The organism is Thiomicrorhabdus heinhorstiae, assembly GCF_013391765.2.
In the GTDB taxonomy this organism is placed as follows: domain Bacteria; phylum Pseudomonadota; class Gammaproteobacteria; order Thiomicrospirales; family Thiomicrospiraceae; genus Thiomicrorhabdus; species Thiomicrorhabdus heinhorstiae.
The window spans coordinates 1-57,671 of sequence record NZ_JACBGI020000012.1 but is presented as its reverse complement, the minus strand read 5'-3'; the positions used below and the strand labels follow the sequence as shown (position 1 = coordinate 57,671).

Sequence of the window (57,671 nt, the reverse complement as noted above, 5' to 3'; positions counted from 1 at the left end):
TGAATCGGACCGCCGGTTTTCATCGCTTTGCCGAGTTCCGGTTTTAGCTGTCCGAGAAACTCTTTCGCCAGCATGCGTGCTTCTTGCTGTTTCTCCGGCACAGTATTCGCATAGGCGCTGAGGGGAAGGGTCATAATCAGCCCGCTGAGTAGATAGTTTTTCATAGTGCGTCCCTTTTTATGATTTATGTATATATAAAATTAATTGATAAACAAGCCTAAGAATAACTTTTTCTTTAATCCAAGACAACACCATAAAAATTACGGTTTTTTTGCGTGTGAATTCGTGTATAAATAGGGAATTTAATTTTTTAGACTCTCGAAACTCGGTAAATCCTCATGTTGAAACGTTTAAACGTAGTAATCGTTCCGTTCTTGATCATCGCTCTCTCGATGGCGTCATTCTTCTATTTCAAGTCGACTAAACCGCAGCAAGCTCCGGTTGAAGTGAAGGAAAAGGTGTGGATGGTTGAAGCGATGGGGGCGAAATTTGAGGATCTGGCACCTTCGCAAACCTTATACGGTACAGTTGAATCCTATGCTCTGGTTACGGTGTCGGCGCCGATCAGTGCACTTGTCGATAAAGTTGCTGTCAAAGATGGGGACGAACCCAAGCGTGGAGCCCTGTTGCTTGAGCTGGATGATCAGGACTTACGTTTGCCGGTTGAGCAGGCTTCCGCCGATGTTGAAGATATTAAGGCTCAGATTGATCTTCAGCTTCTGGCGAATAAGGCAAACCAACAGCGACTGGAGCATGAGCAAAAAGTTCTGGAATTAAAGCGCGAAAAAGTGACGCGTACCCAGCAATTGTTGAAGAAAAATTTGGCTTCGCAATCGGCGGTAGACGATGTGAAAGAAGCGCTCGTCCGCCAAGAGTACAGTGTCGTAGGAGCGCAACTTTCCGTCCAGGAAAGTCGCCTGAAACTCGATCAGCTGAAAGCCAAACTGGCGAAGGCCAAAGCGGTTTTGGCGCAGGCGAAACTAAATCGTCAGCGCGGTAAAGTCGAGGCGCCTTATGATGCAAGAATTGCCAAGGTTTCGGTCAGCGAAGGTTCACGAGTCAATGCGGGAAGTGCATTGTTAAGTTACTACGCTTTGTCGAGTCTGGAGTTAAGGGCGCAGCTGCCGGCATCTGAGGTTGATTCGGTCGAGCAGGCTTTGCGTAAAGGCGAATCCTATGTGGCTTATGTGCAAACCGGGTCGGGTTCCAAAGCCGCTTTGCCGTTGTTGCGATTGTCCGGTGAGGCAAGTACCAGCGGAGTCGACGCTTTCTTTGATTTAAGCGCTGCCGGAAAAGATCTGCGTCCGGGCGATTTAATGGAAATTAATCTGCGCGGAGCGGCCCGCAGTAATCTTCTGGCACTACCCTATAGCGCTATTTACGGCAAGGATCGTATCTACCTGATCGAAAAAGATCGTTTGGCGGCCCGTACCGTCACGCTGGTTGGAGAGGTTCAGCGTGACGGTCGTCTTTGGGCGCTGATTGAGCCGAACTTCCCGGAAGGAAGCCGAGTGTGTATTACCCATCTGCCGAATGCGGTAACCGGGTTGAAAGTCTCTGAGGTGACGGAGTAATGGGTGAGATTAAAACCGCTTCGCCAAAACTGGACGAAGATCGCGATTTTGCGATCCAGGAAAAGAATTTTCGATCACATGGTTTAATCGGAATTTTTGCACGTCACAAAGTCGCCCCGAATCTGTTGATGATTATTATGATTCTTTCCGGAATCGTGGCGCTGTTTAAACTGAATGTGCAGTTTTTCCCGAATTTCGAACTGGATTACGCTTCGGTCAGAGTGGTCTGGCCGGGGGCCAATGCCGAAGATGTCGAGCGTTCGGTCACCGAACCGATCGAGCGAGTATTGCGCAATCTGGATAATCTGGACGAGATGACTTCAACCTCTGCGCTGGGGCTGTCGAGCATTTCTCTGAAGTTCAAGCAGGGCACCGATATGATCGAGGCGGTCGATCAGATCAATCAGAGGATTCGCGAGCTGAGGAATCTGCCACAGGACTCGCAGACGCCGATTATCGAACGTGTCGTACGCTACGAGCCGGTGGCTCGTCTACTGGTTATTAACGAAAAAGGTTCTCTGGACGAACTGCGTCCGCTGGTCAGGAAATATGAGCGGGAGCTGCTGGATAAGGGAATCGATAAGATCTCTTTTGTCGGTCTGCCGGAAGAAGAGATGGCGATCGAAATTCCGCAACGCAATCTGGAACATTATCAGTTGACACTGGATCAGGTTTCTAATCAGGTTGCTGCGATGAGTCGCGATTATCCGGCCGGATCGGTTGGGGATGACGATAGTGTTCGCGATTTAAGAGCGATCGAACAGAAGCGCAGTGAAACCGCATTCAAACAGGTGCCGTTGATTGCCAATAGTTCCCAGAACGTAACCTTGGGAGATATCGGTTCGGTCGAACGTCGCCCGATAAAGGATTCGCCGTATATTATGGTTGACGGTCATCCGGCGGTGGAGATGCAACTGCAGCGGGCGGAGAGCGGCGATACCCTGAAGTCGTCGAAAATTATGCAGGAATGGTTGGCTAAAACCGAGCCAACGCTGCCGAAAGGGGTTACCTTCAAGGTCTATGACGAGACTTGGTCGCTGGTTAATCAACGGATTATGCTGCTGGTCAATAACGGGATCGGCGGTCTGATTCTGGTAGTGTTGATTCTGTATCTGTTTATGAACGGCAGGGTCGCTTTCTGGATCGCCGTCGGGATTCCGGTCTCTTTTATGGCGACCTTGATGATTATGTATCTCGCTGGTGGTTCGATCAATATGGTCAGCCTGTTCGGTTTGATCATGGCGCTGGGGATTATCGTCGATGATGCCATCGTCGTCGGGGAGGATGCTTTGGCGCATCACGAACGCGGCGAACCGCATCTGCAGGCCGCCGAAGGTGGTGCGCACCGCATGTTCTGGCCGGTGACCGCCTCATCACTGACGACGGTCGCGGCCTTCTTGCCGTTGATGTTAATCGGTGGGGAGATGGGAAATATTCTGTTTGCCATTCCATTGGTGATTATTGCGGTGATTTTCGCTTCGTTGCTGGAAAGTTTCACCGTGCTTCCCGGTCATTTACGTCACGCTCTTTCTAAGGTAAAGCCCCCTGAAGAAGGTTCGATTCGTTACCGTCTGGATGCCACCATTGATCATTTAAGACATCATCAGTTCAGGCATATCATTCGCTGGGTTCTGACGCATAGAGGTATTACTTTGGCGTCGACTCTGGCGATGATGATTTTTGTGGTTGGTCTGTTGGCCGGCGGCCGTATGGGATTTGTGTTTTTCCCGTCGCCGGAATCGACGAAATTATTTGCTGATGCACGTTTTGTTGCCGGTACGCCATCGGACGTCTCCGCCAAGTATGTTGAGCACTTGTACGATGCTCTGCTGGAGACCGAGAAAGAGTTGGAACCGGGGATTCTTAAAGTAGCGGTAGTGCACTTTAATAAAACCAGCCGCCAAAGCGGACCGAATTTTTCCGGAATTAATATCGAGTTGGTCGAGCCGGATCAGCGTAAAACCCGCAATGCCGAGTTTATCCGAACGTGGCAGCAGAAAGCCGGAACCGTACCCGGTCTGGATGTGTTGACGATTGAAGCCCCGAGAATGGGGCCGCCTGGAAGCGATATCGATATTCGTTTAACCGGAGCGGATCCGAAGATGCTGAAGCAGGCATCACTAGATTTGCAGGAAGTTTTGACGCAGATTTCCGGGGTCAGTGGTATTCGTGATGACTTGCCTTTCGGGCGTGATCAACTGGTGTATCAATTGACCCCGCAGGGTGAAGCTTTAGGGTTTTCCTATGTCTCTCTTGGTGAACAGTTATCGGCTGCCTTTTCTGGCCGACTGGTGCAGATTTTCACTGACGGCGAGGATGAAATCGAAGTCCGTGTGCAGTATCCGTTGAATGAAAGGGTCTCTTTGGCGACCTTGAATAAAATGCAGGTGACCGCGTCGAACGGACAAAGAGTTGCCTTGAATTCGGTTGCAACCTGGAAGACGCAGAGAGGTTTTGATGTCATGCGTCATGTCGACGGTCAGCTGGCAGTGACCGTTGTCGGAGAAGTAGATAAAAATCTGAATAATGCCAACCAGATTTTGGCGTCTTTGCAAAAAACGGTCTTGGCGGATTTGCAGACAAAATATGGCATCAGTTACAGTCTGGAAGGGCAGAATGCCCGTCAGGCGGAAACTATGGCGGATATGAAGATTGGTTTGTTTATCGGCCTTTCACTGATTTACATCGTGTTGGCCTGGGTTTTCGGTTCTTACGGTTGGCCGTTGGTGGTGATGACGGCTATTCCATTCGGTCTGGTCGGTGCGATTATGGGGCACTGGTGGATGGGCTTGGATATGACGATTTTATCCTTGTTCGGTTTCTTCGGTCTGTCGGGAATCGTGGTTAATGACTCGATCATACTAGTCAGTTTTTACAAGCGATTGCGTGAAGCAGGGTTGAGTGTGAACGAAGCTCTGGAAGAGGCTGCGGTGCAGCGTGTGCGAGCGGTGCTTCTAACTTCCTTGACGACCATTGCCGGTTTAACGCCGTTGTTGTTTGAAACGTCTTTGCAGGCACAGTTCTTAATCCCGATGGCAACGGCGATTGCCTTCGGGTTAATGTTCTCGACTTTCCTTATTCTGTTGGTTATTCCGGCGATCCTGTCAATTTATGAAATGACCATGAATAATTTTTCGAAACCTGCAGAAAGTAAAGGCAACGCAAGTAAGGCTGTAAAAACCGTATAAAGTTTTTGCAGCCACTCGTGGCAAGGTGTCGTTTATTGATGTTGTGGATTCCATGGATGGTTGCACAGCATTAAACCTTCTTCTGTAGGAGGGCAAGTGATATCTAATCCTGCATTTTGCCATGCCTTAAAACCGCCGGCCAAGTTCACGACATTTTTGAATCCCATCTTACGCATGGTGTAGGTGGCCAGGGCGCCGCGTCCGCCGGCCTGACAAAATACCAGCCAACATTTATCCGGATCTTCCATATCAGGATCGTGTCCGGCAAAGTCCGTATCGCATTTCGGTTCGAGAAGTCCTCTTGAAATATGTTTTGACATTGGAATGGTTCCCGTCAGATATTCGTACGATTCTCTGACATCCAAAGGGGTATAACCGTTTTGCAATAATCCTCGCGCTTCCGCGTAGTCGACTTCATTAATAATCGCTTTCGCTTCCGTTACTAAATCTTTTAAATGAATGGGCATAAAAAATCTCCTTTTGTCGTTGATGAGATGGGTGCCACAATTGAAAGCGAGGTCTGAAAAGAGTGTTTCAAATCAATTTTATTCAAAAAAGTATTCACTTAGCATTGATTTGGAATAACATGATGAAAAAATTCATATTTTTGTCATTTTGAACTTTTAGTCTGGATGGCGAGATTTTAAATTGGATTTTGAGATAGTTTTCTTCTCAGGTTCAACAAGAAAACTTGATGAAAATGAAATTTTGAGAGAGAATACTTGTCCAAATTTATCTTGTAAAGTCGCTTTTATAGTAAATGACGGCATGAAAAATACCGTTAAGGCGGCTTTCTGCACACCGAATTTTTTTAAGAAAGTTGAGGAAGTTGTATGGCAACTCGTAGAGACCTAGCAAACGCTATCCGTGCCCTAAGTATGGATGCGGTTCAAAAAGCCAACTCTGGTCACCCAGGTGCACCAATGGGGATGGCGGACATCGCAGAAGTACTGTGGAATAGCCACATGAAATATAATCCGACCAACGCTAAGTGGGCGGATCGCGACCGTTTCGTACTGTCTAACGGTCACGGATCGATGCTGATCTACTCTCTATTGCACCTGACCGGTTTTAACCTAAGTATGGAAGACATCAAGCAGTTCCGTCAATTGCACGCGAAAACGGCGGGTCACCCTGAGTATGGTTATGCGGACGGTATCGAAACTACGACTGGTCCTCTAGGTCAAGGTATCACTAACGCTGTTGGTATGGCAATCGCTGAGCGTACTCTTGCCGCTCAATTCAACAAGCCTGGTCACGAAATCGTTGATCACCACACTTATGTCTTCATGGGTGACGGCTGTTTGATGGAAGGTCTTTCGCACGAAGCATGTGCGATGGCCGGTACTCTAGGCCTAGGTAAACTGATCGCATTCTGGGATGACAACGATATCTCTATCGACGGTAACATCGGTGACTGGATGGAGAAAGGTGTTCCTGGTCGTTTCGTATCTTACGATTGGCACGTTATTCCAAATGTTGACGGCCACGATGCGGATGCAATCAACGCGGCTATCGAAGAAGCGAAGAAAGTCACTGATAAGCCAACATTGATCTGTACTAAGACGGTTATCGGTTACGGTTCTCCAAACAAATGTGGTACTTACTCTTGTCACGGTGCACCTCTAGGTGACGATGAAATCGATCTAGTTCGTAAAGAATTGGGTTGGACAGCTGCTCCTTTCGAAATTCCGGAAGATATCTACGCTGGCTGGGACCACAAAGAGCAAGGTGCGACGGATGAAGCGGCATGGAATGCCAAATTCGAAGCTTACCGTGCGGAATACCCAGCTGAAGCTGCGGAGTTTGAACGCCGTATGGCTGGCGAACTTCCTGCAAACTTCGAAGTTGAAATGGATAAGTTCATTGCAGCCACTCAAGAAGAATCTCCAAAACTGGCTTCTCGTCAGGCTTCTCAGAAAGCGATCGAAAAATTGGGTGAAATCTTGCCTGAAATGTTCGGTGGTTCTGCCGACTTGACCGGTTCTAACCTGACCAACTGGTCGAAAATGGTTAAGGTCAACAAGGAAAATGCTAACGGTAACTACCTGTCATGGGGTGTCCGCGAATTCGGTATGGCGCACATGATGAACGGTATGGTTCTTCACGGTGGTTTCAAAGTGTTCGGCGGTACTTTCTTCATGTTCATGGAGTTCATGCGTAACGCTCTACGTATGTCGGCACTGATGAAAATCGGTACGATCTACGTTTACACTCACGACTCTATCGGTCTGGGTGAAGATGGTCCGACTCACCAGCCGGTTGAGCAGATGGCAACGATGCGCGTGATCCCTAACTTCCAAACCTGGCGTGCGTGTGACGCAGTTGAGTCTGCGGTTTCATGGAAAATTGCCATGATGCGTAGCAATGCTCCGACTGCTCTAGTATTCTCTCGTCAGGCGCTGACTCCTATGCCTCGTACTGCCGAGCAGGTTGCGAACATCGAGAAGGGTGGTTACGTACTGAAAGACTGTGCCGGTACTCCTGATATCATCTTTATTGCAACCGGTTCTGAAGTTGGCCTTGCGGTTGAAGCGGCAGAAGCGATGGATGCAAATGTACGTGTGGTTTCTATGCCATGTACTAATGCATACGACGAGCAAGATCAAGCCTATAAAGATTCTGTTCTTATCCCTGGTGTTAAGCGTGTAGCGATTGAAGCTGGTGTTGCAGATTCTTGGTATAAGTACATCGGTCTTGATGGCGGTACGGTTTGTATGTCTACTTTCGGTGAATCTGCGCCAGCTGACGAACTATTTAAAGAGTTCGGATTCACGGTTGAGAATGTTGTAGCGACTGCTAACAAGGTTCTTGGTAAGTAATTCATTGCCGCGCGTTCTCATGGATGAGGGAGCGCAGATTTCCTGTTTGTCGGCTGAGGGTGCAATGCCGGCAAACATAAGTTTTTTATTTTAAGAAACTGCATTAACCTCAGTGCAGTGTAATTTTTGGAGAAAACGATAATGACAATTAAAGTTGGTATCAATGGTTTCGGCCGTATCGGTCGTATGGCTTTCCGTGCAGCTGCTAAAGACTTCCAAGACATCGAAGTTGTAGCAATCAACGATCTACTAGATCCTGAATACCTAGCGTACATGCTTAAGTATGACTCAGTTCACGGTCGTTTCGACGGTACTGTTGAAGTTGAAGGCGGTAACCTAATCGTTAACGGTAAAACTATTCGTATCACTGCTGAGCGTAACCCAGCTGACCTTAAATGGGATGAAGTTGGTGCAGATCTAGTTATCGAATGTACTGGTTTCTTCCTAACTGAAGAAACTTGTCAAGCGCACATCGAAGCGGGTGCTAAGAAAGTTGTACAATCAGCGCCTTCTAAAGATGCAACTCCTATGTTCGTATACGGTGTAAACCACAACGAATACGCTGGTCAAGCAATCGTTTCTGCAGCTTCATGTACGACTAACGGTCTAGCTCCAATGGCGAAAGTTCTTAACGATAACTTTGGTATCAAACGTGGTCTTATGACGACTGTTCACGCTGCAACGGCAACTCAAAAAACAGTTGATGGTCCTTCAATGAAAGACTGGCGTGGTGGTCGCGGTATCCTAGAGAACATCATCCCTTCTTCTACTGGTGCTGCTAAAGCGGTAGGTAAAGTACTACCTGCTCTAAACGGTAAACTAACTGGTATGGCTTTCCGTGTTCCTACTTCTGACGTTTCTGTTGTTGACCTAACGGTTGAACTAGAAAAAGAAACTTCAATGGAAGAAATCTGTGCAGCAATGAAAGCAGCTTCAGAAGGCGAGCTAGCGGGTGTTCTTGGTTACACTGAAGAAGCGAACGTTTCTACTGACTTCCGTGGTGACTCTCGCCCATCTATCTTCGACGCAGGTGCTGGTATCGCTCTAGATTCTACTTTCGTTAAGTGTGTTGCTTGGTACGACAACGAGTATGGTTATACCTGTAACATGATGCGTGTTGTTCGTCACGTAGGTAGCAACTAAGAAATAGGTTTCTAGCTGATTAGCGAGTTACTTCGTTGTCAGACTTTGGTCACGTACTCGTTGTACGCTCCCGCAGTCTTCCTAGAATTAATCTCGCTACTCAGCGAAACTTTCCTTAGTGTAATTTGAGAGGTTAGTTTTCTAGCTTCTCAAATTAAATTTGCTTGTCGGTTTTCGTACAGAGAATTGAAAAGCAAATTTAATTTTTTAACTTAAATCCAAATGCCGCTGGTTCCAGTGGTTTTAACTTTGAATAAAGAGGACTCAACATGTCTGTAATTAAGATGTCTGACCTAGATTTGGCTGGTAAGCGCGTTCTTATCCGTGAAGACCTGAATGTACCAGTTAAAGACGGTAAAGTTACTTCTGACGCTCGTATCCGTGCTTCTTTGCCTACCATCAAAATGGCAGCGGATGCAGGTGCTAAAGTAATGCTTATGTCTCACCTTGGTCGTCCGACTGAAGGCGAATACGATGAAGCAGCTTCTTTGGCTCCGGTTGCAGCTGACCTTTCAGCAAAACTAGGTAAAGAAGTTCGCCTGGTTAAAGATTACCTTGACGGTGTTGAAGTTGCTGAAGGAGAAGTGGTTCTTCTGGAAAACGTTCGTTTCAACGTTGGTGAAAAGAAGAACTCTGAAGAGCTGTCTAAAAAATATGCCGCTCTTTGTGATATCTACGTAATGGATGCTTTCGGTACGGCTCACCGTGCACAAGCATCTACTCACGGTGCTGGCGCTTTCGCTGATGTCGCTTGTGCAGGTCCTCTTCTGGCGGCTGAGTTAGACGCTCTTGGAAAAGCACTAAACAACCCTGCGCGTCCTCTTGTAGCGATTGTTGGTGGTTCTAAAGTTTCTACTAAGCTAACGGTTCTTGAGTCTCTATCCGAGAAAGTGGATCAGCTGGTTGTTGGCGGTGGTATCGCGAACACTTTCATCGCGGCTGCCGGTAACCCGGTTGGTAAATCTCTATATGAAGCAGACTTGATCCCGACTTGTAACAAGCTAAACGAAATTATGGAAGGTCGCGGTGCGGCGATTCCTCTAGCGACTGATGTTGTTTGTGGTAAGGAATTCTCCGAGTCGGCAGCGGCTGAAACGAAAAATGTTGCCGATGTTGTCGATGATGACATGATCTTCGATATCGGTCCGGATTCTGCACAGGAACTAGCGGATATTATCATGAACGCAGGTACGGTTGTATGGAACGGTCCTGTCGGTGTATTCGAATTCGATCAGTTCGGTGAAGGGACTAAGAAAATCTCTATGGCAATCGCTGAATCTTCCGCTTTCTCTATCGCAGGTGGCGGTGACACTCTAGCGGCAATCGACAAGTACGATATCGCTGATAAGGTTTCTTACATCTCTACCGGTGGTGGTGCTTTCCTTGAGTTCTTGGAAGGTAAAAAACTACCAGCAGTTGCAATGCTTGAAGAAGCGGCTGCGAAGTAATTTTCCTGAACTGAACCGAAGTTCTGTTAAAAGAGCTTCGGTTTTCATCTTTTTGTCACTTTTGCTTGTTAAGTTTAATCTCCTAAAGGGTGACTCGGTAAGTAAACATATCGCAATCCCAGCCTATACTGGCTGCGGTTTCGTAAAGAAGAAGCGGCGATGCGTTTATTTTGCGAGACATCTTTGGGCAAACAAGCGTAATTTAAGAAGGAACTCCTTTACATGCCTACAAATGGTTTAAGAAGAACAAAAATTGTGGCAACTCTAGGGCCGGCTACAGATCGCGAAGGCGAATTGGAAAGAATGATTAAGGCTGGCGTCGACGTTGTACGTATCAATATGTCGCACGGTAGCCCTGAAGAGCACAAAGCCCGTGCTCAACGTGTCCGAGATTTGGCGGAAAAATACAACCACGAAGTGGGGGTATTGGTCGATTTACAAGGGCCAAAAATTCGTATCGCCCGCTTTGCCGAAGACAAAATCTTTTTGAATCCGGGTGATAAATTTGCGTTCGATAACAATGTCGGTAATAACGACGGTAACCAACATGAAGTCGGTCTGACTTATAAAAACCTTCCATACGACGTAAAAACCGGCGATAAACTGCTGCTGGATGACGGCCGTCTGGTATTTGAAGTAGACAATGTTGAAGGTGAGCGCGTAAACACCACGACCATCGTTGGTGGGACTTTGTCGAACAACAAAGGGATCAACTTGATGGGCGGCGGTCTTTCTGCTGCGGCACTGACCGACAAGGACAAGGAAGATATTATTACTGCAGCCGACATTCAGGCGGATTATCTGGCACTGTCTTTCCCTCGTTCTGCGGAAGATGTCGAATATTGCCGTTCTTTGGCGCAAAAAGCCGGCCTGAATTGCTCGATCGTTTCTAAAGTTGAGCGTGCTGAAGCGGTTGCCAACGATACTACTCTGGACGGTATTATTCTGGCTTCCGATGTCATTATGATCGCTCGTGGAGACTTGGGTGTTGAAGTCGGCGATGCTCAGCTGCCTGCATTGCAAAAGAAAATGATCAAACGTGCCCGTCAGCTGAACCGTGTTACTATCACGGCGACGCAGATGATGGAAACAATGATCGAAAATGCGATTCCGACCCGTGCTGAAGTCTTTGACGTTGCCAACGCGGTTATGGATGGTACCGATGCGGTAATGCTTTCCGGTGAAACGGCTACCGGTCGTTCACCGAGTTTGGTTATCGAAACCATGGGGCGTATCTGTCAAGAAGCTGAGAAACAGCGTTCTGCCCGTATGTCTACGCACCGTATCGACGAAAATTTCACTGCGGTTGACGAGACAGTTGCCATGGCGGCAATGTATGCAGCAAACCACTTCAGTGTTAAATGTATTATTGCTGTGACTGAATCCGGAAATACGGCGTTATTGATGTCGCGTATTTCTTCCGGCAAGCCGATTGTGGCCATGACTCCGCATTTGCAAACTCGCCGTAAAGTGACTTTGTATCGCGGTGTTTACCCTTCAACATTGGAATACGACGGTTTAACCGATGCGGAAGCAAAACAAGAGATTTTAAAGAAAGTGAAATCTTTCGGTATTGCCAACGCCGGAGATCTAGTTATCCTGACTCACGGCGAATCTCGCGGTGCTATGGGCGGTACAAATTGTTTGGAAATCGTTAAGATTCCATAAGTTTTTTACCTTAAGGCCGGGGGATAATCCCGGCCGATTACTATTTGGTGTGTTGTTTAAACACTGGTAAAATAGTAAAAATTATTTTTTGAAAACCAATAGAGGAGTCTCGCTATGGCGATGATTACACTTCGTGAATTAATGGACTACGCGGCAGAACACAGCTTTGGTATGCCTGCGTTTAACGTAAACAACATGGAACAAGTACGTGCAATCATGCGCGCTGCGGATGCTTGTGACTCTCCGGTAATCCTGCAAGGTTCTGCCGGTGCGCGTAAGTACGCGGGTGAGCCAATGCTACGTCACATGATCGAAGCTGCGACTGAAATGTTCCCACACATTCCTGTTGTTATGCACCAAGACCACGGTTCAGATGTAGGTGTTTGTTTGCGCGCTATCCAATCTGGCTTCACTTCTGTCATGATGGACGGTTCTCTTGAAGCTGACATGAAGACTCCTGCTTCATACGAGTACAACTCAGGCATCACTGCTGAAGTTGTTAAAATCGCTCACGCGGGTGGTGTTTCTGTCGAAGGTGAGCTAGGGTGTCTAGGTTCTCTTGAGACTGGTAAAATGGGTGAAGAAGACGGTCACGGTTCTGATGAAGAGCTGGATCACTCAATGCTTCTAACTGATCCTGAAGAAGCGGCTCAGTTCGTTAAAGACACTAACGTTGATGCACTTGCCGTTGCGGTTGGTACTTCTCACGGTGCTTACAAGTTCACTTCTAAGCCTTCTGATGACGTTCTTAAAATCGACCAGATCAAGAAAATCCACGAGCGTATCCCAACCACTCACCTTGTAATGCACGGTTCTTCTTCTGTTCCTGAAGAGTGGCTAGAAATCATCAACAACTACGGTGGTGATATGGGTCAAACTTACGGTGTTCCTGTTGAAGCGATCGTTGAAGGTATCAAATACGGTGTTCGTAAAGTAAACATCGATACTGACCTTCGTATGGCATCTACTGGTGCAATCCGTAAGCACTTGGCTGAAAACACAGCTAACTTCGATCCACGTAAATTCTTCAACGCTGCTGAAAATGCAATGATGGAAATCTGTAAAGCACGTTTCGAAGCATTCGGTTGTGCGGGTCACGCTTCTAAGATCAAGTCTCTTGGTCTAGAAGAGATGCAAGCTCGTTACGCTAACGGATCTCTAGATCAAAAAGTAAACTAAGCTACTTTCAGCTTAGATTATTGCTTAAAGAACCCGGCCTTAGTGCCGGGTTTTTTTATGCTTAAAATTATTTTCATAACATATGTTTATAGTAGATTTTTAAGATATTTTATTTGAGCTTGCCGTTGTTTGTTCTTGTGTTAGTATGAAACTCGAAGTTTAGTAAAAATGCGGGGAAAACTCGATGGGACACAGAACTTTAGCCTCTACCAGGACGGTGCTTTGTGTTGATGATGCGCCGAACAATTTAGCCTTGCTTAACGAATGTTTGAAAGAGCACTATAGCGTCAAGCTTGCCAATAACGGTTTGAAAGCTCTCAGTCTGCTTGAGAAATTCGGAGCTAGCGGCGAAATCGATTTGATCTTGCTGGATGTTATGATGCCGGAGATGGACGGTTACGAGGTCTGTCGGAAGATCAAAAGTAATCCAGCCTGGCGTTATATCCCGATTATCTTCATTACCTCTAAAACAGCTCCGGAAGACGAACAGCGTGCGCTTAAAGAAGGCGCCAACGATTTTATTCCGAAACCGATCAATCCGGATGTTTTGCTCGCACGAATTAAAACCCATCTGGAACTGAGTCAGTATCATCTTCGTTTGCGCAACGAGAAAAGACAGCTTGAAGTTAACCTTCAAGAGAAGTTAACCGATATTTTTCGCCTGCAGCAGGCTACGTTGAATGTGATGATTTCTCTTGCTGAATTCCGCGATGAAGATACCGGCAACCATATCAAGCGTACGCAATCCTATATCGAGCTCCTTGCCGAAGAGGTGGAACGTACTTACCCGCATCTTGGTCTGGATGAAAAAAGCCGCGAGTTGATTGTGCAGGCGGCACCGTTGCATGACATAGGTAAAATCACGACACCGGACCATATCTTGCTCAAACCGGGAAAATTGACGGATGAAGAGTTCGATATCATGAAGCAGCACGCTCAGAGCGGGGCTGATATTCTTGCCGCAGCGGCGAGGGAGATGGGGTCTTACGGTGGTTTTCTGGATGTTGCACAGGAAATAGCGTTGACACACCACGAAAAATGGGCCGGAAATGGTTATCCGCGTGGATTGGCCGGTGATGATATTCCTCTCAGCGGTCGCCTGATGGCGATTGTTGACGTGTATGATGCGCTTCGTTCCGAGCGCCCTTATAAGCAACCCTTCAGTCACGAAAAGTCGATGGCAATTATTGAAGAAGGTAGTGGAAGCCATTTTGATCCGCGTTTGGTGGAATGCTTTAGAAGCCGTGGCGAAGAAGTCTGTCTTATTGCCGAAAAGCTGGGTTAACCGTTTGGCGTTCTTAAGAATTTCATTAGCGCTAAAGGTCGGTCTATGAATTATTCTCAGCACGCGCAAAAGAAAATTCAATCGGGCTTGCTGTTAGTGGTGCTGCTTACACTTCTTCTCGGAGGAGCTGCGATCTGGTTTCTCGGAAAAGGGTTGATTCAACAGAATGACTTTGATCAAAAATATCATACTGTCGGTTCTCTGTTGGACTTAAATCAGTCGATCTCGTTTGAAGACGCCCGAACAACCGTTGTCTATATCACCCACGATTCTGCACAGTTGGAAGAATTATCCGCAGTACAGGCAAAAACCGATGCCGATTATCACACCTTCCTAGAGAGCCTTGATCTCTACAATTATGAAACGACGGACATGATTGTTCTTGAGCGGTATTTTTTAGATTTTACCAACCAGCGCAAAAGAGTTGCGGATTGCGCGGCAACCGCGTTGTGTTTGCAGGAAATCGAGAGTTTGCATTATTACAGCGATATTCTGCGTAATGATTTGATCAGCCGTATGGAGAGGTTGTTTCTTAATCTGCCGATTAATGAACGGCGCATTACCGTCAAAATGCAATTTATCGCTCATCTGGTTAAGTGGAATAACCAGCTGCATCGGACACTTTCGATTATTCGCAGTTTTCAGGAGTCGAATAATTCCAAGGTTCTGCCGGTATTGCAGCTGGCAAATAGAGAGTTGCAGTCGGAACATCGAATTCTTAAGCAGATGTTTGATGCCTACGAAGCGGATCTTTTACCGGAAGTCAGAAATTCCCTCAGCTCGTTGATCAACCATTTTGAACGTGTCGATACCGGCTACACCTATAAAATTCTGCTTAATGAGGTGTCGGTCGCGACTAAGCTTCCATTCCGAACCAGTGTCGCTTTGCCTTTGCTTGAGGAAAGTAACGAGACGATCAAACTGTTTTACGATCACTCGATGAAGCAGTACCACTTATACCAGCGCAATGACCTGTTGATATTCATGGCCGGCCTGGCGATTATCATTCTTTTTCTGTTAATAGTTCGTAAAGTCATTTATCGAATCCGTTTTGATGCCTTGATGCCTCTGCAGCAGAATCAGGCGATTCTCGATAATGCCGCCTCCGGTATTATTCAGATTGATAGCCAGGGAATGATCAACCGGGTTAATAATAAGGCTCTACAGATGTTTGGCTTTGGCGAAAAAGAGTTGCTGGGACAGAACGTCAAAATTCTGATGCAGGAGAAGGACGCACTCGAGCACGATGGTTTTATTCGCCGTCAGCTGGCAACCGGCGAAAACCGGATTATCGGAACGGGGCGAGAAGTGATCGGGGTAACCAAACGAGGTAAACACTTCCCGATGCATTTGGCGATCAGTCGAATTGATCTTGACAATAAAACCAGCTTCATCGGGGTTTTAACCGATCTGAGCGAGAGGGAAAAAGAGCGCTTGGCGATAGAAGCGCGCAATAAGTTATTGACCGCCCTGAGGCAGACGATGCAAGATTTTGTTGTCAATACTCGCGATAATGCCGCTATCTGGGATAGTTTATTACGTTCTTTGTTGGATATCTCCAGCAGTGAATACGGTTTTATCGGCGAGGTGATTCATCAGGATGGCGGCAAGCGGTGTTTGAAGTTGCACGCCTTGACGAATATCTCTTGGAATGATGAATCCCGTACCTTGTTTGAAAAATTGAAATCGCAGGATATGTTGCTGTGCAGCGCAGAGACCATGATCGGACGGGTAATGTACGAAGAGCAACGGATTATCAGCAACGATGTGGCAAATGATCCTCGCGGCGGACATACTCCGCCAGGACACCCCGAATTACAACGCTATATGGGAATTCCGATCTTTCTCGGCAAAGAACTGGTCGGCGTTTACGGAATTGCCAACCGGAAGGATGAATATACCGAAGAGTTAGCCAACTTCTTAGAGCCATTCCATGCTACCTGCGGGGTCATGATTGCAGGGATGCGCCAAGCCGAGAAGCAACATGGACTGGTGCAAAGCCTTGAGGAGGCAAAAGTACAGGCAGAATCGGCAACGGCATTGAAATCGGAATTCCTGGCGAATATGAGTCATGAAATCAGAACGCCGATGAATGCGATTCTAGGCTTGTCGCATTTGGCGCTAAATACACATTTAAACTATCAGCAGCGTGATTATGTTAATAAAATCAACCGTTCTGCCAACAGCCTGTTGGGGCTGGTCAACGATATTCTTGATTTCTCGAAAATCGAGTCAGGCAAGTTACTGCTCGAGCGCATACCTTTAAAAATCGAAGATTTGATAGAGGACAGCCTTATTGCGGTACAGACTCAGGCTGAGCAGAAGCAGCTGGAGCTCTTTGTCTATATTGACTCCTCCTTGCACTCGAATGTGCAGCCGCCATTGTACGGAGATCCGGTGCGGATCGGGCAGGTGTTGATCAATCTGCTTGGGAATGCGATTAAGTTCATCGAGCGGGGTTATGTCTTGCTGGAAGTTAAGCTTGTCAGCAGTAAAAACAATCGCTGGTTAGTGGCATTCCACGTTGAAGATACCGGGCCGGGGATGGAAGAGTCGCAGCTCAATCGCCTGTTTGAGGTTTTCACGCAAGCCGATGCCTCGACTACCCGCAAACATGGCGGCACCGGATTGGGGTTGGCTATTTCGCGCAATCTTGCGCGCGAGATGGACGGGGATATTACGGTAGCCAGCAGCCTAAATCGCGGCAGCGTCTTTACCTTAAGCATTCCGTTTTCTCCGGTTCATTCCCTGCCCAGGTCGGAAACTCTGCAATTAAGACAGATCGCATGGGTGGTTGACGATACGGACATGGCCTTGCAGCAGATGCAGTTTCAGTTGGAAAGCTTTGGAATGGATGTGCGTTTATTCTCGACGGCGGATGAAGTTCTGGATGCCCTGAAAGAAGGTCTTGCGCCTGACTGGATGTTTGTTGATTGGATTATGCCGGACACGGACGGGATCGAGTTGATTCAGGCAATGCGCAGGGCTCATCCGGAACTGGGGTCGAAGGTGGTGCTGAATTCCTTCTATGATTGGAGTAAGTTGCAAAGTCTTGCCGAGCGCAACGACATTCGTTATTGTCTGCACAAACCGATTTTGCCAAGCCATTTGCAGCGACTTTTTGAAAACAAAAGCGATTACTATCCACGCAAGACCCAGGCAGATAACTCAATCGTCATTCCTGACTTAAGCGGAAGACATCTGCTGGTGGTCGAAGATAATGTGCTGAATCAACAGATTGCCCAAGAGATGTTACTGCAGACCGGGGCGAGGGTTACGGTCGCGAATAACGGTGAGCAGGCGCTTTATCTTCTACTGAAAGGAAATCATCTGTTTGATGCCGTTCTGATGGATATTCAGATGCCGGTAATGGATGGGATTGAAGCGACTAAGGAGATTCGTCGTCATCCGCAATTTGCGCGCTTGCCGATCCTGGCTATGACGGCGCATGCCTTCAAGGAAGAGGTAGATCGTTGTTTTGCTGCGGGGATGGATGATCATCTTTCCAAACCGATTATTCCGGCGAAATTCTTTGCGGTTCTGATGGAACTGTTCGGCGCGAGGGAATTAGTTAAAACTGAAAAGGATTTCTCTGTCTCCGAAGTTGAAAGAATTTTTCCTCTGCCGGAGATGCAGGGGATTGATTTGCAGTCCGCCAAGGCTTTGCTGAAGAGCAGACCGGGCTTTTTTGAAAGTATGCTGTTTGACTTTTTAAACCGCTATAAAGATGCGCCGGAGAAGCTGCAAGTATTGCTGGTGCATAGCCAGTGGCCGGAGTTGGGACGCTACCTGCACACTTTGAAGGGGTTGGCTGCCAGTGTCGGTTATCAATCGCTGTCTGCGATGTGCGCCAAGCTGGAAAAGCAGTTTGCGGAAATTCAACCGGGTCCCGACCTGCATTATTCCGAGGGAGAAGTATGGCAGGAGTTTACCGGTGCTCTGCAACAGTTTTCCGCTTTGCACACGGTGCTATGGAATCGATCCGCACCGTTTATCGAAGCCTATCAATCTCAACAGGCGCAGGCTGAAAAAACGGATGTTTCCCATTTACCGGTGGACGAAGTTCTGTGGAATGAGCTACGGCAGACGTTGAAGGATCAATTGCAGAAAATGGAAGGTAGTGTGCTTGATCTTTGGGAGCAAAACCGAGGCATAATCAAACAGGCCCTTGGTAGTCATGCCTATCGGCAGGTAGAGACAGCGATACAAAATTTCGATTTTGATGAAGCTCTAGCTCTTTTAGAAAAGGACAGGAAATAAATACCGGTCCAGTTTTAGGACCGGAAAATCTAGGAGTTGATGTGAATCGATGCTCTTATTCAATCGCGCTAAAGCGGCACACATTGACACTGATGTAGTCCTGATAAGCGCTACCACTCTGAATCCAGTTTTTTACTTTATTCAACTGCGCTTGCGGTTGAGCGTAAGAGTCGTCCAGTTCCAGTTTAAAAGCGTATTTAAAGCGCGGCTCATCTTCATCCAGACAAAGTACCTGTTCGTTTTCGACGAAGATGGCTTTGCTGGCCGGTTTTTTCGGTGTCGAAATAAACGACAGTTCACCATGCTCGTTGAATAGTTTTTGCACTTCTTTATTGAAGAACTCTTTGCTCAGAGGATTGAACTGATAGTACTCTTTCAGCATCGTTTCGGCTTGTGCAGATAGGTTGTTGCGCAAATCGGCAACACTGGCGAATTTATCTTCGCCCAATTCGTAGATCACATATGCCTGATCGCTGGCACCGACACCCAGAGTCTCGTCACGTACGACAATGAGACCTTTATCGGCGTCATCCAAAATCAGTTGTAAATCTTCATCGCTCATTGCGTCGAGAGCATTTGTAAATTGTTCCAAATTCATAATTGTTCTTACCTCATAAAATCAAATTCGGAGACAAAAACGGGGCTGTACAGCCCCATTGTTTGACTACGTAGTGTTTACCGGATTAAGTGGTTAAGTTGGCAAACAGCGTCGGAAGTTTCTCCGGCAGGCGCATGACATTATCGACAATCGCGAAGCGGTTGGCTCCGAAAATATTCTGTACATATTTATCGGCATACTGGTCGATCGTCAAGCAGTAGCTGTAGATACCTTTGGTCTGAAGTTCCTCTACGGCTTTCTTGGCATCTTGTTTCAGATACTGTCCGTCTTTTTCGTCGATATCTGCAGGTTCTCCATCGGTAATCACCAGCAGTAGTTTCTGCTTCGATGACTGCTTATCCAGATATTTACCTGCGTGGCGCATCGCCGCTCCCATACGCGTCGAAAGCCCGCCTTTCATGCCTGCCAGTTTGGCGTGTACGTCCGGATCAAACGGCTCGTCGAACTGCTTGAAACGAGTATACTGGACATCGTGGCGACCGTCAGACGAGAAACCGTGTACCGCAAACTGGTCACCGATACCGTTAATGGCATGCGATACCAGAATCGCCGCTTCCTGAGTCACCTGCAGGATCGTTTTATCCGAGCCGGGCACGATCTCGTTAGTCGATTCCGACATGTCCAGAAGAATGACCACCGAAACTTCGCGGGTGCGGATCACATTTTTCATGGTGATGCGCGGGTCGGGTTCCTGCCCCATGCGCAGCGCGGTAATCGCTTCGACACAGGCGTTCAGATCCAGTTCGTCTCCGTCTTCCAGGCGGCGCATACGTTGCAGACCGACCGATTGCAGTTTATCGACAATCTGTTTGATTCGGTGTGCAATCTGTTTGTTCTCGTCCAGAATGCGGTCGTAAATCCCCGGATCGCCTTTTCTGGCACGGTGCTCGTAAAGCGTGGTCCAGTTCGGGCGGTGCAGCTGTACACGGTAGTCCCATTCGTCATAGTGGAACGGATCTGAAATCGGTTCGATTCCTTCCATTTCGTTCCATGAGACGCCGTTGTCTTCGTACGGATACAGTTCCGAACCAAGTACCCAGACTTCATCGTGGTCAACATCCACCAGCTCGGAATCGATCTCGTTGATCATTTCCATCAGTGATACGTGCTTGCGAACGGTTTCCTTGTAAGCATCACCGCCGCCTGGAATCTCTTCCCACTCATCCGACTGCCAGATCAGGCGGTTATCATCACGATAGCCGAAGCGCTGTTTACTGATTTCAGTCAGAGACTGCCAACGTTGCAGTGATTGATTCAGTACGTTGTATAACAAGACACCCATCTTCCAGGACCACATTTCATTGTCCTGATTCTCTTCGATCTGTTCATAGAAGCGATCAACCACTACCTGCAGCTTTTCGTCTTCGAACGGATGCTCAGGATCCATGAGTTTCAATGCCAGGTTTTCCAAACGCGCTGCTGTTGAAGAGGCATCCAGTTTTTTGGCTTCTTGAGATTCGCGGACGACTTTACGCCATAGTTTGCGTAACCCCGGGAAGTCCTGAATCGCTTTGTATTCAACGCGCGCATCCTCCATCAGTTCGATAAAGAACATCTGCTGCGGGTTCAACTGTTCCATGGTCACGGCTTGAGTGGTGTACATCAAGTGTGCGGCCATGTGCGCGGCCATGGCGCGATAGACATCGGTCCCTTTGACATCGCCCATGTCGTTCAAAGCGTCCGGTAGGTGCATGGCGTTCTTTTCGAAGAAAGGTTTAAAGTCTTCGAAATCCGCCGCGGCAGGGCGGATAAAGAAGTCGCGACCCCAGAAAGCGCGTAGGTAGAAGTTGATCGAACGGTGGTTGTCGATAAACAGGGTCCCTTTACGCTGCTGCTGGAATACCGCTTTGGAGTCTTCCGATTCCAGCGCGAAGTACTTCATCTGCGCTTCGAACTTACGGGCGTGCGCCTGCACACCCCACATCGCCCAGCGACGCAGGCCGGAAACCGTCAGCTTGGATAGAATTTCGTCGATGTTGTTCAACATCGGGCGCAAGCCGCGTGGCGACTTGGAACCGATCTGATAGATCAGTTGCAGATATTGACGCAACAGGTCGATATCACCGGTACGTTCGGCGGCAAGCGGTAGCGAGCTCAACAACAGGGAGACCACTTCACCGGACGTCACCGACGACAGTTTCATCACCGTTTCGTGAATATCGTCGAGAATTTCGTCTTCAACCTGATGAACGACCTCCGGAATGGATTCCAGATAAGCGACAACGATCTGTTTACCCTTACCAAGATAGGCGATACCCTTTGCGTTCTCCAGCCAAGTGTGACGCGCCGCTTCGTTCATGTGGTGCGAAGCCTCATGAATCATTGAATCCAGGCGGTCTGCCAATTCCGGAATGCTTTCCAATATGGATTGTTTGATTTCTTCGATATCTGAACTCATAATCGCAATCTCATTTTTTGTGGATTTGGATGAGAATCGGATGGCCCGATTCTAAAACGGCGCCATGCTTTGTCAGCAGAGGGCGCCGTTGACTAACTCATACAGAGTTTCTTTTGAAAGCAGTATTTAGTTACTCTTCAAAGAACGTCTCTACGGTTGTCATTAGCGTATCCAAAATATCCAGATCGTCGGTCAATGGAGTGATTAGCGCCATGCGACACGCTTTATTTGGCGAAACACCCTTGGCAATCAACTGTCCAGCGTAAACCAACAGACGGGTAGACATACCTTCGTCCAGACCGTGACCTTTCAGGTTACGCGAACGCTGAGCGATCTGTACCAGTTTTTCTGCAACCGAAAGTTCGATGCCAGCTTCTTTTGAAACGATCTCCGCTTCTACTTTTTCCGCCGGATAATCAAAGCTGAAACCACCGAAACGTTGTTTGGTCGATTGTTTCAGGTCTTTCATCATCGACTGATAACCAGGGTTGTAAGAGATAACCAGCTGGAAGTCAGGATGCGCTTCAACCAATTCCCCTTTTTTGTCCAGTGGAAGTACGCGACGGTGGTCGGTTAGCGGGTGGATTACGACCGTGGTATCCTGACGAGCTTCAACTACCTCATCCAGATAGCAGATCGCACCGATACGTGCCGCAACGGTCAGTGGACCATCCTGCCATTTGGTTCCCTGCGGGTCGATCAGGAAACGGCCGACCAGGTCGGAAGCGGTCATATCTTCGTTACAGGCAACGGTGATTAACGGCTTGCCAAGTTTGTGAGCCATATATTCAACGAAACGTGATTTACCACAACCAGTCGGACCTTTAAGCATCATCGGCATACGTGAAGCATATGCGGATTCGAATAGCTCAACTTCATCGCCAACCGGGCAGTAGTACGGCTCTTCTTTAATAACGTATTGTTGAGGGTCAAGTGCATTGATTTCTGACATGTTTGCTTCTCCGTCTTCAAACTTTTATATGTACTCACTGTTCAACCAATGAACACATGTAAAAGATAGAAAAAGCCAGCCGGTTTCGGGGACGGCTGGCTCCTTTGCCCGGCAGGGAGGTAAGTACCTGAAGGGCAAAGAGGGTAGAGGTTGGAGAATATGACATCATCGCATCTCCAACCCGGATTCTTATGCGATACGGAACCGACTCCTGGTCTTTCCCGTATCGACGCCCTACCGAAGTAAGACGATTTTCAATCGTTTTCTAATTTAATTGCCGGTTTCCACTTTGATCCGTTCCAAAATGGAATGATCAGGTTTGCCTGTGATTCTGGTGCGAGGCGGACGCAGCACAGGAACCGGAGTGTACAAAAGGTACATGAGGATTCCGAGCAGCGCCCAACAAAGCTCCGGGGTTACTGGCGAACCTTAGAAACCATTTTTAAATTAGATGTCGCCACGCTTGATTAGCATGTTCGCACCTTGAGACTGAGAGAAGTTATCGTAACCAATCAAACGAACGTGGTTGTTTGGGTTGGCTGCGATACAGTTGTTGATCTCTTCAAGAACAACATTCACATCAGTTTCACCGAACATTGGAAGTTTCCACATGTACCAGAAGTAGTCAGTTGCACGCTCAGGTTCTGAGTGTTCAATCGCAGGGTTCCAACCTTTGTTGATGATGTATTGAACTTGTGCTTTGATCTGATCGTCGTCCATTTTTGGAAGGTAAGAGAAAGTCTCTGCCTTACGTGACATAGGATCAGAAATACGTGATGGATAATCTTGAATACTCATTTATATTTCTCCTAAATTCCGATTACTTGTGAGATACGTCTAGTTTGTCAACAGTATCGAATTCGAACTTGATTTCTTTCCAAGTTTCCATTGCGATCTTAAGCTCTGGGCTAGACTTAGCTGCGTTAGTAAGGATGTCTTTACCTTCTTTCTCAACTTCGCGACCTTCGTTACGAGCTTGAACACACGCTTCAAGAGCAACACGGTTAGCTGCTGCACCCGCTGCGTTACCCCATGGGTGACCTAGAGTACCACCACCGAACTGAAGAACAGAGTCGTCACCGAAGATAGTAACCAGTGCCGGCATGTGCCATACGTGGATACCACCGGAAGCAACCGGGATTACACCAGGCATTGCACCGAAGTCTTGGTCGAACATGATTCCGCGTGAACGGTCTTCAGGGATGAATGAATCACGCATGATGTCGATCCAACCTAGAGTCGCTTCACGGTCACCTTCAAGCTTACCGACAACCGTACCTGAGTGAAGGTGGTCACCACCTGACAAACGAAGTACTTTTGAAAGTACGCGGAAGTGGATACCGTGTAGTGGGTTACGGTCGATTACACCGTGCATCGCGCGGTGGATGTGCAACAACAGACCGTTCTTACGGCAGTAGTTTGCAAGACCTGTGTTCGCAGTCAGACCACCAGTCAGGAAGTCGTGCATGATGATCGGAGTACCGATCTCTTTCGCGAATTCCGCACGCTCGTACATCTCTTCAGGTGTACCGGCAGTAACGTTCAGGTAGTGACCTTTACGCTCACCCGTCTCCGCTTCTGCTTTCAGAATTGCATCCTGACAGAATAGGAAACGGTCTCTCCAGCGCATGAATGGCTGAGAAGTGACGTTCTCATCATCTTTCGTGAAGTCAAGACCACCACGAAGACACTCATAAACTGCACGACCGTAGTTTTTAGCAGATAGACCAAGTTTCGGTTTGATAGTACAACCCAACATCGGACGGCCGTACTTATCCATTTTGTCACGTTCAACCTGGATACCGTGTGGAGGCCCACCACAAGTCATAACGTAAGCTAGTGGGAAACGGATATCTTCAAGACGGATAGAGCGAAGCGCTTTAAATCCGAAAACGTTACCAACCAAAGAAGTCATTACCGATACGATTGAACCTTCTTCAAAAAGGTCGATCGGGTAAGCGATGAAAGCGTAGAACGCAGAGTCGTCACCAGGAACGTCTTCAATGCGGTATGCACGACCTTTGTAGTAGTCAAGGTCAGTTAGAAGGTCAGTCCAAACAGTTGTCCAAGTACCTGTTGAAGATTCTGCAGCTACCGCAGCAGCGATTTCTTCACGAGGAACACCATCCTGTGGAACTACTTTAAAACATGCTAGGAAATCTGATTCTTTCGGCTCATATTCCGGCATCCAATAAGTTTCGCGGTATTCTTTTACACCAGCGTTATACGTCTTTGCCATATTTGACCTCTTTAACGGTTAATCATGGTTTAAATTTTTAAGAGTAAAATAAAAGCCGCGGCGCTTTCGATTAGCATTACGGTTTTGTGATACTCTTAGCTAAAAAATTTGAAGAGAGTTTGGAAAATTTCCCCGAATAAACTTCCCGTCAAATTTCGTTGAAGCCTATGTTAGGAAAAAGCAAATTTTTTTTCGCGCACGCTTTGTTATAGTGAAAATAAACAAATGTTTATGCTAATGGCGTTAGGCGCCGTATTTTCAATAACCATAACAGGATTAGGGTTATGCAAAATTTGCACATTACCGCGCAACAGATTCGAATTTTTGAAGCAGTGGCCCGTTTAGGGAGTTTTACCCGCGCTGCCGAAGAGCTGAATTTGTCACAACCGGCGGTATCGATCCAAGTAAAACGCTTGGAGGAGAACAACGATGTAAAACTAATCGAAGTGGTTGGAAAGAAGCTTTATCTCACGCCTCCGGGCAAGCAGATGTTTCAAAGTTGTCAAAAAATTCTTGAAGAATTACAGGAATTGAATGTTTCCATCAAGTCGGCGCAGAACAATGTTGAAGGGGAACTGCGCATGGCAGTGGTGACTCCTGCCAAGTATTTTATGCCTTATATTTTGAAGGCTTTTTTGAACCGTTTTCCGGATGTTCGCCCGTCGATTACGGTTATCAACCGCCGGCGAATTATCGATGAGCTTAAGAACAACCAATATGATTTATCGATTATGGGACGCGTCCCCGAAGAGTTGAAAATGGACGCTTTTCCGTTCTTTGAAAGTGAATTGGTGGTTGTGGCGCATCCGAGCCATCGGTTAAGTAAGCAAAAAAATATCGCGATTGAAGATATTGCCAACGAACGTTTTCTGATGCGTGAGGTCGGTTCGGGAATCCGTTCTTCGGTGGTAGAAAAGTTTGCCGAGCATGATCTGCATATCGAGCCTTATATGGAGCTGGGCAGTACCGAGTCAATGAAGCAGGCGGTAATGGCGGATTTGGGTATCTCCGTCCTTCCTAAACAGGCGATTCGTATTGAGGTCAAGTACGGTCATCTGGTGATTCTGGATGTGCAGGAGTTCCCTCTGATCCGTAACTGGTACGTTGCGCGTATGAAAGACAAATCGTTAATGCCGCCTTCCCAAGCCTTTCTGGATTTTCTGCAAACCGTGGATATCAAAAAATTACTGGCGATGTCGGATACCCGTTAATCGGTTGTTTACGCTTAACAGCCAGGCAACGGCGCAGTACAATAAGAGCATTCCTATTCTAAGTCTGTTCGATTATGCCTGAAAAAATTTCGCTCTTAGCACGTAATGCTACGCTTCGCCAGTTGCAAGTATTTGAGAGTATTGCGCGTCACCACAGCTTCTCTAAGGCAGCTGAAGAGCTGCATTTGACTCAACCGACTGTCTCGATGCAGGTTAAAAAACTGGTCGACGTCCTGGAAACGCCGCTATTCGAGCAGATCGGTCGTAAAGTTTATCTCACCGATGCCGGTCAAGTGTTGTATGACTGCGCCAGTGTAGTGTTGAACCAACTTTCCTTTGCCGAACAGAAAATCAATCACATTAAGGGGTTCTCCGGTGGCAGTGTCAAGTTGTCGGTGATCTCGACCGCACAGTACTTTGTACCGAAGGTGGTGTATGATTTTACCCAGGCCTATCCGGATGTCACTGTGATTATGCGGGTTGGAAATAAAGAGACTTTATTAGATCGTATCGCTAACAACAAAGACGATTTCTATCTGCTGGGGCAGCCGCCTGAAGCTTTGAATGTCGAATCTTCGCAGCTGGCGATTAATCCTTTGGCATTTGTTGCCAACAGCAAGCATCCGCTGGTAGGCAGAAGGCTGACCATTGAAGATCTCGAAGACGAACCTTTTTTGATGCGAGAGACCGGTTCGGGGATTCGCGCCCATATCGAAAAAGTCTTTGAAGAGTTTGGTTTTCAACCGCATATCAAGATGGTGCTCGGCGGTAACGAAGCGATTCGTCTCGGTTTGTTGCAGAATTTGGGAATCACCGTCGCATCCGTGCCGACCCTGATGAATGAAATCAATCAAGGCGAAATCAGTATTCTCGATGTGGAAGGTTTTCCGATCAATCGCCACTGGTATCTAGTGCACTCAAAAGGCAAGGTTTTGTCGATTGCCGCAGAAAAATTAATTGAGCTGTTACGCACTGAAGGGGAGAAGCTCAGCAAGAAAGCCTTTCAAAAACTTGACTAAAATCAAGTTTCAATTCGATTTCTTTTCAGTATCGAAACTAATCGATATGTTATCTGATTTTGTATAGCTCTAAAGCAATGGATTAGATCAAAATTATTGATTGGAATAAATCCATGCTCTCTTTATAATGACCTCTCAAGTTTCGGGGTTAGATCATAATTATTTGATTTAACAAAAATAAAGGATGTTCATCTCGGGCGAATAAGCTCAGACATCCCTACAATTTGAGGTAAGAAAAATGGATCAGTCGAATCGTTACGCTGACTTAACTCTATCTGAAGAGAACTTGGTTGCAAATGGTAACCACCTTCTTGTTGCATACCGTCTAAAACCAGCTGCTGGTTACGGTTTCCTAGAAGTAGCGGCTCACGTTGCTGCTGAATCTTCAACTGGTACTAACGTTGAAGTTTCTACTACTGATGACTTCACTCGTGGTGTTGACGCTCTAGTTTATGAGATCGACGAAGCTGCTTTCGGTGAGAAAGGTGGTCTGATGAAGATCGCTTACCCGGTGGATCTATTCGATCCTAACCTAATTGATGGTCACTACAACGTTTCTCACATGTGGTCTTTGATTCTGGGTAACAACCAAGGTATGGGTGACCACGAAGGTCTACGTATGTTGGACTTCTTGGTTCCAGAGCAAATGGTTAAGAAATTCGACGGTCCAGCGACTGACATCTCTGACCTGTGGAAAATCCTAGGTCGTCCAGAAGTTGACGGTGGTTACATCGCCGGTACGATCATCAAGCCTAAACTAGGTCTACGTCCTGAGCCATTCGCGAAAGCATGTTATGACTTCTGGTTGGGTGGTGATTTCATCAAGAACGATGAGCCACAAGCTAACCAGCCTTTCTGCCCAATGGAAGTTGTTATTCCTAAGGTTGCAGAAGCAATGGATCGCGCTCAACAAGCGACTGGTCAAGCGAAACTATTCTCTGCTAACGTAACTGCAGACTTCCACGAAGAAATGATCAAGCGTGGTGAATACGTTCTTGGCGAATTCGCTAAATACGGTAACGAAAAGCACGTTGCATTCCTGGTTGACGGTTTCGTAACTGGTCCAGCTGGTGTGACTACTTCACGTCGTGCATTCCCAGATACCTACCTACACTTCCACCGTGCAGGTCACGGTGCGGTTACTTCTTATAAGTCACCAATGGGTATGGATCCTTTATGTTACATGAAGTTAGCTCGTCTAATGGGTGCTTCAGGTATTCACACTGGTACTATGGGTTACGGTAAAATGGAAGGTCACAATGACGAGCGCGTACTAGCTTACATGCTTGAGCGTGACGAGTGTCAAGGGCCTTACTTCTATCAGAAGTGGTACGGCATGAAGCCGACTACTCCGATCATCTCTGGTGGTATGAACGCGCTTCGCCTACCAGGTTTCTTCGAGAACCTAGGTCACGGTAACGTCATCAACACTTGTGGTGGTGGTTCATTCGGTCACATCGACAGCCCAGCTGCCGGTGGTATCTCTCTAGGCCAGGCTTATGACTGCTGGAAGACAGGTGCAGACCCAATCGAATACGCGAAAGAGCACCCAGAATTCGCTCGCGCATTCGAATCATTCCCTGGTGATGCTGACAAGCTATTCCCAGAGTGGCGTGAGAAGTTAGGCGTTCACAAATAACTGAGTGTATAAACACTTGTTTATGTGAACCGATAAAAAACCCTGCTCCTGTGGCAGGGTTTTTTTTAAATTTTTCTATTGTTTTTACGATTAAAGCACATTCGATTTGAGCCTTTTCCATGGTAAGGAAGAGAATTTTTGAGAAACTCTCTTTGTAAGGGCTTAAATTTAATTTACTTTTTCTTTCGCTTGCGCCGTTTTAGGTGCAGTCTTTCAGTTTTTATCTAATAGTTTTCGGGGAACTCAAGATGGATATTTCACAATACAAAATTGACAACGAACCTTTCTACGACGCGCAATCTAACGAGATTGAACTGTATGAAGCGGCTTACGACGCTCGCCTGCCAGTCATGGTAAAAGGGCCGACCGGTTGTGGTAAATCACGTTTTGTCGAACATATGGCATGGAAACTGGGTAAGCCGATTATCACGGTTTCCTGTAATGAAGATATCACCGCTTCCGACCTAGTCGGTCGTTACCTGCTGGATGCCAACGGAACTCGTTGGGTTGATGGTCCTTTAACCATGGCCGCTCGTTACGGTGCTATCTGCTATCTGGATGAGATCGTTGAGGCGCGTCAAGATACGATGGTGGTTATCCACGCGCTAACTGACCATCGTCGTGAACTTTCTCTGGATAAAAAAGGTGAACTAATTAAAGCGCATCCTGATTTCCAGCTGGTTATCTCTTATAACCCGGGTTATCAGTCGCTAATGAAAGACCTTAAGCAATCAACCAAACAGCGTTTCTGTGCACTGGACTTTGATTATGCCGATGCGGAAACCGAAGCACACATCCTGCAAAAAGAGGGTGGTGTTGACGAAGCGACGGCTAAGAAGTTGGTTCAAATCGGTGAAACTGCGCGTAATCTGAAAGGTCACGGTCTGGATGAAGGTATTTCTACTCGTCTTATGGTTTATGCAGCAACTCTGATCAACAAAGGTATCTCACCGGTTGAAGCCTGTAAGATGGCGCTGGTTCGTCCGATTACCGACGATGCAGACATTCGCGAAACTCTAGACAACGCAATCTCGATGATCTTCGGCTAAATCATCATTTGAGCTCTGTCGCCTTTGGCGCTGTGCGGTATTGGTTTCGGTTATGTACGATTTGTACATTCCCTCAACCTGCTTTGCACAGCATCCAAAATCGACATTCTCAAATAGATGATTGCTCTTTTTGTAAGAGTTTATTTTTCAATTAAACGAATGAGAACGTTTAAGTATGAATGAAGAGTTATTTGCTGAATATCAGGAAAAGTTTACCTGTAAGTTTCCAAAAGCGGTCGAGCTGTTTCCTGAGTTGCTGGGATATGCGGTGTCCAAGTTGTCACCTGAAGGGGTTGAGGCTTATTTAGACGGTGCGAACTTCCTGTGTAAAATCGGTCAGGGTGTTGAGCCGGTATTGGTGTACATGGAAGTGATGCCGGATATTGCTTCGCACTTCGGAAAGGGCACCAATAAAATGATTGCTGACTACAGCTATCTGATGGCGCGTAGTCCAAATAAAAAAGCTTTGATTCCATTTTTGTCGACGCTAGGGCATGTGTGCCGTCGTATCGATCGAATCGAAGATTTAGAGTTTTATCTGCAAATTATTGACGAATATGTCGAAAAAACGCAGACGGTTATCCACGGACACCACTCTTTGTATGAGAGCCCGGGGATGGTTGCTCTGTTGGAGTCTATGCCGCAACTGATTTCTAAGTTGTGCCTGAACGGTATTCGTAACTTTATCGATTACGGCGCACGCAACTATCTGAATGCGCCGGACGAGCAGATCGCCTACTTTAAGCTGGAATCGCACGATGCCAAGAGCATTATCACCCGCGAGCGCAAAGGGACAACCTTTAAGGATGTCGAACGTCACATGGATATGCTTAAGGAATGTATGTGGGATTGCGACCTGCCGTTCCAGACATTTGCGACCGCATTTGACCAGCTACGCAAACCGGTTCCTTATCTTGATGACGAGCTGATTGCCATCCCGGATGTGTATGATGAAGAGAATGGCGTATCGGGTATAGACCGTTACCGCGCGACTTTAGCGCATATGATGGCGCACAAAACCTGGTCGTCTCAGCTGATGGCGGATAACTTCGCACCGCATATGCAGCTGTTTATCTCGATGTTTGAAGACTGTCGTGTCGAGCATTTAGCAATTCAACGCTATCCAGGGCTGAAAAAACTGTTCCTGTCGTTGCATCCATATCCTGAAAAAGGTGCTTGTGACGATAAGAAAATGTCGTGTCTGCGTTACCGTGCAACGCGTATGTCGCGTGCGCTGCTGGATGAGAATTTCGACCCGGAAAACCCGTTGCTGGAAGAGTTTCGCGAGCGCTTCCATAAAGTCATGGCTGAGAAAGGTGAGGGTTCAACCACTCAGGATATGGCTGAGTTGGGTATCGATTTCTATGTGAAGACGCGCAAGCAGTCTTCGGACAGTTTGCCGGGCGTCTTTTTCGACGATACCGAAGTCTCTTACCGTGACGACAACCGCTATATCTGGTTCTACTACGAGGAGTATGACGAGTCGGATGAGATCATGCCGAACGAGTATGAGAACGAAGAGAAAATTGTCGAAAATGAGGGTGGTTTGCCGCCGCGTCACTACGACGAGTGGGATTATATTTCGGAAGGCTATCGTCCTGACTGGACGACTGTTTACGAGCGTCTGCATCCGTCCGGAGATGCCGGTAAGATCGACCGCCTGATGGCAAAACACGACGTGCTTGCCAAGCGTTTGAAGAAAATGATCGAGATGCTGAAGCCGCAGAATAAAAAGCGTATTCGCTTCCAGGAGGAAGGCGAAGAGCTGGATCTGGATATCGCGTTGCGTTCGGTGATCGACTTCAAGAGCGGACAGGCGCCTGATCCGCGTATCAACTATAGCCATACGACCGATAGCCGTAATATCGCCGTGATGCTGTTGGTGGATACGTCGCAATCCTTGAATGAGCGCAACGAACAAACCGGTCAGACATTGTTGGAGCTTTCCGAAGAAGCCCTGGCAATTACCGCCTGGACGGTTGAACAGTTGGGCGATAAGTTTGCGATTGCCGGTTTCTGTTCCGATACCCGCCATGAAGTGCGTTATCAGCATATTAAAGGTTATTCGGAAGGTTACACCGACGAAGTCAAAGCACGTATTGCCGCGATGGAAGCCTCTTACTCAACTCGTATGGGGGCGGCAATGCGTCATGCGGCACACTATCTTGAAGGCCAGCAGGCGGAGAAAAAGCTGATGTTGGTGTTGACGGATGGTGAGCCGGCAGATATTGATGCCAAAGATCCGCAAACCTTGATTCAGGATACGCACAAGGCGGTCGAAGAGCTACAGAGTAAAGGTATTTATTCTTACTGCATCACGGTCGATCCAAAAGCGGATGAGTATGTGGCAGATGTATTCGGCAACCAGTACACGGTCATCGATCATGTTGATAAATTGCCTGAGCAATTGCCGCAAGTCTTTATGAAGCTGACGCATTGATTTGGGGTGGTTATGGCTAATTCTATGAAATCCTTAATAACGGTTCGTTCGATTTTCGATTTTCGTGGTGAAACTTTTTGCTATGAGTCCGAAATAGTTTTACCTCCTGTTGTTGACGATATCGATCTGTTTTTGGAACAACTTCCTCATAGAATCGCGAAACTGAATGATTTGGATGTTATCTCTTATAAATTCGAGATGTTGGAATCAAGCGAGATTGAAGTCATTCATTTTCAATCCCGCATTCAATCGGCGATATCGAATCTTCCAATGAGAGTCGATAGATTCCTGGAGCTTTATCAGGAGGTTGGTCCCGATGCTTATCTACAGGAAATCGCCGAAGCTCATCAAATTGATTTGGACACGAGTCCGCAAATAGCCAAAGCTCTCAAGGCGGCCTATAAACTCGGTAGTGAGCACAAGCCCAAGGAAAAGCGCGTTACCAACACCTGGTTTTAAAGAGGGTGCGGTAATTTTTGTTAAGACGTCGGTTAAGTCGCTCGTGTCCTTGACCATTTCAATGCTTCAGTGTGTAATAGCGAATATTAGAGAAAGATGATTGTCTATGGGTGATCACGATTTTTAACAAACTTGGCTATAGCACCGCTCAAAAATGCGCTCGTAAGCAATTACGGGCCTTTTTTGTATCTGCATCTCTCTAAATATTTCATAAGGAGCACTCAATGTGCCTGATTATTGTTGCCTTAATGCTGATATTGCTTTATGCCCTGTCCGGTCAAATTGATTCGCTGGTATTGAGTGAAATTCTTAATGGGCACAAGGTTGAGATTGCCCAGAGTTGGGAGTTATTCGCGGTGTTGTGGCAGGCGGGTTTATTAGCCTTTCTAGCTGGTGTTTTAGCCGTGTTGTTGATTATGAAACTGTTTTCCGGTCAGGGCGGGAATGACGCGAAATAGGAGTGAAAGCCATGTGCGATAAGTGTGACTGCGATCAAAAAATTCAGGAGCTTCTGGAGAGAAATGAAGCCTGGGTGCAGCAGGTAAATGAGGAAAGTCCTGGGTTTTTCCAAAGTCTGGTCGCTCAGCAGACTCCGGAATATTTGTGGATCGGTTGTTCCGATAGCCGGGTTCCGGCGAATGAGCTGGTCAAAATGGACCCGGGAACGATCTTCGTCCATCGTAATATCGCGAATTTGATTAACTCCAGCGACATGAATGCCTTGAGTGTCATTCAATATGCGGTTGAAGTGCTCAAGGTAAAGCATATTATCGTTAACGGTCACTATGGTTGCGGCGGGGTTGCCGCCGCTTTGAAACCGGGGAATCCGGATTTGATCGACCATTGGGTTCGCCCGATCCGCAAGTATTATCAGAGAGCTAAGGAGACTTTGGATCAGTTGCCGGAATCGGAAAGAATCGACCGTCTATGCGAAATTAATGTCGAAGAACAGGTGCGCAATATCTGTCATGTTCCGGCGGTTAGAAAGGCCTGGGAAAACGGCCAGGAACTGTCGGTCCACGGTTTTATCTATGCCATCAAGGACGGACGTTTGCATAATCTGAACGTCAGTATCAGTAGCTTGGATGAAGCGGATAAAATGCTTTTGAGAGACGACGATTAACGTCCAATTGTCTCATGCTTCTTTAACTAAAGCGGCCAATTGCTCTAAAAACAGCGGTTGGCCGCTTTTTTGATGCGGCAAAGAAACCAGCGGGGCTTGGACATAGTCATCAATATCTGCGGCGTAATTTGTGCCGGGTTCTATTTGATTGATAACGATCGCAGCCAGCTTAAGGCCTCGATTGAGAACGGCTTCCTGACTGAGAAGAATCTGATTGATGCAACCGAGACGGTTGGCGGCGACCAAAATAACCGGAAGTTGTAATTCGACGGCCAGATCGGCGTTAAGCCCGTCCGAGCTTAATGGAGAGTACCAGCCGCCGGCACCTTCAACCAGTTTAATGTGCCCTGAAGGTGTTTGGCACGCATGCGCCAGTTGTCGAGTGGTGATAGTTTTGCCTGCCTGCAATAGCGCCTGATGCGGCGAAATAGGAGGTTCGAAACAGTTGGGGCAGATGCTTTCAAGCGGTTCGATATTGCCGGCGGCGGATTGCAGTTGAAGAGCGTCCTCACTCAGTAAGGAGCCGTCGGTTTGTAGGATGCAGCCGGAAGCGATCGGTTTGCGCGGCGCAACCTTATGACCCGCATGGCTCAGGCTGTACGCCAGACAGGCGGTGAAAAAGGTTTTGCCGACGTCGGTGTCGGTTCCTGTGACAAAAAAGCCGATCTTTAGATCGGCTTTTTTGTTGTCAGGGCTCGCCATCACCATTACAAGTTTTCCGTCAGACGTGCCTGCGCTTCCTGATATTTTTCCAGCGTTTTGGCCACGATCTCGTCAGGCAGTTCCGGTCCGGTTTGCGGATTTTTGTCCCAATCCAGACTTTCCAGATAGTCGCGAATATACTGCTTGTCGAAACTAGGCGGGTTGCTGCCGACCTGATAGCTGGTTGCCGGCCAGAAGCGCGAGCTGTCCGGAGTTAAGGCTTCGTCGATCAGGTAGATGGTGCCGTCTTCGTCTTCGCCGAATTCAAATTTTGTATCGGCGATAATGATGCCGCGTTCCAAAGCAAAATCGGCAGCGAACTGATACAGTTTCAAGGCAAGCTCTTTGACCTTACTGGATTTCTCTTCGCCCATGATTTCGCTCAGGCGTTCAAAGCTGATGTTCTCGTCGTGATCGCCTTGCTCTGCTTTCGTGGATGGAGTGAATAGCGGTTCAGGAAGTTTTTCGGCTTTCTTCAAACCTTTCGGAAGTTTGATTCCGCAGACGGTGCGGTTCTTTTTGTATTCTTTCCAGCCTGAACCGACCAGATAACCGCGAACAATCGCCTCAACCGGCAAAGGTTTCAGTTTGCGAACGATCATGCCGCGCCCTTCAAGTTGCTTCAGTTCTTCCGGTGTCAGATAGTCGGCAAGACTCTTGTCTGTGACCAGCTGGTTTGGCACGATGTGCTGGGTTTTTTTCATCCAGAATTGAGCTGTCTCGGTCAGGATGCGCCCTTTGCCGGGGATTGGCGTCGGTAGAATCGCGTCAAACGCTGAAATGCGATCGGTAGTGACGATCAGCATGTAATTCTCGTCAATGTCATAAATGTCGCGCACTTTTCCTTTGGCAATCAAAGGAAGGCTGGTGAGTGTGGACTCATAAAGCGGCTGCATAGAGATATCCTGTCATTTAAAAGTGTTTAATCATCTTTCTGCTTATTGGCGTAGGGGTACTTCAAACTCCCAAAGCGCAAAATCAGCGTTGATATGGTAATGAGGGTAATGGTTCCGGCTACAGCCAGCATCTGCCATTCACTGAGCGATTTCATATCGAGAATCAGATAACGGGCCAGGGCGACTATCGCAATGTACAGCGGTAAGCGGATCGGCAGTTTTCCTGAATCCAGATAGATCGCGACCATGGCAAGGACTTCTAGATATAGGAAAAGTAACAGCAGATCGCCCAAGGTCACAGTGTGATTATGCGCCATTCGGTAGGCTTCGTGACCGCCGGCATAGATGGTTGCGATGGCGATAATGACCAAACCGATAAATTCGAAAACATGAATCAGCTTCTTAAAGCCTTTTTCTGCTTTGGTTGTGGGCCGATTACGACGTGTCTGTAATAGATCCGGTTCGTTTGTCATTCAAAACTCCCTGTCGCTAAAGCGAGCATTATAGCGATTATTTATGAATAAATAGTGACAGAAACACATTATGCCCGGGGCGCCATTTTTTTGCCCATTTTATAAGTATGCTGTTAAAATGCACGCATTATTTTTTTAATATTTATTTATTAAGGTGTTATAGAGATGGCAAAACAAGAAAACTGGATTGCGCCTTCGATTCTGTCGGCCGATTTTGCACAATTGGGTAAGGATGTTAAGGACGTAATCGCAGCAGGTGCGGATGTGGTTCACTTCGATGTAATGGATAACCACTATGTTCCTAACTTGACGATCGGTCCATTGGTTTGTGAATCTTTGAAAAAGTTCATGGATAATGAAGGTGTTAAAGCGCCGATCGACGTTCACCTTATGGTTAAACCGGTGGATCGCATCATTCCTGATTTTATCAACGCCGGTGCCGACTACGTTACTTTCCACCCGGAAGCTTCCGAGCACATCGACCGTTCTTTGGCGATGATCAAGGATATGGGTGCCAAAGCCGGTCTGGTATTCAACCCGCATACTTCTTTGAGTTACCTTGAGCACGTAATGGATAAGATCGATATGATTTTGATCATGTCGGTTAACCCTGGTTTCGGTGGTCAGTCATTTATCCCTCAAGCTTTGGAAAAACTAAAAGCTTGCCGCCAACTGATCGATGCATCCGGTCGAGATATCCGTTTGGAGATCGATGGTGGTGTTAAGGTTGAAAATATCCGTGAAGTGGCAGCCGCTGGCTGCGATACTTTCGTTTCTGGTTCTGGTATCTTCGGTAAGGCGAATGCGGGCGATGCAAATCGCTACGATACAGTAATCCAGCAGATGCGTGACGAAATTGCGAAAGCGTAATCCCGTTACAAACAAGACCTGAAACTGACAACGCTGGCGTTGATCTCCATAAGAGCATTGTGGGGCGCCGGCGTTTTGTTGTTTTAGAAGAGCGCTTTGCTTTAAGCAGCCGCTAAAAAGACAGAATAAGAGAAGATTTAGAATGATGGAAAAATTAAAACCGGGCTTCGTATTAATCGACTTGGACGGAACCCTGATCGACAGTGTGCCAGATCTGGCTTACTGCGTTGATGAAATGATGAAACAACTGGGCATGCCTGTGCGTGGCGAAGATGCGGTACGTAACTGGGTGGGGAACGGCGTTCAACGTTTGACCGAACGCGCTTTGATCAACTCGGTTGAGGGGATGCCTGATCAGGGGCTGATGGATAAGGCCTATCCGATTTTCCTGGAATTGTATAAGCACAACACTTCACAGCGCAGTCGTGTGTACGATGGCGTGGTCGAAGGAATCGAATGGATGAAAGAGCAAGGTTACCGTGTTGCTTGTGTGACCAATAAAGCGGAAGCGTTTACGATTCCTCTGCTAAAAGACAAAGGACTTTTCGATTACTTTGAAGTGGTGGTTTCCGGTGATACCTGTGCCGAGAAGAAGCCACATCCTATGCCGCTTCTATACGCGGCAGAGCAATTGGGTGTCGAGCCGGAAAATGCGCTGATGATCGGTGATTCGAAATCGGATGTTAAAGCGGCGCGTGCGGCCGGTTTCCATATCTTCTGCATGACCTACGGTTACAACCACGGAGAAGATATCCGTGTTTATGAGCCGGATGTGATTATGGATTCGTTCGTCGAGTTAAAAGATTACCTGGAAGCGAAGTAATTCAATATCGGGGGCTTTTCGAGTCCCCGTTAATTTTGATAACCAGTCAAATGTTAAGAGACAGCTTAATGAAAAACGATTTTCTATCCTTTGCGAGAGCGTTCTTCCTTCAGTTGTTTCGCCCTGTGACTTGCTCTATCAGCGGAATCTACCGCTACTGGCAATTCCGACGCTGGCTTCGTCAGCAAGCGAAAAACCGTTAAGAATTTCTTAAACTCATATATATTCAATATATATTTATATATTCTCTTTAAAACCAAGGCAGATTTTTCATGGACGCAGCCGTTTTTGCTACCCTTGCTCAACAAGGCTACAGCCGTGCGCCTTTAATGCGCACAGTCTTGTCGGACTTCGATACGCCCCTAAGTGTTTACCACAAACTCGCTAATGGGGCTTACTCTTATCTATTCGAGTCGGTTCAGGGCGGTGAAAAATGGGGTCGCTACTCGATTATCGGTCTGCCGTGTCAAAGACGCATTGAGGTTCATGGCAAACAGATCCGTGAGTATTTTGGCGAGGAGTTGCTTCAGCAGCAAGTCAGCGAAGATCCTTTAGCGTGGATCGAAGCTTATCAGAAACAGTTCAAGGTTTTGCACAAGCCGGATATGCCGGCTTTCAGCGGCGGTCTGGTCGGTTACTTCGGTTACGACACGGTACGTTATATTGAGCCGAGATTGCAAAAGAGTATGCCGGAGCAAGACGATATCGGTGCGCCGGATATACTGTTGATGGTCTCCGAAGAACTGGTGGTGTTCGATAACCTGAGCGGTCAGGTGCACGTTATTGTGCATGCCGATTTGACACAGGCCAATGCCTATGAAACCGCATTAAAACGTGTTGACGAATTGTGTGCCGGCTTGTCCTCATCTTTGGCTGTGCCGAGCGACCTGCCGAGCGAATCGAAGATTGATGAGAGTGATTTCAAATCCAGCTTTGGTGAAGAAGAATTCAAGACAGCGGTTGAAAAAATTCAGGAATACATCCTTGCCGGGGACGTAATGCAGGTGGTCATCTCGCAGCAGATGTCGGTTGAGTTTAATGAACAGCCGATGGATTTGTATCGAGCCTTGCGTCATTTGAACCCGTCGCCGTATATGTTCTATCTGGATTTGGACGGAACCTATGTGGTCGGTTCTTCGCCCGAGATTCTGGTTCGTCTGGAAGACAGTATGGTGACGGTTCGTCCGATTGCCGGAACCCGTCGCCGCGGTGCAACCGAAGAAAAAGATTTGGCGCTTGAGCAAGACCTGCTGAATGACCCGAAAGAGATTGCCGAACACTTAATGCTGATCGACCTGGGTCGAAACGATGTCGGGCGGATTGCGCAGATTGGTTCGGTTGATCTGACCGAGAAGATGGTCATTGAGCGTTACTCGCATGTTATGCACATCGTTTCCAATGTAAATGGCAAAATTCGTCCGGGTATGACGGCAATCGATGTCTTGCGTGCGACCTTTCCGGCAGGAACTTTGTCCGGTGCGCCGAAAATTCGTGCGATGGAAATCATCGACGAATTTGAACCGGTCAAACGCGGTATCTACGGTGGGGCGGTTGGTTATCTGGGCTGGCAGGGTAATATGGATACCGCCATTGCGATCCGTACCGCAGTGATCAAAGATAATAAGCTGTTCGTTCAGGCAGGGGCGGGCGTGGTTGCCGATTCGGTACCGCAGCTTGAGTGGGACGAAACCATGAATAAGGGTCGCGCCGTTTTCCGCGCCGCGCAATTTGTCACTGAAGGATTGCAAACCGCCAATCCGAGCAAGCATAAATAATTTACGTTGTAGGAATTCTCCATGCTATTAATGATCGATAACTATGACTCTTTTACCTATAACCTTGTGCAGTACTTCGGTGAATTGGGGCAGCAGGTAGAGGTGTATCGTAACGACCAGATCGACCTGGAAACGATTGAAACTCTGAATCCGGAATTTCTGGTGATCTCTCCGGGCCCGTGTACTCCAACCGAAGCCGGAATTTCGGTGGAAGCCATAAAATGCTTTGCCGGCAAAATTCCGATTATGGGGGTCTGTCTCGGGCATCAATCGATCGGTCAGGCATTTGGCGGTAAGATTATCCGTGCCAAACAAGTCATGCATGGTAAAACCTCTCCGGTTTATCATAAGGATCAAGGCATGTTTACCGGCCTGCCTAATCCGGTGGAAACGACGCGTTACCACTCGCTGGTAATCGAGAAAGAGACTTTACCGGAGTGTCTGGAAATTACTGCCTGGACCCAGAACGAAGACGGTAGTTTCGACGAAATTATGGGCGTCCGTCATAAAGAGATGGCGATTGAGGGTGTGCAGTTTCATCCGGAATCGATTTTGACCGAGCAGGGCCACCAGATGCTGCGCAATTTTTTAGACATTAAATGTCTGAAAGACAGCGTGCCGCACTGTTAAAAATCGGCCTTTAACCACCTTATCGAGCCTTTTGACCAACCCGCTAACTGAAATGGAAATCGCTATGGAATTAAAAGTCGCTTTGGAGCAAATTCTAAACGGTCACGATCTGTCTGCCGAAGAAATGGAATCGGTCATGCGCCAATTTATGACCGGCGAAGCGACCGATGCGCAGATCGGAGCCATTCTGGCCGCTTTGCGAATGAAGAGTGAAAGTGTTACTGAAATGACCGCGGCGGTTAAGGTGATGCGCGAGTTGGCTTCGGCAGTAGCGATACAGGATAAAGCCCATTTGGTCGACACCTGTGGAACCGGCGGGGATGGTGCCAATACTTTTAATATCTCGACGGCGAGTGCCTTTGTTGCGGCAGCAGCGGGAGCGACGGTTGCGAAACACGGCAACCGATCTTTTTCCAGTAAATCCGGTAGTGCCGATGTGTTGGAAGCCGCCGGGGTGAATCTGGCTCTCAATACCGATCAGGTTGCCGAGTGTGTGAATGATCTCGGCATTGGTTTCATGTTTGCCCCTGCGCATCACAGCGCGATGAAATATGTTATCGGCGCGCGCAAAGAGATGGGGGTGCGTACGATTTTCAATATGCTCGGCCCTCTGACCAACCCGGCGGGCGCGCCTTATCAGGTGATCGGTGTTTTCAATAAAGATTTAGGTCCGGTCTTTGCCGAAGTATTGCAGCGTCTTGGTTCAAAACATGTAATGGTTGTAGCCGCCGCTGATGGATTGGATGAGATTTCCGTTGCGGAAAAAACCTATGTAACCGAATTGAAAGACGGGCAGATTACTCAGTGGGAAATCAATCCTTGCGATTACGATATGGATCATGCCGATTTGGCCGGTCTGGCGGTTGAATCTGCTCAAGAGAGCTTGAATATTATCTGCGCGGCTTTTGCGAATAGCGATGGAGCGGCTAAGGATATAATTTGCCTGAATGCCGGTGCTTCGATCTATGTTGCCGGTCTGGCTGAAAGCTATGCCGAAGGTGTGCAGATCGCAAGAAAAGTCATTGCTGAAGGATTGGCGAAAGCCAAATTCAAAGAATTTATCGCGAAAACCAAAGCGTTTAAGAGCTAGCATGCAAGCGGAATTTGATAGCGGCGATTGAATGGCGTTCGATTGCTCTGTCCGGATGATTTAACAAGACCCTTTCGGAGGCATTATGGGCCACTTTACCGAAGAGATGCTGGAAGAGCATCTGGCGAATAAACACTACAGTCACCGTATGGGCTGGCTGCGTGCTGCAGTCTTGGGCGCGAATGACGGCATTATTTCCGTCGTCAGTATTTTGGTCGGTGTTATCGCCGCCGGTTCGAGTAAAGAGGATATTCTGCTTGTCGGTATTGCCGCTTTGGTCGCCGGTGCCTTGTCGATGGCCGCCGGGGAGTATGTGTCGGTCAGTTCGCAGTCCGATACCGAAAAGGCCGATCTGGAAATCGAACGTAAGGCGCTGGAAGAAGACTGGGATACCGAGCTGGCTGAATTGGCGGTGATTTATCAGGAAAGGGGCGTCAGTCCCGAGACGGCTCATCAGGTTGCCAAAGAACTGATGGAACATGATGCACTGGACGCACACGCCAGAGATGAATTGGGGCTGTCGGAAATCCACTCTGCACGACCATTGCAAGCTGCTTTCGCTTCCGCAGCATCGTTTATTTCCGGAGCCGGAATCCCGGTGATTCTGGTAGCGCTATTGCCGATGCAGAATCTGGGCTACATTGTTGCTGCCAGCTCGTTACTGCTATTGACGGTGTTGGGTGCGATTGCAGCCAGAACCGGCGGTGCGGACATGCTGAAAGGTGGCATGAGAGTCTTGATCTGGGGAGCGGTTGCCATGGCTGTGACCACCGGTGTCGGTCTGGTCTTTGGTGTAGCCGGTTAGATTGTCGTGCTTGCTTATCCCTTTTCTTGAGGATAAGGTAAAGTTTCAGGCAATATGGATTCTATCAATGAAAAAGCAACTCTGTTTTGCCGCTGGAAGCATGGCCTTCAGCCTGGGATTTATCGGAATTTTTCTGCCACTGCTGCCGACTACGCCGTTTATGATTCTCGCTGCCGGTTGCTTTGCAAAAAGTTCGCCGCGCTTCCATCAGGCCTTGCTTAATAATCGTTATATCGGTGCCGATCTTCGACGTTGGGAAAGCGAGCGCACCATGCTTCGTGCGACCAAAAAACGTGCTACCTGGGTCATTCTCATCACCTTCACCATTTCCATTGCGATTCTCTATGACCGCCACTGGCTGCAACTGATGCTCGTTGGTATTGCCGCAGTTTTACTTTTCTTTATGTGGCGAATTCCTGAGCAGAAAGTTAAGTCTTAATTGATTCAGCTTTTTCCTTAATTTGATTCATTTTCTAAAGTTAATTTTTTTAAGATGCTGTTTTAAAAGGATTATTGATTTATTTATTTGATTCATTAAACTATTCATAAATTGATTCAGTTTAAGGTATTGATAGCAAATGGCTGACAATAAAGAAACGATTCTTCATGCTTTACGTTACGAGATGCTGAGTTCGCGTGATATTGCTAAGCGTACCGGCATCAGCCAGCCGACGGTAAGTCGTGTTCTAAAAACTTTACCGGTTCTCAAGTTGGGTGGTGGGCGTTCAACGATCTTTACTTTGCTGGCTAAGCAGGATAGCTTACCGCTATATCAAGTCGATGCCACAGGCAAGTTGGTTCGCATCGGTGTGCTTTATGAGCGTCCGGATGAGGAAACCGTGTTGGTTTATGCAGATGGATATCAGACGTATGAAAACTTGCCTTACTATCTTTACGATACACTCCCGGCAGGTTTCTTGGGAGCGATTACACTTGAACAAATTATTCAGAATGATCAAACACTAACAACCAGAAGTGATAGCTGGAGTTATACGCAAATATTACACTATTTAACGCATTACGGTGTCGACCTTGCAGGGAATTTCGTTTTAGGAAATTTCATGGCAGAGAGGGCTTCATCACTTAGCTTTGATGTGGTGAGTCGTGAGAATTATGCTCAGATAACGACGCAGATCAAAACCTCGCCCCAAGTGTTCGCATCATCTATTGCTGGAGAGCAGCCGAAATTTACCGCCTATAACGGAACTCAGCATTTAATTGTCAAATATTCTCCGTTGCTGAATGAGCAAAACCCGGTAGCGGAACGTCACAGGGATTTAATGATTTGCGAGCATCTAGCTCTGGAGGGTCTCTGTGAGGCGGGCATTCCGGCAGCAAAATCTCATCTAATTAAAGGTGACCGTCTTTATTTGGAAATTGAACGCTTTGATCGAGTAGGTGAATATGGTCGTAGAGGGATGGTGTCTTTGCGAGCATTGGATGCGGAATATGCTGGGAAAAACAGTCACTGGGTTGAAATCGCACAATCGTTGGTTCATCAAAAACGGATTAGTCAGAAGAGTTTTGAGCAGGTTGAAATCGCCTATGCCTTCGGGCAATTTATCGCCAATACCGATATGCACCTTGGTAACTTCTCATTCTTTTTAAAAGGATTGGAGATTGATGAGGCTGCGCCTATCTATGATATGTTACCAATGGCTTACATGCCAAAACAGGGCGAGCTGATGAATCCTGATATGACTGTGCCGCGATTTGTCCCTGTTTCTGAAACAGCAAAGAAGAGAGCGCTTGCAACTGCAAAAGAGTTTTGGATGAAAGTGCTAGAACATCAAGAAATTTCTGACGACTTTAAACGTCTTGTGGCCTCAATGTCAGAGTCTTTAGATTATTAAAGAGGGAATTTGCAAAGTTAACTCCGTTCTACCGAAAATTGGTTTGGTAGTGCTTGGTGGTTTAATTTGTTTAGCCCGATCACCTCATTCAGATACCCGTGATAGGTATAAAATTTGACCCGAAATAATGCATTTTGTCGCCAGATTTTATATAGATCGCCGCATTTCGTTTTTACTTAAAATATTGGGAATTTGCCATCCAGTTTATATTTCTATTCCTATTGCTTATTTCTTTTCCGATTCGGGAGGCTTGCTCGGCTTCGGCGTTTGAGAGTCAAGTGTTGCTGCAGGAAAATTTTGATAAGGTGGATGAAAAAGGGTTTGCTGCCAAGGCTTTGCTGCACCCGAAAATAGAGTTGGTCAAGGGGGTGGGACCGGATGGTTCTAACGCAATCCGGGTTGCTTATGTCGGTTATGAACGCGGTAGTGAACGGGTTGTTCTACGCTATCCGCTTTCTTCAGCCGTTAATGAGGCAACGCTTTCGTTTGATGTGAAGTTTGCTAAAGACTTTCAATGGGTACTTGGCGGTAAGCTTCATGGTCTGGGGCCGAAGCATCCTGTGACAGGCGGTAAAGCTCGTCGACCGGATGGTTGGAGTGCGCGGATTATGTTTATGCCAGAGGGTCGGTGCAGAACCTATCTCTACGATCAGGACAAAATGAAGAAGTGGGGTGTGGGTGAAGCCACCGCCCAACCGGTTTTTACGGCGGGTCAGTGGCATCATGTGGTTTTGCAGGTTAGCCTGAACTCTCCTGGAGAGCTGAATGGATTTGCTCGAATATTTGTCGATGGCAAAGTGGTTATGGTGACCGAAAACGTTGTTTTTCGCGGTGTCGGCGGTTCCGATACAAAAATCCAACAGTTCCTATTCAGTACCTTCCATGGCGGAAGCAGTCCGAAGTGGGCTCCGCGCGACAGGCAAGGTGACCCCATGACGGTGTATGCTTATTTTGATAACTTTCTGGTTATCAAAGGCATTCATGAAAATAATATCGGCCAATCGAATCCGAGGTTCAAACCTTAGTTAAGATGCTCTTCAATCGAGCTGTTCATATGTGGTTCAAACCCAAAAAATGCTAAACTAGCGCGCACATTAAGAAATAAGGTTTAGAGATGAGTACGCCAACGATTTTGAAGAAGATTATTTTCCGCAAACTGGAAGAGATTCAGGAAGGTTGCGACAAGATTCCATTGCGTGAAATGAAGCAGAAGGCGTTAATGATGACGACGTCTCCGACCAAAGGGTTCGCAAATGCGTTGCAGGCGAAGCTGGATGCCGGGCAATCGGCGGTGATTGCGGAAATCAAAAAGGCGTCACCGTCCAAAGGTATTTTACGTGATCCGTTTGATCCGGTGGAAATTGCCAAGAGCTATGAAGCCAACGGCGCGGCGTGTTTGTCGGTTCTGACCGATCGCGATTTTTTTCAGGGTTCGAACGAATATCTGCAACAGGTACGAGCGGCGGTTGATCTGCCGATTATCCGTAAGGATTTTATTGTCGATGATTATCAGGTGTATGAAGCGAGGGTCATCGGTGCCGATTGTATTCTGCTGATTGCCGCGGCGATCGGCGATGCGCAGATGTTTGAGTTGACGGAAACCGCTTTGCAGCTTGGCTTGGACGTTCTGATCGAAGTGCATAACGAAGACGAATTGGAACGTGCTTTGCGTTTACCACTACCGATGATCGGCATTAATAACCGTGATTTGCATACATTTGATGTAACACTGGAAACGACACTGAATATGCTGGATAAGATTCCGGATGATCGAATTGTTATTACCGAAAGCGGAATTTTAGGGCCGGATGATGTGGCCAAAATGCGTGAGCATCATGTAAACTCTTTCTTAGTCGGCGAAGCCTTTATGCGCGCCGAAAATCCGGGCGAGAAGCTGGCCGAACTGTTCCAATAATTTGTTTTAAATCATCTTTATATCAAATGGTAAGTCGCTCGCAGTGACTTACCGTTTTTTTTTCCTACATTCCTGCTAAGATTGAACTCATCCGGCTGATCGCTGGTATGCGTTCAGCTGCGAACGATCATTATAGATTGTCATATAACAGCCAACTTCATTCTCGATTTAGCCAAGTAAACTACTTTGACCACAGCGCTGATTGCGCGGACTGGAATTTTCTCCAGCAATGATATGTGCCGCCTTGTTTCGGGCTATTTACCCGGCAGGGTTTTGAGTTCGTCTTGCAATCAGATTATTGGCCAATGCTTTTGAATAGGAGGTTTTCATGCGTAAAGTCAAATTCGCAATTATCGGGGCCGGGACGGCCGGCTTAAATGCACTCGGTTATATTCGCCGTCAGACTGACGATTTTGTAATGATTCACGGCGGGCCTTACGGTACCACCTGTGCCCGTGTCGGTTGTATGCCTTCCAAGGCATTGATTCACGCAGCCAATCACTATGAACAACGTTTGCATTTGGATATTTGCGGAATTCACGGTGGCGATAAGCTGGAAGTCGACGGCGCGGAAGTGATGAAATTTGTCCGCCAGCTGCGCGATCGTTTCAGTGGCGGTGTGCATGCCAATACGACGGCAACTTTGAAAGAAGGCCAGCTGATTGAAGGTTATGCGGAATTTGTCGGTCCGAATCAATTAAAAGTCGGCGATGAAATTGTAGAAGCCGAACGAATCATTATCGGGACCGGATCGACTCCGGTGGTTCCGGGGCCTTGGAAAGCGCTTGGCGATAAATTGCTGACCAGCGATGAAATTTTTGAACTGGAAACCTTACCGAAACGTCTGGCTGTGATTGGTCTTGGGGTAATCGGTCTTGAGCTCGGTCAGGCTTTTGCACGACTGGGCGTTGAAGTTACGGCAGTGGAAATGCTCAACACCATGGCGGGATTGTCGTCGCCGGAACTGATTGCCGAGGCTGAAAAGCTAATGAGCAAAGAGATGAAGGTCTATCTCGGGCAAGCGGCTGATTTGAGTTTGAATCCGGACAATGAAGACGAAGTGCTTCTGAAAGTCGGTGATGAAGAGATCGCCGTTGATCTGGTTTTAGGCTCTTTGGGACGCCGTCCGAACCTGGCCGGGTTGAATTTACCGGCGGCCGGCATCGAGCTTAATGAACGCGGAATGCCTTCTTTTGATCTTGAAACCATGCAGATCGAAGATAAGCCGATTTTTATTGCCGGTGATGTTAATGCGTTCAGACCGATTCTGCATGAAGCGGGCGACGAAGGGCGTGCGGCGGTTTTGAATGCCTTTGCCTATCCGGAAGTCAAAGCCTATCCGCGTAAGACGATGCTAGGCGTTGCATTCTCGGAGCCGCAGGTCGGTCTGATCGGCATGTCCTATGCGCAGGCGGAAAAACAGGGGGCGGTCAGCGTGACGTTTATGCTTGAGCGCAGCAATGGGCGCGCGATTGTCATGGGGCAGGATAAAGGTGGTTTGTCGCTGTATGCCGATCCTGATACCTACGAGTTGTTCGGGGCCGAACTGCTGATGGCGGATGCGGAACACCTCGGTCACATGCTGGCTTGGGCGATTCAAGATAAACAGACGGTCTTCGACCTTTTGATGAAACCTTTCTACCATCCGGTTCTGGAAGAAGCGCTGCAGGATGCTCTGAGACAATTGGCGCATAAACTGCAGCCGGAAAGAACCAACTGGGTTGAGGTTGAACTGCGTCAATAAAAGCAGCGTAATTCTCATGTAAATATTCGTGAGATTATTGCTGTTCTTCTTTTGAAGAATCAAAAGCTTGCGGTAGAAATACTGCAGGCTTTTTGTTTGTACCGTCATAAAAAATTTTCTTGCAAATTCTGCAAAAAACCGAATAATACGTTCTTCCTTTTTCACACAGAAACCTTCGTGTTTGACTCAAGCTTAATCGTCTGTTTGAGTTGAAGGCAACAGAAAGAAAAATGGTTAACACCTCACGTTAAAAAATGCCTTTCGCAATTAATGAAGCGAGGCGACGTGGCTGGGGTTCATGCAACTAGCCTTTGTTGCACGGACTAATATTAATCATTCATCCGTATTCATCTCTTTACGGGTGTTTAAATAAAGGTACTCCCACAATGCCTCATTCCGAGAATATTCTGGTCACTAGTAATGACCATTTTGAAGTTGTTGAAAAAACGACCATCATTGACGACTCTTGGCCGACTCACGACCAAGCGGTTGAAGATCAGACTCTGGATCACTTTATCTGTCGCGATGGAAAAGTGTTTGCCGGTACCCACTTGATTATCGATCTTTGGGGTGCAAGCAATCTGGATAATCTGGAAGTGATGGAACAGGCGTTACGCGAAGCGGTCGAAAAAGCGAAAGCGACTTTATTGCATATCCATTTGCACCACTTTACTCCAAACGGCGGAATTTCCGGTGTTGCAGTTCTGGCAGAATCGCACATCAGTGTTCATTCCTGGCCGGAGCGCGACTATGCTGCTTTTGATGTTTTCATGTGCGGTGATTCCGAACCTGAAAAAGCGATCGAGGTTCTAAGAGCGGCTTTCTCTCCAAGCGATGTGAAAGTTGACACCATTCTTCGCGGCGAAGTTGAAACACCAAAACAGTAAAAAGGAAGCGCAATGAGTCAGCAAACTTATCTGGAAACGCTTTACCCTACCTGGGGACAAAGTTTCGTGATGGATAAGGTGTTGTTTGAAGTCAACACCGGTCATCAGCACCTGGTCATCTTTAAGAATGGACAGTGGGGCACTGTAATGGCATTGGACGGTGTCATTCAAACCACTGAGAAAGACGAGTTTGTTTATCACGAAATGATGGTGCATGTACCGATGCTGGCTCACGGCGAAGCCAAAAAGGTGTTGATTATCGGTGGTGGTGACGGTGGTATTCTGCGTGAAGTCCTAAAGCATGAACAGGTTGAATCGGTTACTCAGGTTGAGATCGATCAGCAGGTTATCGATATGTGTGTGCAATATCTGCCGAATCATTCGGCAGGTGCTTATGACAGTCCGAAAGCGAATATCGTGATTGCCGACGGTGTGGATTTCGTCAATGAATGCACTGAGAAATTCGACGTGATTATTTCCGATTCGACCGATCCGATGGGGCCGGGCGAAGTGTTATTTACCTCGCGTTTTTACCAGGGCATTAAAAATTGCCTGAACGAAGGCGGTGTATTTGTGGCGCAAAACGGTGTCAGCTTTATGCAGACCGATGAAGTGACCACGACTTATAAGCGTTTATCGCCTCTATTTTCTCAAGCGAGTTTTTATTCCGGAGCTGTGCCAACCTATGTGGGGGGAATTATGACCTTTGCATGGGCGACCGACAACTTGGCGTTGCAAGAAGTTTCTTTGGAAACGCTTCAGCAACGCTTCAAGCAGACTGGAATCAAAACGCGCTTCTATAACCCAGAAGTGCATAAGGGCGCATTTGCACTGCCTCAATATGTGCAGGATGCGATTGCTTGATGTTTGCATGCTTTAAGCTCAAGTTTTGAATTCCCGAAAGAACACGTCATTTTGTCGTGTTCTTTGTGTATTGGGCATTCGTTTTTTGAGCTGACAGGTGTTTGAACAGATTTTTTTGAGGTTTAAATAGAGTCAAATGGACACTCGAGATATTATTCAGCATTTTGCTGAACAAACCCACCCGGACGAATTACAACAGTTTGACCGCTCCAGTTTGCAGGATCTGGTAGCGAAACATGAAACACCGTTTATGGTGTTGGACTTGGAAGAAGTCGATTACCAATTCAAGTCCCTACAAGCAGCTTTGCCAAGTGCCAAGCTGTTTTATGCTTTGAAATCGCTTTCGCATCCGGAATTGATCAAGCGCCTGAAAGGTTTAGGCTGCCACTTCGATTTGGCGACGATTGGTGAAGTGGAACTGGTCGAATCTTTAGGCATTAAAGGCGATCAGTGTATTCACACGCATCCGATTAAAAAAGATAAAGAAATCAAGCGTGCACTGGAGTTTGGCTGCACTCGCTTTGTGGTGGATAACTTTGCCGAAATGCAAAAGTTTTATCCTTACGCTGGGCAGGTAGAGTTGATTATTCGCGTCAGCTTTCGCAGTCCGCAGGCAGTGGTTGATCTATCGCGTAAATTCGGTTGTACTTTGGAAGAACTGCCTCGTTTGGTTGATGATGCGGCTGCTCACGGAATCAGCGTGGTGGGTCTTTCTTTCCACGTCGGTTCTCAATCGATGTCGCCGATGACCCACGTTAATGCAGTGCGTTCCAGTGTTGCAGCAATGAAAGTCATGAGCCATGTCGAATGGAAGTTTCTGGATATCGGTGGCGGTTTCCCGATCGTATATCAGGAATCGGTATCGCCGATTGCAGACTTCTGTGTGCCGATTAACGAAGCTCTGGCCGAGTTGCCTGAAGGCATCGAGGTTTTTGCCGAGCCGGGCCGTTTTATCTCCGGTCCTTCAATGATCGAAGTGGTTTCGGTTGTCGGTAAAGCAAAACGTGGTGCGCGTATGTGGTACTACCTGGACGACGGTGTTTACGGTGGTTTCAGTGGTCAGATGTTTGACCATGCGAGATACCCGATCGCACCGTTGAAGCCGTTTGATCCTACCGGTGAATTTTTTCCGAGCGTGTTGGCGGGACCGACCTGTGACTCGATTGACGTAGTTGCCGAAGATATCGAATTGCCTGAATTGGAGGTTGGCGATATTCTGATCGGTAAGCAGATGGGGGCTTATACCATTGCGTCGGCGACGGAATTTAACTATTATCCTAAGCCGAAAGTGGTAGTGGTCGAAGATATCTTCGACCCGGAAACCGAGGCTTTATAACTCAAGCCTTACAGGAAAGATTCAAGGAGCGACTATGGCAACGATTGTAAAATGGCAAGGTTCGGGAATGGCGTTTGATGCAACTGCCAGCACCGGGCACACTGTACGTATGGATGCTGCGCCGGAAATCGGCGGCGAAAATACCGGCCCGCGCCCGATGGAAATGGTTCTGATGGGCTTGGGTGGTTGTACCGGAATTGATGTCGTAATGATGCTGCAAAAGCTGAAGCAGGATATTAAAGACGTGCAGATCGAAATCGAGTCGGAACGCTCCGAGGATATTCCGAAGGTCTATACCAAGATTCACGTGCATTTTAAGGTCTTCGGCACCGACTTGAACGAGAAGAAAGTTCAAAGAGCGGTCGATCTGTCGGCGGAAAAATACTGTTCGGTTTCCAAGATGTTGGAAAAAACCGCGCAGATGTCGCATGACTTTGAAATTATCGAAGTCTGATTAGCACGGTATTTTGCATAAGAACCCGCCTAACGGCGGGTTTTTTGTTTTTGGAGAAAACGTATTATTCGGTATGATGCATATGGGTTTTAAGGAGCTTGCGGCAGGGAGCGGTGAATGGAAGATGGACTGGTACATGCACTTTTATTGGATGGTCAAGGAGGTGCGAAGCCGCTGAATTGGCAGGAAATTATCGAATGGTCGCCGCAACAGGGGCAGCTGTGGATGAATATGGATTATACATCCAAGCAGGTACGCAATTGGCTTTCGGAAGAGAGCGGGTTGAACTGGGTCATTGCCGAGACTTTACTTTCCGAAGAGTCGCGGCCGCGTTTCTCTCCGCATGATCATGGGGTTTTAATGGCGTGGCGCGGCGTCAATCTGAATCCGGCTGCCGACCCGGAGGATATGGTCGCCATCCGTATCTGGTTGGAAAAAGATCGATTAATCTCGACCCGTCGTCGCGACTTGGTGGCGGTTAAAGAACTGGTGGCCGACCTTGAACGGGGTAAAGGGCCGGTTGATCTGAATGCCTTGAGCGTTGCACTTGCTGAGAAAATGATCTGGAAAATCAGTGATGTGGTTGATGAGTTGGAAGATCATCTGGATCAAATGGAAGACGAAGTGCTACAAGGGCAGCCGGCGTCGTTACGCATGGAATTGTCCGGTTTACGCCGCCAGACGATTCAGTTACGCCGTTATCTATCGCCGCAGAAAGAGGCTTTGCAGCGCTATGCAACCGATGCTTGGCTGGATGTGCAGAACCGTTTGGCGATGCGCGAAACCGCCGATAAGATGACGCGCGAACTGGAAGACCTGGAAGCATTGCGCGAACGGGCAGCGGTAGCGCATGAAGAATTGCAGAACCGCGTCAGCGAACAGCTCAATAACCGCATGTATGTGTTGTCAGTAATTACCGCGGTATTTTTACCTTTGGGATTTTTAACCGGGTTATTCGGAATCAATGTCGGCGGCATTCCCGGATCGGAGAATCCGCACGCTTTCGGTTACTTTATCGCAATTTTATCTGCTCTGGTTGTCTTGCAGGCGGTGGTCTTTAAGTGGCGGCGCTGGCTGTAGCAGTCGCCGCCGCGCGATTGGCTTCAATGCCGCCAAGATGCATCAGGATTTTTAAAAACGCCCGACTGCTATCGATGGATGCGGTTTCGTTCATGGTGTGATAGCCGGTGGTCGGAATCTGCAAAGTCGTGCCGTGCACCAAGCCGTTGGAATTGGCGGTAATGCGCCCCAGTTCGGTTCGGCCGATACCCATAGTCGGTTTGTTGTTGGCAAGCGCTTGCCGGTTTAAGGCTTCGATATATTGATCCTTAAAGCTGTAGGTGATGCCCAGGCGTTCACATAACTGGGCCAGAGTTTGCGTTGTTTCCAAATTGAAATCGGCATTTTCATCCCGGTTTCTCAGCACTACTTGCTGTTTGTCGGCTTCTTCGCGGTTGCGGTACGGGCTGGTGTCCAGTACATATAATTCGTTGGTTGAACCTCCGAAACGACGGAACCATTCCAGCAGATAGCGCCAGCTTCCTCCCGATTCTTCTTCAGCGGTAAAGAATGCCGTTCCCTGATAGCCGAGGCTGAAAAGGTGTACCAGTAAAGCGGCTGTCAAAACATTGTCCAGCTGGCCGGATAGTAGATGATTGTCGATTTTCAGTTTGTCGAGAAAGCCGACCGGCGTGCCGGCAACCAGGTGCTCCAGACCGGCAACTTCGAAAATCAGGTTATTGCGGAATTCACAGATATAGGCGTTGTTAATGGTGCCCGCGCCGCGATAAGCACCCGACCAGGGCTCATAGGCAATAACCGGCGTATTGTCAAAGCGGTTCATCAGTGTCAGCATCAGCTCGTCACTGACCGATTTACCTAGCAGGTCGGTCATTTGCCCGGCAATAAACGCCGCGAACTGAAACTCGTTCGGTCCGGTACAGATCAAACCATGGCGGTCGATGTGGCTGGAAAACATCGAGCTGTGCGGTTCGGTTCCTTGAGCGACCAGCAAGCCTTCATACCAGGTGACTTTTGCACCTCTTTCCTCCAATTCTCTTTGCAGTACGCGAAAAAATGCGTGTTCGGCGCCAACCACCGAAGGCTGGCGAATGAGGGATTTTAGCAGGTCGATAAAATCGTTGAAGGCGAAAGGGTCGGATGAAGTCATGGGTGGGGTCTCCAGAGAAAACCTGCGAACTACGCAGTCATAATTCGGATTTTATCGAGGAAAAAATAAGAAGCCAGCAAAATATTCAGCGCTTGTACGCATTAATTTTCGGTTACGAATTTGATATACATCAACTTGGACGGCAGCCAGTAGAGTAGGATGGACGCAATACCACGGTTTAAGCTTGTTAGCATGGGCTTTACCTGTTTTTGCAGACACCGAAAAGGGGGAGTGTCATGAAATATTTTTTGTTTATCCTTTTACTGACGTTTTCCAAGATCTCCTATGCGATCGATAACCCGTGGGATCGCCCGCTGCCGTTTAAAAATGCAACCGTCGAATACAAAGTAGAGGGTTCGATGCAAGGAAGCAAAACCGTTTATATCCGTGAAAGCGGGCGTGAATCGGCAGAGTACTCCGATCTTTCCATGAGTATGTTTGGTATGAAGCAGCAGCAGAAAGAGCTGGTGATCACTACGCCTGACTGGGTTTACCATATTGATTTTCTGAAACAAAACGGTACCAAGCAGACCAATCCGTTGAAATATTTCAAGCAAGAGTTTGAAGCGCTATCTAAATCGGAACAGAAGACCGTTGTAGAAAATGCCGAAAAAACCGGTATGAATATGGTTGCCGGCATGCAAGGTGAAGTACAGAAAAACGCCGCAACCCTGCACGGTTATAAGTGTGATTTGACTAAGGTGATGGGCAGTGAAGTTTATTCGATCAGCGGTACCGGCTTCCCGTTAAAAATGGTCAGTAACGTGATGGGGATTAAGCAGAAAGAAGAGGTGATTAAACTGGATAAATCTAAACCGCCGGCGGCCAAATTTGAAGTGCCGAAGGGGGTTAAAATCACTGTTAATCACGAGGCGGATAAAATGGCGCAGCAGCAGGCCAAAGAGGTGATTCAGCATTTGTTAAAAGGTGAGAATCCAGATAAGGGTGCTGTTAACCGCGATGCGTATCAACAAGACCCGGATAACGAACTTTCTCCCGAACAGCAACAGCAATTACAGCAAATGATGAAAATGTTCGGGCAATAATTTAGAGATAAGTGATTTAACAAATAAGGGGGCTTTTCAGCCCCTTATTTTTTTACAGAGAGTGGATGGCGGCTTTAATGCCGTCTGTCAAAGTCTGTAGCTGTTCGGAAGGAATGTTGAACGCCGGCATAGTGTACGCCAGCTTTCCGAATGGGCGAATCCATACGCCGTTTTCCAATGCCGTCGCTTGAACTTTCGGGCCCAGATCGCTTCTTTCCAACTCTACTACGCCAATCGCACCTAAAACCCGCACCTCTGTAACGCCGTCCAGCTCGGCCAGGGGGGAAAGCTCGGTCTTTAAATGGTGTTCAATATCTGCAATTCGCTGCTGCCAGGGGGATGCCAATAACAGGTCTATCGACGCGATAGCGGTCGCACAGGCGAGCGGGTTGGCCATAAACGTCGGGCCGTGGGCCAGTATGCCGGGTTCGCCTTCACAGATCGTGCGACTGACGTTTTCGGTACACAGGGTTGCCGCGAGTGTCAGATTGCCGCCGGTCAAAGCCTTGCCGACGCACATAATGTCCGGGGAAACTTTTGCCCATTCACATGCGAAGAGTTTTCCGGTGCGCCCGAAGCCGGTGGCGATTTCATCGGCAATCATTAACACATCGTATTTTTCGCAAAGCGCTTTTAGCTGTTTGAGATAGTCGGGGCGATAGAAACGCATGCCTCCGGCTCCCTGTACGATCGGTTCAATGGTAACGGCGGCAATTTCGAAGTGGTGGGTTTGCAACAGGTTTTCCAGCGCTTGAATATCCCGGTTGTCGGATTCTGTGTCAAAGCCCGACTCCGGTGCAGGCGCAAACAGGTTTTTATGCAGCACATCGTTAAACAGGTGGTGCATGCCGTTAACCGGATCGCACACTGCCATGGTGGCGAAAGTATCGCCGTGATAACCGTTGCGTACCGTCAACAGACGGTTCTTGCGTTTTTGTCCGCGACTGATCCAGTATTGCAGGGCAATTTTGATTGCGACTTCCATTGCGACCGAACCGGAGTCGGCAAAAAAGACTTTTTCTAAGCCTTTCGGTGTCAATTCGACCAGGCGTTTGGCAAGTTCTACGGCCGGTTCGTGCGTCAGGCCGCCGAACATAATATGCGGCATTTGATCGATCTGGTCTTTCATGGCCTGCATGATTTGCGGATGGTTGTAGCCGTGAATCGCCGCCCACCATGAACTCATGCCGTCAACGACCTCGCTTCCATCCGCGAGGGTAATCAGCGAACCTTGTGTGCATTTGACGCCGATCGGTGGAATCGGGTTGGGTGAAGCAGTGTAAGGATGCCAGATGTGCTGTTGGTCAAAATCAATTAAAGCTTGCCAGTGAGGATCGAGTTGCATAGTCATTTCGGATTCGTTTATTGTGGTTGGGATGGTTCGGGAACCGCTGAAGCCAGATTCAGCGCTGAGAGGGTTTGATGGAAATCGTTCTGCAAAGGTGCGTTAATAATCATTGGTTGCCCGCTTTGCGGGTGAGTGAATTCCAGCGAGGTTGCGGCCAGATAGAGGCGGTGGTAACCTCGCCAATCGTTGAACAGGTGGTTGTGGTGGCGATCACCGTAACTGACATCTCCGATAATTGGGTGACTGATGCCGTTGAGATGGCGACGGATCTGGTGTTTTCGGCCGGTCTGCGGTTGCAGTTGAAGCAATGAATAGCGCTGTTGCGGGAATTTGCCGAGCGGTATGTTCAAGGAGCCTTGCGCTAAAGTGTTGTATTCGGTGAGTGCTGCCTGCGGTTCGCTCGGTTCCTGTTTGTTACGGTCGCCGTACTTATCTTTCTTGTAGAGCAGCGGTTTATTGATCATGCCGTATTCTTGCGTCCAGCCTCGGCACAGCGCCAGATAGGTTTTCCTCAGAGTGTGGTCGCTGAATTGTCTTCCTAGGTCCCGTGCGCTATCGGAGTCAAGTGCAAACAGGAGCAGGCCGGACGTGGCTTTGTCCAGACGATGTGCCGGAAAAACGGCTTGTCCGATCAGATCGCGGGTCATCTGCACCGCAAATTGGGTTTCATGCTTGTCGATCGGCGAACGGTGCACCAGTAAACCGGCCGGTTTATGGATCGCGACGATGGATTCGTCTTGATAAATAAGTTGTAAAGCATCGAGCTGACACTGAGTTTGCATTTGTTTCTCGTCGCGGGTAAATTCAGCGTCTATTTTAACGCTCAATTTTTGGCCGGTCGATTTTTCAGCGTATCCGGCGGGAGAGTTTGAAAATTCAGCTTGCTGAAGGGAAGTAAGGATACGAATTTGGAATTTTCATATAGTGAGTGGTTGCTGATTGCGTTGATCTTTGTCTGGACGGGCTTTGTGCGCAGCGGTTTGGGGTTCGGCGGTGCAGCGCTTGGCTTACCGTTTATGCTGATGGTTTACGATGATCTGTTGTATTGGCTGCCGATGATCGGCATTCATCTGCTGTTTTTTTCCGCTTTGACTCTGAGTTCGGCCTTAAAGAAAGTGGACTGGATGTATCTGCGCTCGAGTTTTCGCTGGATTATTCCGGCGACGCTGGTTGGCGTGTTTGGTCTGGTTAGCTTGCCGAGTCAGTGGCTGGTAGTCTTTGTTTATAGCATCACGCTATTTTATGCCGTGATGTGGTTTCTGAATAGAGCGATTCACAGCGGCAATGATTGGGTTGATCGGGTGTTATTGGTTCTCGGCGGTTATGTTGCCGGAACGTCTTTGACCGGAGCACCTTTAATGGTGGCGGTGTTTGCCCGTCATGTCGCGGCACACTATTTACGCAATACGTTATTTGTTCTTTGGTTTATTCTGGTGACGATTAAGATGAGCGCCTTTGTTGTGATCGGCGTCAAGATCGAATGGGTGACGGCTCTGGCTCTTATTCCGGTTGCTGCAATCGGACATGTTGCCGGTTTGAAAGCGCATGAATATATCCTGCAGAACAACGCCCGATTCAAGCAGGTAATCGGTGGAATGCTGATTCTTGTCAGCAGTATCGGCTTGTATATGAGTTTCTAGTGTGAAGTGAAATTAGCTCCGAGAAGAGTGGCGCTTGCAGCCTTATTTGGGTTGCTTTTAGCGCATGCGGTCATAAAACTGCAATTTTTTAAAAAATGTGAAATTTAGTGTTGACACCTTCCGAATTATCTATAGAATACGCACACACAATTTGGAGGGTTTCCCGAGCGGCCAAAGGGGGCAGACTGTAAATCTGCTGGCTCAGCCTTCGGTGGTTCGAATCCACCACCCTCCACCATGCGGGTATCGTATATTGGCTATTACCTCGGCCTTCCAAGCCGATGAGAGGAGTTCGATTCTCCTTACCCGCTCCAAATTTTAGGGCTCTCTTTGTTGATTTGAATCGATGGAGAGGGCCTTTTTAGTCATTGCTTCCATAGCTCAGTAGGTAGAGCGCATCCATGGTAAGGATGAGGTCGCCAGTTCGATCCTGGCTGGAAGCTCCATTTTTCATTGTAGGCATCGGTCTCTTGTTCGGTAAGGTCGCTGCTATAACGGAGTTTGCATCATGGCAAAAGAAAAGTTTGAACGTTCCAAGCCTCACGTAAACGTTGGTACTATCGGTCACGTTGACCATGGTAAAACGACTCTAACAGCGGCTTTGACAATCGTGCAAGGTAAGAAATTCGGTGGAG

49 protein-coding genes and 3 tRNA genes (1 of these 52 running past the window's edge) are annotated in these 57,671 nt (G+C 47.7%); 39 read left to right on the top strand and 13 right to left on the bottom strand.

Going from position 1 to position 57,671, the window contains the following annotated elements; all coding sequences use genetic code 11:
• On the bottom strand, positions 1-164 hold the beginning of the coding sequence (locus H8792_RS07480; RefSeq protein ID WP_185978322.1) for a Tll0287-like domain-containing protein. The gene continues 403 nt to the left of window position 1, outside the view; only the first 164 of its 567 coding nucleotides appear in the window; it begins with the start codon at positions 162-164; the stop codon falls past the left edge of the window.
• Between the two features lie 174 nt (positions 165-338).
• Here H8792_RS07480 and H8792_RS07475 point away from each other — a divergent pair, with 174 nt between their 5' ends.
• Both H8792_RS07475 and H8792_RS07470 read left to right on the top strand, forming a co-directional pair.
• Positions 339-1,574, top strand: coding sequence for an efflux RND transporter periplasmic adaptor subunit (locus tag H8792_RS07475; RefSeq protein ID WP_185978321.1), 1,236 nt, complete (start codon positions 339-341; stop codon positions 1,572-1,574).
• Positions 1,574-4,762: an efflux RND transporter permease subunit gene (locus H8792_RS07470; RefSeq protein ID WP_185978320.1), complete on the top strand. Its 3,189-nt coding sequence runs from the start codon at positions 1,574-1,576 to the stop codon at positions 4,760-4,762. Before H8792_RS07475 ends, H8792_RS07470 begins: the two co-directional genes overlap by 1 nt.
• A 32-nt stretch (positions 4,763-4,794) precedes the next feature.
• On the opposite strand, the gene H8792_RS07465 is transcribed toward H8792_RS07470, so the two are convergent.
• On the bottom strand, positions 4,795-5,229 hold the full coding sequence (locus tag H8792_RS07465) for a rhodanese-like domain-containing protein (protein WP_185978319.1): 435 nt from the start codon (positions 5,227-5,229) through the stop codon (positions 4,795-4,797).
• A gap of 366 nt (positions 5,230-5,595) precedes the next feature.
• Between H8792_RS07465 and tkt the strand changes: the two genes are divergently transcribed.
• The 7 genes from tkt (at position 5,596) to H8792_RS07430 (ending at position 18,567) form a co-directional block, all read left to right on the top strand.
• A complete protein-coding gene (gene tkt / locus H8792_RS07460) occupies positions 5,596-7,584 on the top strand; it encodes a transketolase (protein ID WP_185978318.1) in 1,989 nt (662 codons plus the stop codon).
• Positions 7,585-7,725: 141 nt separating this feature from the next.
• Entirely contained in the window at positions 7,726-8,727 is a 1,002-nt protein-coding gene (gene gap / locus H8792_RS07455; protein WP_185978317.1) for a type I glyceraldehyde-3-phosphate dehydrogenase, read from the top strand.
• Positions 8,728-8,996: 269 nt separating this feature from the next.
• Positions 8,997-10,175 (top strand): phosphoglycerate kinase, encoded by a 1,179-nt coding sequence (locus H8792_RS07450; protein ID WP_185978316.1) that lies wholly within the window; start codon positions 8,997-8,999, stop codon positions 10,173-10,175.
• Positions 10,176-10,397: 222 nt separating this feature from the next.
• The gene (gene pyk / locus H8792_RS07445; protein ID WP_185978315.1) at positions 10,398-11,843 is read left to right on the top strand and encodes a pyruvate kinase; all 1,446 of its coding nucleotides are present in this window, start codon (positions 10,398-10,400) and stop codon (positions 11,841-11,843) included.
• Between the two features lie 114 nt (positions 11,844-11,957).
• Positions 11,958-13,022, top strand: coding sequence for a class II fructose-bisphosphate aldolase (gene fba, locus H8792_RS07440; RefSeq protein WP_185978314.1), 1,065 nt, complete (start codon positions 11,958-11,960; stop codon positions 13,020-13,022).
• Positions 13,023-13,206: 184 nt separating this feature from the next.
• Positions 13,207-14,307: an HD domain-containing phosphohydrolase gene (locus H8792_RS07435; protein ID WP_185978313.1), complete on the top strand. Its 1,101-nt coding sequence runs from the start codon at positions 13,207-13,209 to the stop codon at positions 14,305-14,307.
• A 45-nt stretch (positions 14,308-14,352) separates the two neighbouring features.
• Entirely contained in the window at positions 14,353-18,567 is a 4,215-nt protein-coding gene (locus tag H8792_RS07430) for a response regulator (RefSeq protein WP_185978312.1), read from the top strand.
• Positions 18,568-18,622: 55 nt separating this feature from the next.
• On the opposite strand, the gene H8792_RS07425 is transcribed toward H8792_RS07430, so the two are convergent.
• From H8792_RS07425 to H8792_RS07405, 5 genes are all read right to left on the bottom strand, one after another.
• A complete protein-coding gene (locus H8792_RS07425; RefSeq protein WP_185978311.1) occupies positions 18,623-19,165 on the bottom strand; it encodes a hypothetical protein in 543 nt (180 codons plus the stop codon).
• 85 nt (positions 19,166-19,250) lie between these two features.
• Entirely contained in the window at positions 19,251-21,584 is a 2,334-nt protein-coding gene (locus H8792_RS07420) for a nitric oxide reductase activation protein NorD (RefSeq protein ID WP_185978310.1), read from the bottom strand.
• 130 nt (positions 21,585-21,714) lie between these two features.
• The gene (locus tag H8792_RS07415) at positions 21,715-22,536 is read right to left on the bottom strand and encodes a CbbQ/NirQ/NorQ/GpvN family protein (protein ID WP_185978309.1); all 822 of its coding nucleotides are present in this window, start codon (positions 22,534-22,536) and stop codon (positions 21,715-21,717) included.
• Between the two features lie 447 nt (positions 22,537-22,983).
• Entirely contained in the window at positions 22,984-23,334 is a 351-nt protein-coding gene (locus H8792_RS07410) for a ribulose bisphosphate carboxylase small subunit (protein WP_185978308.1), read from the bottom strand.
• 22 nt (positions 23,335-23,356) lie between these two features.
• Entirely contained in the window at positions 23,357-24,775 is a 1,419-nt protein-coding gene (locus tag H8792_RS07405; RefSeq protein ID WP_185978307.1) for a form I ribulose bisphosphate carboxylase large subunit, read from the bottom strand.
• 284 nt (positions 24,776-25,059) lie between these two features.
• On the opposite strand from H8792_RS07405, the gene H8792_RS07400 reads away from it, so the two are divergent.
• From H8792_RS07400 to H8792_RS07365, 8 genes are all read left to right on the top strand, one after another.
• Positions 25,060-25,986: a LysR family transcriptional regulator gene (locus H8792_RS07400; protein ID WP_185978306.1), complete on the top strand. Its 927-nt coding sequence runs from the start codon at positions 25,060-25,062 to the stop codon at positions 25,984-25,986.
• A 74-nt stretch (positions 25,987-26,060) separates the two neighbouring features.
• Positions 26,061-27,005 (top strand): LysR substrate-binding domain-containing protein, encoded by a 945-nt coding sequence (locus H8792_RS07395; RefSeq protein ID WP_185978305.1) that lies wholly within the window; start codon positions 26,061-26,063, stop codon positions 27,003-27,005.
• A gap of 238 nt (positions 27,006-27,243) precedes the next feature.
• The gene (locus H8792_RS07390) at positions 27,244-28,644 is read left to right on the top strand and encodes a ribulose-bisphosphate carboxylase (RefSeq protein WP_185978304.1); all 1,401 of its coding nucleotides are present in this window, start codon (positions 27,244-27,246) and stop codon (positions 28,642-28,644) included.
• 248 nt (positions 28,645-28,892) lie between these two features.
• Positions 28,893-29,693, top strand: coding sequence for a CbbQ/NirQ/NorQ/GpvN family protein (locus tag H8792_RS07385; protein ID WP_185978303.1), 801 nt, complete (start codon positions 28,893-28,895; stop codon positions 29,691-29,693).
• 175 nt (positions 29,694-29,868) lie between these two features.
• The gene (locus H8792_RS07380; RefSeq protein ID WP_185978302.1) at positions 29,869-32,133 is read left to right on the top strand and encodes a nitric oxide reductase activation protein NorD; all 2,265 of its coding nucleotides are present in this window, start codon (positions 29,869-29,871) and stop codon (positions 32,131-32,133) included.
• A 12-nt stretch (positions 32,134-32,145) separates the two neighbouring features.
• Positions 32,146-32,592, top strand: coding sequence for a hypothetical protein (locus H8792_RS07375; protein ID WP_194947653.1), 447 nt, complete (start codon positions 32,146-32,148; stop codon positions 32,590-32,592).
• Positions 32,593-32,816: 224 nt separating this feature from the next.
• Positions 32,817-33,050: a hypothetical protein gene (locus H8792_RS07370; protein WP_185978300.1), complete on the top strand. Its 234-nt coding sequence runs from the start codon at positions 32,817-32,819 to the stop codon at positions 33,048-33,050.
• An 11-nt stretch (positions 33,051-33,061) separates the two neighbouring features.
• On the top strand, positions 33,062-33,715 hold the full coding sequence (locus tag H8792_RS07365) for a carbonic anhydrase (RefSeq protein ID WP_185978299.1): 654 nt from the start codon (positions 33,062-33,064) through the stop codon (positions 33,713-33,715).
• Positions 33,716-33,727: 12 nt separating this feature from the next.
• Here H8792_RS07365 and bioD read toward each other — a convergent pair whose 3' ends face one another.
• Genes bioD through H8792_RS07350 form a run of 3 tightly spaced genes read right to left on the bottom strand, consistent with a single transcriptional unit; the run spans position 33,728 to position 35,786 of the window.
• Positions 33,728-34,423, bottom strand: a complete 696-nt coding sequence (gene bioD / locus H8792_RS07360; RefSeq protein WP_185978298.1) for a dethiobiotin synthase — start codon at positions 34,421-34,423, stop codon at positions 33,728-33,730.
• On the bottom strand, positions 34,423-35,313 hold the full coding sequence (locus H8792_RS07355) for a phosphoribosylaminoimidazolesuccinocarboxamide synthase (RefSeq protein ID WP_185978297.1): 891 nt from the start codon (positions 35,311-35,313) through the stop codon (positions 34,423-34,425). The genes bioD and H8792_RS07355 overlap by 1 nt, the downstream gene beginning before the upstream one ends.
• A 26-nt stretch (positions 35,314-35,339) precedes the next feature.
• The gene (locus H8792_RS07350) at positions 35,340-35,786 is read right to left on the bottom strand and encodes a phosphate-starvation-inducible protein PsiE (protein ID WP_185978296.1); all 447 of its coding nucleotides are present in this window, start codon (positions 35,784-35,786) and stop codon (positions 35,340-35,342) included.
• Positions 35,787-35,951: 165 nt separating this feature from the next.
• On the opposite strand from H8792_RS07350, the gene rpe reads away from it, so the two are divergent.
• From rpe to H8792_RS07270, 16 genes are all read left to right on the top strand, one after another.
• Positions 35,952-36,656, top strand: a complete 705-nt coding sequence (rpe, locus tag H8792_RS07345) for a ribulose-phosphate 3-epimerase (RefSeq protein WP_185978295.1) — start codon at positions 35,952-35,954, stop codon at positions 36,654-36,656.
• A gap of 142 nt (positions 36,657-36,798) precedes the next feature.
• The gene (locus tag H8792_RS07340; protein WP_228767000.1) at positions 36,799-37,479 is read left to right on the top strand and encodes a phosphoglycolate phosphatase; all 681 of its coding nucleotides are present in this window, start codon (positions 36,799-36,801) and stop codon (positions 37,477-37,479) included.
• A 272-nt stretch (positions 37,480-37,751) separates the two neighbouring features.
• Positions 37,752-39,254 carry an anthranilate synthase component I gene (trpE, locus tag H8792_RS07335; RefSeq protein WP_185978294.1) on the top strand — a complete coding sequence of 501 codons (1,503 nt, stop codon included), beginning with the start codon at positions 37,752-37,754 and terminating at the stop codon, positions 39,252-39,254.
• A 21-nt stretch (positions 39,255-39,275) separates the two neighbouring features.
• A complete protein-coding gene (locus H8792_RS07330) occupies positions 39,276-39,884 on the top strand; it encodes an aminodeoxychorismate/anthranilate synthase component II (RefSeq protein ID WP_185978293.1) in 609 nt (202 codons plus the stop codon).
• Between the two features lie 64 nt (positions 39,885-39,948).
• On the top strand, positions 39,949-40,974 hold the full coding sequence (trpD, locus tag H8792_RS07325; protein ID WP_185978292.1) for an anthranilate phosphoribosyltransferase: 1,026 nt from the start codon (positions 39,949-39,951) through the stop codon (positions 40,972-40,974).
• Between the two features lie 85 nt (positions 40,975-41,059).
• Positions 41,060-41,779: a VIT1/CCC1 transporter family protein gene (locus H8792_RS07320; RefSeq protein WP_185978291.1), complete on the top strand. Its 720-nt coding sequence runs from the start codon at positions 41,060-41,062 to the stop codon at positions 41,777-41,779.
• A 67-nt stretch (positions 41,780-41,846) separates the two neighbouring features.
• Entirely contained in the window at positions 41,847-42,218 is a 372-nt protein-coding gene (locus H8792_RS07315) for a YbaN family protein (RefSeq protein WP_185978290.1), read from the top strand.
• 139 nt (positions 42,219-42,357) lie between these two features.
• Positions 42,358-43,632, top strand: a complete 1,275-nt coding sequence (locus H8792_RS07310; RefSeq protein ID WP_185978329.1) for a HipA domain-containing protein — start codon at positions 42,358-42,360, stop codon at positions 43,630-43,632.
• Between the two features lie 278 nt (positions 43,633-43,910).
• Positions 43,911-44,657: a polysaccharide lyase gene (locus tag H8792_RS07305; RefSeq protein ID WP_194947652.1), complete on the top strand. Its 747-nt coding sequence runs from the start codon at positions 43,911-43,913 to the stop codon at positions 44,655-44,657.
• An 89-nt stretch (positions 44,658-44,746) separates the two neighbouring features.
• Positions 44,747-45,547, top strand: a complete 801-nt coding sequence (gene trpC / locus H8792_RS07300; RefSeq protein WP_185978288.1) for an indole-3-glycerol phosphate synthase TrpC — start codon at positions 44,747-44,749, stop codon at positions 45,545-45,547.
• A 328-nt stretch (positions 45,548-45,875) separates the two neighbouring features.
• Entirely contained in the window at positions 45,876-47,291 is a 1,416-nt protein-coding gene (locus H8792_RS07295; RefSeq protein WP_185978287.1) for a dihydrolipoyl dehydrogenase, read from the top strand.
• A 386-nt stretch (positions 47,292-47,677) separates the two neighbouring features.
• Positions 47,678-48,178: an adenosylmethionine decarboxylase gene (speD, locus tag H8792_RS07290; protein WP_185978286.1), complete on the top strand. Its 501-nt coding sequence runs from the start codon at positions 47,678-47,680 to the stop codon at positions 48,176-48,178.
• Positions 48,179-48,190: 12 nt separating this feature from the next.
• Complete coding sequence (gene speE / locus H8792_RS07285) at positions 48,191-49,042, top strand: polyamine aminopropyltransferase (RefSeq protein WP_185978285.1); 852 nt, start codon at positions 48,191-48,193, stop codon at positions 49,040-49,042.
• Positions 49,043-49,178: 136 nt separating this feature from the next.
• Positions 49,179-50,378, top strand: coding sequence for a type III PLP-dependent enzyme (locus tag H8792_RS07280; RefSeq protein WP_185978284.1), 1,200 nt, complete (start codon positions 49,179-49,181; stop codon positions 50,376-50,378).
• A 34-nt stretch (positions 50,379-50,412) separates the two neighbouring features.
• Complete coding sequence (locus H8792_RS07275; protein ID WP_185978283.1) at positions 50,413-50,832, top strand: OsmC family protein; 420 nt, start codon at positions 50,413-50,415, stop codon at positions 50,830-50,832.
• A 117-nt stretch (positions 50,833-50,949) separates the two neighbouring features.
• Positions 50,950-51,912, top strand: coding sequence for a zinc transporter ZntB (locus tag H8792_RS07270; protein WP_185978282.1), 963 nt, complete (start codon positions 50,950-50,952; stop codon positions 51,910-51,912).
• On the opposite strand, the gene H8792_RS07265 is transcribed toward H8792_RS07270, so the two are convergent.
• Entirely contained in the window at positions 51,890-53,002 is a 1,113-nt protein-coding gene (locus tag H8792_RS07265) for a peptidase M42 (RefSeq protein WP_185978281.1), read from the bottom strand. The genes H8792_RS07270 and H8792_RS07265 overlap by 23 nt on opposite strands.
• Positions 53,003-53,238: 236 nt before the next feature.
• Between H8792_RS07265 and H8792_RS07260 the strand changes: the two genes are divergently transcribed.
• Positions 53,239-54,048 carry a hypothetical protein gene (locus H8792_RS07260; RefSeq protein ID WP_185978280.1) on the top strand — a complete coding sequence of 270 codons (810 nt, stop codon included), beginning with the start codon at positions 53,239-53,241 and terminating at the stop codon, positions 54,046-54,048.
• A gap of 52 nt (positions 54,049-54,100) precedes the next feature.
• On the opposite strand, the gene bioA is transcribed toward H8792_RS07260, so the two are convergent.
• Positions 54,101-55,399 (bottom strand): adenosylmethionine--8-amino-7-oxononanoate transaminase, encoded by a 1,299-nt coding sequence (gene bioA / locus H8792_RS07255; protein ID WP_228766999.1) that lies wholly within the window; start codon positions 55,397-55,399, stop codon positions 54,101-54,103.
• An 11-nt stretch (positions 55,400-55,410) separates the two neighbouring features.
• Entirely contained in the window at positions 55,411-56,178 is a 768-nt protein-coding gene (locus H8792_RS07250; protein WP_185978279.1) for a pseudouridine synthase, read from the bottom strand.
• A gap of 126 nt (positions 56,179-56,304) precedes the next feature.
• Here H8792_RS07250 and H8792_RS07245 point away from each other — a divergent pair, with 126 nt between their 5' ends.
• From H8792_RS07245 to H8792_RS07225, 5 genes are all read left to right on the top strand, one after another.
• Complete coding sequence (locus tag H8792_RS07245) at positions 56,305-57,036, top strand: TSUP family transporter (protein WP_185978278.1); 732 nt, start codon at positions 56,305-56,307, stop codon at positions 57,034-57,036.
• A gap of 153 nt (positions 57,037-57,189) precedes the next feature.
• Positions 57,190-57,274, top strand: a tRNA-Tyr gene (locus H8792_RS07240).
• A gap of 1 nt (position 57,275) precedes the next feature.
• Positions 57,276-57,350 (top strand) — tRNA-Gly (locus tag H8792_RS07235).
• 56 nt (positions 57,351-57,406) lie between these two features.
• A tRNA-Thr gene (locus H8792_RS07230) sits at positions 57,407-57,482 on the top strand.
• 62 nt (positions 57,483-57,544) lie between these two features.
• On the top strand, positions 57,545-57,671 hold a 127-nt coding region (locus H8792_RS07225; protein WP_228767001.1), incomplete at its 3' end, for a GTP-binding protein.

Excerpts from the sequence above, each read along its gene's own strand:
- H8792_RS07475 (WP_185978321.1), top strand. The coding sequence starts at position 339 with ATGTTGAAACGTTTAAACGTAGTAATCGTTCCGTTCTTGATCATCGCT.
- H8792_RS07470 (WP_185978320.1), top strand. The coding sequence starts at position 1,574 with ATGGGTGAGATTAAAACCGCTTCGCCAAAACTGGACGAAGATCGCGAT.
- H8792_RS07465 (WP_185978319.1), bottom strand. The coding sequence starts at position 5,229 with ATGCCCATTCATTTAAAAGATTTAGTAACGGAAGCGAAAGCGATTATT.
- tkt (WP_185978318.1), top strand. The coding sequence starts at position 5,596 with ATGGCAACTCGTAGAGACCTAGCAAACGCTATCCGTGCCCTAAGTATG.
- gap (WP_185978317.1), top strand. The coding sequence starts at position 7,726 with ATGACAATTAAAGTTGGTATCAATGGTTTCGGCCGTATCGGTCGTATG.
- H8792_RS07450 (WP_185978316.1), top strand. The coding sequence starts at position 8,997 with ATGTCTGTAATTAAGATGTCTGACCTAGATTTGGCTGGTAAGCGCGTT.
- pyk (WP_185978315.1), top strand. The coding sequence starts at position 10,398 with ATGCCTACAAATGGTTTAAGAAGAACAAAAATTGTGGCAACTCTAGGG.
- fba (WP_185978314.1), top strand. The coding sequence starts at position 11,958 with ATGGCGATGATTACACTTCGTGAATTAATGGACTACGCGGCAGAACAC.
- H8792_RS07435 (WP_185978313.1), top strand. The coding sequence starts at position 13,207 with ATGGGACACAGAACTTTAGCCTCTACCAGGACGGTGCTTTGTGTTGAT.
- H8792_RS07430 (WP_185978312.1), top strand. The coding sequence starts at position 14,353 with ATGAATTATTCTCAGCACGCGCAAAAGAAAATTCAATCGGGCTTGCTG.
- H8792_RS07425 (WP_185978311.1), bottom strand. The coding sequence starts at position 19,165 with ATGAATTTGGAACAATTTACAAATGCTCTCGACGCAATGAGCGATGAA.
- H8792_RS07420 (WP_185978310.1), bottom strand. The coding sequence starts at position 21,584 with ATGAGTTCAGATATCGAAGAAATCAAACAATCCATATTGGAAAGCATT.
- H8792_RS07415 (WP_185978309.1), bottom strand. The coding sequence starts at position 22,536 with ATGTCAGAAATCAATGCACTTGACCCTCAACAATACGTTATTAAAGAA.
- H8792_RS07410 (WP_185978308.1), bottom strand. The coding sequence starts at position 23,334 with ATGAGTATTCAAGATTATCCATCACGTATTTCTGATCCTATGTCACGT.
- H8792_RS07405 (WP_185978307.1), bottom strand. The coding sequence starts at position 24,775 with ATGGCAAAGACGTATAACGCTGGTGTAAAAGAATACCGCGAAACTTAT.
- H8792_RS07400 (WP_185978306.1), top strand. The coding sequence starts at position 25,060 with ATGCAAAATTTGCACATTACCGCGCAACAGATTCGAATTTTTGAAGCA.
- H8792_RS07395 (WP_185978305.1), top strand. The coding sequence starts at position 26,061 with ATGCCTGAAAAAATTTCGCTCTTAGCACGTAATGCTACGCTTCGCCAG.
- H8792_RS07390 (WP_185978304.1), top strand. The coding sequence starts at position 27,244 with ATGGATCAGTCGAATCGTTACGCTGACTTAACTCTATCTGAAGAGAAC.
- H8792_RS07385 (WP_185978303.1), top strand. The coding sequence starts at position 28,893 with ATGGATATTTCACAATACAAAATTGACAACGAACCTTTCTACGACGCG.
- H8792_RS07380 (WP_185978302.1), top strand. The coding sequence starts at position 29,869 with ATGAATGAAGAGTTATTTGCTGAATATCAGGAAAAGTTTACCTGTAAG.
- H8792_RS07375 (WP_194947653.1), top strand. The coding sequence starts at position 32,146 with ATGGCTAATTCTATGAAATCCTTAATAACGGTTCGTTCGATTTTCGAT.
- H8792_RS07370 (WP_185978300.1), top strand. The coding sequence starts at position 32,817 with ATGTGCCTGATTATTGTTGCCTTAATGCTGATATTGCTTTATGCCCTG.
- H8792_RS07365 (WP_185978299.1), top strand. The coding sequence starts at position 33,062 with ATGTGCGATAAGTGTGACTGCGATCAAAAAATTCAGGAGCTTCTGGAG.
- bioD (WP_185978298.1), bottom strand. The coding sequence starts at position 34,423 with ATGGTGATGGCGAGCCCTGACAACAAAAAAGCCGATCTAAAGATCGGC.
- H8792_RS07355 (WP_185978297.1), bottom strand. The coding sequence starts at position 35,313 with ATGCAGCCGCTTTATGAGTCCACACTCACCAGCCTTCCTTTGATTGCC.
- H8792_RS07350 (WP_185978296.1), bottom strand. The coding sequence starts at position 35,786 with ATGACAAACGAACCGGATCTATTACAGACACGTCGTAATCGGCCCACA.
- rpe (WP_185978295.1), top strand. The coding sequence starts at position 35,952 with ATGGCAAAACAAGAAAACTGGATTGCGCCTTCGATTCTGTCGGCCGAT.
- H8792_RS07340 (WP_228767000.1), top strand. The coding sequence starts at position 36,799 with ATGATGGAAAAATTAAAACCGGGCTTCGTATTAATCGACTTGGACGGA.
- trpE (WP_185978294.1), top strand. The coding sequence starts at position 37,752 with ATGGACGCAGCCGTTTTTGCTACCCTTGCTCAACAAGGCTACAGCCGT.
- H8792_RS07330 (WP_185978293.1), top strand. The coding sequence starts at position 39,276 with ATGCTATTAATGATCGATAACTATGACTCTTTTACCTATAACCTTGTG.
- trpD (WP_185978292.1), top strand. The coding sequence starts at position 39,949 with ATGGAATTAAAAGTCGCTTTGGAGCAAATTCTAAACGGTCACGATCTG.
- H8792_RS07320 (WP_185978291.1), top strand. The coding sequence starts at position 41,060 with ATGGGCCACTTTACCGAAGAGATGCTGGAAGAGCATCTGGCGAATAAA.
- H8792_RS07315 (WP_185978290.1), top strand. The coding sequence starts at position 41,847 with ATGAAAAAGCAACTCTGTTTTGCCGCTGGAAGCATGGCCTTCAGCCTG.
- H8792_RS07310 (WP_185978329.1), top strand. The coding sequence starts at position 42,358 with ATGGCTGACAATAAAGAAACGATTCTTCATGCTTTACGTTACGAGATG.
- trpC (WP_185978288.1), top strand. The coding sequence starts at position 44,747 with ATGAGTACGCCAACGATTTTGAAGAAGATTATTTTCCGCAAACTGGAA.
- H8792_RS07295 (WP_185978287.1), top strand. The coding sequence starts at position 45,876 with ATGCGTAAAGTCAAATTCGCAATTATCGGGGCCGGGACGGCCGGCTTA.
- speD (WP_185978286.1), top strand. The coding sequence starts at position 47,678 with ATGCCTCATTCCGAGAATATTCTGGTCACTAGTAATGACCATTTTGAA.
- speE (WP_185978285.1), top strand. The coding sequence starts at position 48,191 with ATGAGTCAGCAAACTTATCTGGAAACGCTTTACCCTACCTGGGGACAA.
- H8792_RS07280 (WP_185978284.1), top strand. The coding sequence starts at position 49,179 with ATGGACACTCGAGATATTATTCAGCATTTTGCTGAACAAACCCACCCG.
- H8792_RS07275 (WP_185978283.1), top strand. The coding sequence starts at position 50,413 with ATGGCAACGATTGTAAAATGGCAAGGTTCGGGAATGGCGTTTGATGCA.
- H8792_RS07270 (WP_185978282.1), top strand. The coding sequence starts at position 50,950 with ATGGAAGATGGACTGGTACATGCACTTTTATTGGATGGTCAAGGAGGT.
- H8792_RS07265 (WP_185978281.1), bottom strand. The coding sequence starts at position 53,002 with ATGACTTCATCCGACCCTTTCGCCTTCAACGATTTTATCGACCTGCTA.
- H8792_RS07260 (WP_185978280.1), top strand. The coding sequence starts at position 53,239 with ATGAAATATTTTTTGTTTATCCTTTTACTGACGTTTTCCAAGATCTCC.
- bioA (WP_228766999.1), bottom strand. The coding sequence starts at position 55,399 with ATGACTATGCAACTCGATCCTCACTGGCAAGCTTTAATTGATTTTGAC.
- H8792_RS07250 (WP_185978279.1), bottom strand. The coding sequence starts at position 56,178 with ATGCAAACTCAGTGTCAGCTCGATGCTTTACAACTTATTTATCAAGAC.